Here is a 40728-nt window from a genome sequence, read left to right on the forward strand (position 1 = left end):
TGTAGGCGAGGGTTTTGAAGCGAGTCACCCCCTGTCCGTATATCGGTACGGCAACGACTGTGCCCAGGCTCCGGGCACGGCGGGGGAAACGCGACATAGCGCCGCAACGCTTGTTGCGGCGCCATGCGGTTGACGGCGGATCAGGCAGGTGCCGGGCCGCCCGGACCCCGGCAGGGTGTGTGGCCAAGGCCCGTGTTCGGTCATTCGGCCGCTGCAACCTCGCCACGCTGTGCCGGCCCGGGGGCGACCCCCGGACCCCCGGCAGAGGCGTGTGGCCAAGGCCCGCTTTCAGTCCTTCGGCCGCTGCAACCTCGCCACGAACTTGTAGCGGTCGCCGCGGTAGACCGAGCGCACCCATTCCACCGGCTCGCCCTGCGCGTCCAGCGAGTGGCGCGACAGCATCAGCATCGGCAGGCCCACGTCCGTGCCGAGGAGGCCGGCTTCGCGCGGGGTGGCCAGGGAGGTCTCGATCGTCTCCTCGGCCTCGGCCAGATGGACGTCGTACACCTCCGCCAGTGCCGTGTAGAGCGAGGTGTACTTCACCAGGCTGCGGCGCAGCGCCGGGAAGCGCTTTGCCGACAGATGCGTCGTCTCGATGGCCATCGGCTCGCCGCTGGCCAGACGCAGCCGCTCGATCCGCAGCACGCGTCCGCCGGTCGAGATGTCCAGCAGGCCGGCCAGCGTGTCGTCGGCCGTGACATATCCGATGTCGAGCAGCTGGGACGTGGGTTCCAGCCCCTGGGCGCGCATGTCCTCCGTGTACGAGGTGAGCTGCAGCGCCTGCGAGACCTTGGGCTTGGCCACGAAGGTGCCCTTGCCCTGGATGCGTTCCAGCCGGCCCTCGACGACCAGTTCCTGGAGCGCCTGGCGCACCGTGGTGCGCGAGGTGTCGAACTCGGCCGCCAGCGTGCGCTCGGGCGGCACCGGCGTGCCGGGCGGCAGCGTTTCCGTCATGTCGAGCAAGTGACGCTTGAGCCGGTAGTACTTGGGTACGCGCGCGGTCCGTGTCTGGGCACCGCTCTCGTTCTCGGTGCTGCCCCCGTCCGTGGTCATGGCCCGCCTTCCCGCCTGCTGCGCTCCTGCCGTCACCGGCTCCTCCGTCTGTAGCGGCTCACATGGTGGCATGGACCGGTCGCAGGTCGTCGCCCTCCCTCAGGTGTCGGTCCGATAACGGACACGACAGCCCTTCTTATACACCCTTGACACCCCTAAAGGTCTAGGCCAAGCTCCGGGTACTGGTCTAAACCACTAAAGACCAAGTCCCAGCCCCACGAGCAGTACTCGGCGTATTTCTCCGTAGGTCTTCGCGGTGGGCGGGGAGTTGCAGAATTCCCTGAGGAGGGTGGCGTGAAGCGCAAGCTCATCGCGGCGATCGGTGTCGCGGGCATGATGGTCAGCATTGCCGCGTGTGGCTCCGACAGCGAGAAGCCGGGGGACAAGGCCGGCGCCGAGGTCAAGGAGATCACGGTCTGGCTGACGGTCGACGCCCAGAACAACTGGCCCGAGCTCGTCAAGGCCGCGGATGACGCCGTGGTCAAGAAGCACCCCGGCCTCAAGGTCAAGCACGAGTACTACGGCTGGCCGGACAAGAACGCCAAGCTCGACGCCGTACTCGCCACGGACAAGGCTCCGGACGTGGTCGAGATGGGCAACACCGAGATGCTCGGCTACACGGTCAAGGGCGCCTTCGCCGAGATCGACCCCGCCAAGTTCGACCAGTCCGACGCCTGGCTGGACGGCCTCAAGGAGTCGGTCACGTACAACGGCAAGACCTACGGCGTCCCGTACTACGCCGGTGGCCGCGTGGGCAACTGGCGCAAGGACGTCGCCGCCGAGGCCGGCGTGAAGGCCACGCCGAAGACGTACGCGGAGCTGACCGCCGCCCTCGACAAGATCCAGACGAAGAAGGGCAAGAAGTTCAGCGCCTGGTACCAGCCGTCGCCGGACTGGTACGCCGCCATGTCCTTCGTCTACGACGCGGGCGGCGCCATCGCCAAGAAGGAAGGCGACCAGTGGAAGTCGACGCTCTCGTCCCCTGAGTCCATCAAGGGCCTCAAGGAGTACAAGAACGTCCTGGACAAGTACATGAAGGCCGACAAGACCAAGGACGAGTCGGACCGCTACATCGTGTACGGCCAGGGCAACGCCGGCATGATCTTCGGCGCGGCCTGGGAAGGCGCCACCTCCGAGACCCCGGAGAACGACAAGACCGGCAAGCTCAAGGGCAACCTCGAGAACTTCGTGATGCCCGGCCCGTCCGGCAAGAACATGCCCGTCTTCCTCGGCGGCTCGGACCTGGCCATCCCGGTCAAGTCCAAGGCGCAGGGCGTCGCGGCCGAGTGGATCAACGCCTTCACCGGCGCCCAGGGCCAGAAGGGTCTGCTCGCCAAGGGCAACCTGCCCAACAACAAGACGGACCTCGCGACCCTGAAGAACGACCCGAAGACGGTCGTCCCCGCCACCGCGGCCGAGTCCAGCTGGTTCGTCCCGATGGCGCCGGGCTGGGGTCAGGTCGAGAAGGCCCAGACCCTGAAGACCATGCTCCAGGAGATCGGCACGGGCAAGAAGACGGTCGAGGAGGCCGCCAAGGCCGCGGACGCCGCGATCGACAAGGTCATCAACACCAAGTGACCGTCCCGGCAGGGCCCCGTCGGGCAACGACGGGGCCCTGCTCCCGTACGAGGAGAGGGACCGCTGAGGAGCGCCCGATGAGTGCCGCAGAGACAACCACTGCCAAGGTGCCGCCGACGCGGCGATCGACAGCCCCCAGCGCCGGGGCCGGGACCGGGGGAGCCGGCAGGCCAGGGAAACAGCGAGGTATCGGCGGCGGAGCCGCACTGCCGTGGACGCTGCTCGCGCCCTGTCTGCTCGTGCTCCTGCTGGTCCTCGGCTATCCGCTGGTCCGGCTGGTGACCCTCTCCTTCCAGAACTTCGGACAGCCGCAGCTGTGGGGCTTCCAGGAGCCGGAGTGGGCCGGCCTCGCCAACTTCACGAAGATCCTCGGGGACGGGGAGTTCTGGGCCGTCGTGATCCGCACGGTGGTCTTCGCCGCCGGTGCGGTGATCCTCACCATGGTCCTCGGCATGCTGATAGCCCTGCTGCTGCAGCGGGTGTCCGGCTGGGTGAAGACTCTCATCAACATCGCGCTGGTGGCGAGCTGGGGCATGCCCATCATCGTTGCCACCGCGATCTTCAAGTGGCTCTTCGACACCGACTACGGTGTCCTCAACTGGCTGCTGAGCCGGCTGCCCGGGGTCGACATGATCGGGCACAACTGGTTCGCCGGCGGTCCTCAGGGCCTCGCCGTGATCATGCTGCTGGTCGTCTGGGGCGCCGTGCCCTTCATCGTCATCACCCTCAGCGCCGGACTCACCCAGGTCCCCAAGGAGCTCGAGGAGGCCGCCCGGCTCGACGGCGCCGGTTCCTGGGGCGTGTTCCGCTACGTCACGCTGCCGGTCCTCAAGCCGATCATCGTGATGCTCACGACGCTCTCGCTGATCTGGGACATGGGCGTCTTCCCGCAGGTGTTCGTGATGCGCAACGGCCATCCCGAGGCGGAGTTCCAGCTCCTGACGACGTACTCGTACGACAAGGCCTTCGTGGTCAACGACTACGGCGGCGGCTCGGCGATCGCGCTCGTCACCGTGATCCTGCTGCTCGGCGTGGTCGCCGTCTACATGCGCCAGATGCTCAAGATCGGAGAGGTGGAGTGACGACGAACGCCGCGGCACCCGCTGCCGTACGCAGTCCCAAGGGGCCGAGGAAGAGCAGGGCGGGCTGGAATCTGCTCGGCCTGCTGGTCTTCGCCACCGCCGGTTTCCCGGTCTACTGGATGCTCAACACGGCCTTCAAGCCGGCCAGGGACGCCATCGACCCGAACCCGCACTTCTTCCCCAGGGTGTTCACCCTGGGCAACTTCTCGCGGGCCTTCGACATCGCCGACTTCTGGGGCCCGGTCTGGCGCAGCATGGTCGTCTCGCTCGCCGTGGTCGCGATCGGCATCGTGGTCGGCATGCTGGCCGCGCTCGCCATCTCGCGGTTCGCCTTCCGCGGCCGCAAGATCGTGATCGTCGGGATCCTCGCGGTGCAGATGGTCCCGCTGGTCGCCATGATCATCCCGGTCTTCCTGCTGCTGAACGACCTCGGCCAGTACGACAAGCTCACCGGCCTGATCATCACGTACCTGACCTTCATCCTCCCCTTCACGGTGTGGACGCTGCGCGGATTCATCGTCAACATCCCCAAGGAGCTGGAGGAGGCGGCGATGGTCGACGGCTGTACCCGCACCGGCGCCTTCGTCCGCGTGGTCTTCCCGCTGCTCGCCCCGGGCATGGTGGCCACCTCCGTGTACGGATTCATCCAGGCCTGGAACGAATACCTCTACGCGCTGATGCTGATGAGCCAGCAGAACCAGACCGCCACGGTCTGGCTCGGCAACTTCAGCACCAAGCACGGCACCGAGTACGCACCGATGATGGCCGGAGCCACGATGATGGCCGTCCCCATCGTGATCCTCTTCCTCCTCGTCCAGCGCAAGATGGCAGCGGGCCTGACGGCCGGCGCAGTGAAGGGATGACGCCGCCTCATGACGACTGTTCTGCGTTCTTCCGGCACCCTCACCCGTGACGCTCTGACCGTCCTGCAGCCCGGCTTCACCGGCACCACCGCGCCGGACTGGCTGCTGCGCCGGATCGGTGAAGGTCTCTCCGCCGTGGGCCTGTTCGGCCGCAACATCGTCGGCGCCGAGCAGCTCGCCGCGCTCACCGCGCAGCTGCGGGCCGAGCGGGACGACGTACTGGTCGCGATCGACGAGGAGGGCGGTGACGTCACCCGGCTCGAGGTGCGCACCGGCTCCTCCTTCCCCGGCAACTACGCGCTGGGGTGCGTCGACGATGTGGAGCTCACCCGGGCCGTGGCCCGTGAGCTCGGCCGCCGGCTCGCCGCGTGCGGGGTCGACCTCAACTGGGCGCCTTCGGCTGACATCAATTCGAATCCGGACAACCCGGTCATCGGGGTCCGTTCGTTCGGCGCCGGCACCGAACTCGCCGCCCGGCACACCGTCGCGTACATCGAAGGCCTCCAGGCCGCCGGAGTCGCCGCGTGCACCAAGCACTTCCCCGGACACGGCGACACGAACGTGGATTCGCACCACGCGATGCCCCGCATCGATGTGGATCTGGCCACGTTGCACGCCCGTGAGCTGCTGCCTTTCCGAGCGGCCATCGCAGCGGGTTCCAAAGCAGTGATGAGCGCGCATATTCTGCTACCCGCGCTCGACCCGCACCGCCCCGCGACCCTGAGCCCGCAGATCCTCACCGGTCTGCTGCGCGAAGAGCTGGGCTACGAGGGCCTGATCGTCACCGACGGCATGGAGATGCAGGCCATCTCGTCGACGTACGGCATCGAGCGCGGCTCCGTCCTCGCGATCGCAGCCGGGGCCGACGCCATCTGCGTCGGTGGCGGCCTGGCCGACGAGGAGACCGTACTGCGCCTGCGCGATGCGCTGGTCGGCGCGGTACGGGACGGCGACCTGCCCGAGGAGCGGCTGGCCGACGCGGCGGCGCGAGTGCGTGCACTCGCCGACTGGACGCGTCGGATCAGGGGGGCTTCGGCAGAGCCGGGCGCGGCGTTCGAGGAGGGGACCGCGCCCGGCTCCGACATCGGGCTGGTCGCCGCGCGCCGGGCCGTGCGGGTGACGGCCGGCGAACTGCCCTACGAGCCGGTCACCGGCGCCCCGTATGTCGCCGCGTTCACGCCCGTCGCCAACATCGCCGTCGGCGACGAGACTCCGTGGGGTGTGGCCGCCGAGCTGGCCGCGCTGCTGCCGGGCACGGGGACCGGCACCTACGGCGCCCGGACCGAGACGTCCGACGTGGTGACAGAAGTGCTGAAGGGTGCGGCGGACCGTAGGATCGTCGCTGTGGTGCGCGACGTTCACCGCCACCCCTGGATGTCGCAGGCCCTGGACGCCCTGCTCGTGGCCCGTCCCGACACGGTCGTCGTCGAAATGGGCCTGAACCGGGCCGGACCGAGGGGTGCCCTGCACATCGCCACCCACGGCGCAGCCCGCGTCTGCGGACGCGCCGCCGCCGAGGTCATCACCGGCCGTGAGGCGGGGATCTGACCGACACGGACCGTGCTGTGCCGGGCGATGCCGGGGAGCCCTCGGCGCCCGGCACCTGGACCGCCTGGAGGCACCCAGCATGTCCGCCGCGATGCCGTCCGAGCACAGAGAGCACCCGGGCCGGATCATGTCCGGCGAGATGGCGCAGCAGCCCGCGGTCCTGCGGCGCATCATCGAGGAGGGTGCGCCCAGGATCCGTGAGGTCGCCGACGCGATCGCGGCGAGGCGCCCGCGGTTCGTGCTGCTGACCGCACGCGGCACGTCCGACAACGCAGCGCTGTACGGGAAGTACCTGCTGGAGATCCGGCTCGGGCTGCCGTGCGGGCTGACGTCCATGTCCACGACCACGGCGTACGGCGCGCGGCCCGACCTGACCGACGTCCTGGTCATCGCCGTCAGCCAGTCCGGCGGCTCGCCGGACCTCGTGGCGTCGACCAAGGCGGCCCGGCAGGCCGGGGCGGTCACTCTCGCGGTGACCAACAACCAGGATTCCCCGCTGGCGGCGGTCTCCGAGTTCCACATCGACATCCTGGCCGGGCCGGAGAAGGCACTGCCGGCCACCAAGACGTACACCGCCTCGCTGCTGGCGCTCTATCTGTTCGTGGAGGGCCTGCGCGAGGGCGACGGCTTCGCGGCCAAGATGCTGCCGGAGCTTGCGGCTCGGACCCTGGACCGCCGGGACGAGGTGCGCCGGCTGGCCGCGCGCTACCGCTTCGCCGAGCGGATGGTCATCACCTCGCGTGGCTATGGCTACCCGACGGCAAAGGAAGCCGCGCTGAAGCTCATGGAAACGAGCTACATCCCGGCCCTTGCCTACTCCGGCGCGGACCTGATGCACGGCCCGCTGGCCATGGTGGACAACATCTCCCCGGTGATCGCGGTCGTCCCGGACGGCAAGGGCGGCGAGGCCCTGCAGCCGGTCCTGGACCGCCTTCGCGGCCGCGGCGCGGACCTTGTGGTGGTGGGCCCCGCCCGCCAGGTGGAAGCGGCGTCGGAGGGCTTCGTACTGCCGACCGAGAGCGTCCCCGAAGAGCTCCAGCCGATCCTGGAGATCCTGCCGATGCAACTGCTGGCCCACGAGGTCACCATCGCCCGCGGCCACGATCCGGACGCGCCGAGGGCCCTGGCGAAGGTGACGGAGACGCACTGAGGGGTTGCCTTTCCCGGCGCGTCGGCACGCGCCCGGGCACAGAACACCCGCGGGCCGCGGCGCCGGGACGGGACCCTCGACCCGTCCGGCACCGCAGCCCGGAGTTCCCGGCCGGCGGGTGTGCGGTCCCGCAGGCCTTGTGGAGGTCCCGGCGCAGTCAGGGCAGAGAGCGCCAAGTACCTCGGTCCACCCTCCTGTGCGGGGAGGGCGGAGGCTCTATCAAGGATTGTGGACTAGACCATTCGGGGCTGTCCATCCATCTGCAGAGCATAGTTGCCTGCCCATCCTCCAGTACGGGCGGACGGATGAACAGGTTCATCCCACAGGTACGCTCGCAGATGTGCCCTCCATGAACGACCTCGTCCGCCAGCACACCGCCCTCACCGAGTCCGACCTCGAGTGGCTCCATCTGCTGGTGTCGGAGTGGCAGCTGCTCTCCGACCTCTCCTTCGCCGACCTCGTCCTGTGGGTCCCCACCCGCGACGGCACCCGCTATGTGTCCGTCGCCCAGATGCGGCCCAACACCGGCCCGACCTCCTACCAGGACGACATGGTCGGCCATCTCGTGCCGCGCGGCCGGCGCCCGCTGCTGGACGCCGCGCTCGACGAGGGCCGGATCGTGCGCGAGGGCGACCCGGAGTGGCGTGAGGAGGTCCCCGTACGGGTCGAGTCCATCCCCGTACGCCGTGGAGGCCGCGTCCTCGGCGTCATCGCCCGCAACACGAACCTGCTGACCGTGCGGACCCCCTCACGCCTGGAGCTCACCTACCTCCAGTCCGCCTCGGACCTTGCCCAGATGATCGCGGCCGGCTCCTTCCCGTTCCCGGGGCAGCAGGTCGACATGGACGCCTCTCCGCGCGTCGGTGACGGGCTCATCCGGCTCGACGCCGATGGCGTCGTCCAGTACGCCAGCCCCAACGGGCTCTCCGCCTACCACCGCCTGGGGCTCGCTTCGGACCTGGTCGGACAGCATCTCGGTCAGATCACCGCCGAACTCGCTCCCTCCCGCGGCCCGGTGGACGAGGCCTTGGTCAAACTCGCCAGCGGCTACGCGCCCCGCGAGACAGAGGTGGAGGCCAATGGCGGAGTGATCCAGCTGCGGGCCATCCCGCTCAAGCCGAAGGGCGTCCGGATCGGTTCCCTGATCCTGCTGCGCGACGTCACCGAACTGCGCCGCCGCGAGCGGGAGTTGATCACCAAGGACGCCACCATCCGGGAGATCCACCACCGGGTGAAGAACAACCTCCAGACGGTCGCGGCGCTGCTGCGCCTGCAGGCCCGCCGGATGGATTCCGTGCGCGGCCGCGAAGCGCTCAACGAGGCCGTTCGTCGCGTCGGATCGATCGCGATCGTTCATGAGACGCTGTCCCAGAACCTGGACGAGCGCGTCGAGTTCGACGAGATCGCCGACCGGGTGATCGCGATGGTCGCGGAGATCTCCCCGGGCAAGGTCGACTGCCGCCGCACCGGCCGCTTCGGCATCCTCGACGCCGAGATCGCCACCCCGCTGTCGATGGTGCTGACCGAGGTGCTGCAGAACGCCCTCGAACACGCCTTTGCGCAGGGGGAACACGGCTCGGTCGAGGTCGCCGCGGTCCGCAGCGGCCGGCAGGTCGAGTCCGGCCGGCTGCTGATCACGGTCCAGGACGACGGCCGCGGCCTGCCCGAGAACTTCGACCCCCAGCGGGCGGGCAATCTGGGTCTGCAGATCGTAAGGACCCTGGTGGAGGGGGAGTTGGGCGGATCCTTCGACATGGTCCCGGTCCATGGACCCGGACGTGGCACCCGGGTCGTGCTCGACATCCCCGTACCCGGCAAGAACACGAGATAAGCCGCGGCACAGCGAAGAGCCCCGGACCGTTTCACACGGTCCGGGGCTCGAAGCTCACGTTGCTCGCATGTGCGAGATGCGCATTGTGGGTACTGCGCGCTGCGGCTCGGGGGCGGTGAGTGCGTACTCGCTGTACGCGCCGCCGGCTGAGGCTCGTAGCAGGGGGCGTCAGGCGCTGGCGTTACGTGCCCGGTTGCGAGCGGCGCGGCGCTTCATTGCGCGACGCTCGTCCTCGCTGAGGCCACCCCAGACGCCGGAGTCCTGGCCGGACTCGAGCGCCCACTGCAGGCACTGCTCCATGACGGGGCAGCGACGGCAGACGGCCTTGGCTTCCTCGATCTGCAGCAGCGCAGGACCGGTGTTGCCGATGGGGAAGAAGAGCTCGGGGTCTTCCTCGCGGCAAACGGCGTTGTGACGCCAGTCCATGGCTGCTACCTCTCCTTGATATTACGTGCGGTTGCTTGTGAATGTGAACGCTTTCACGAATCCCCCCGTAAGCGAAGGGCCGACTTCCGGTTACCCGGTGTGGTCCTGGGATTCGTGGAGGGGTTCCGGCGGTCTGTGGGGCCGATGTTGCGGGCCGTCCCGATCGCCATGTAGAGATTCGCAAACCTCGGCGGCGGATACAACCCCTTCCGGAAAGTTTTTTTTGATTCCTCGGTGTCGACTAGGTCACAGCCGTACTTCTATGGGGTGGAGGCCAGCCCATACGTTCGAGATAAAGGCCGTCCGGGCGTTCCGCTCACACAATCACACGCAGTGCACGGCGTACGCCTGTGAACGTCACGCTGGTGCGCACTCCGAGGTGGTCACCGTCCATCTGGAAGGGCAGTGGAGCCTTTGAATGCAAGGTGAAGTCGGTGAGGTCGTGCAGTGTGACCGCGTGCTTTCCGCGTGGACCGCGCTCGGGGCTGGAGGTGAGCAGCTGGGTCGCGTACCGGGCCACGGCGGGCCCCGACATCTTCGACAGTCCGAGGACGTCCAGCCCTGTCTCGAAGGAGGCCCGGGGGGACGCGTACACCGGACGATTGCCCAGGTAGGTCCACGGCGAGGTGTTACAGACTATGGACAGCACCAGGTCGGTCACCGGGTCGGTACCGGGGCTCTCCAGCGTGATCGTTCCGTGTCGGCGGTGCGGCTCGTCGACGAACTGGCGCAGCGCCTGGCGCACGTACAGGGCGTGCGTGGAGCGCTTCCCGCGCTCACGGTGCTGTTCGACCCGGCCGACGACACCGGCGTCGAAGCCGAAACCGGCGCAGAAGGTGAACCAGCGCGCCGGTACCCCCTCGTCCTCCGTGCCCGGGGTGCCGGCGGCGAGGCCCAGCCCGACCGTCTGCTCGGTCCGGTCGCGCAGCGCGTCCAGAATGGCGCCCGTCGCCTCGACGGCGTCGTTGGGCAGTCCGAGTGCGCGGGCGAAGACATTCGTGGAGCCGCCGGGGACCACGGCGAGCCGGGGCAGGCGTTCGGGGTCGGGACCGTCGTGCAGCAGACCGTTCACGACCTCGTTGACGGTGCCGTCGCCGCCCAGGGCCACGACCAGGTCGATCTCGCCGGACTCGGCGGCCCGCCGGCCCAGGTCGCGGGCGTGGCCGCGGTACTCGGTGGTGACGGCCTCGATCTTCATCTCGCTGGCGAGCGCGTGGATCAGCACGTCCCGGGTGCGGGCACTGGTGGTGGTTGCTGCCGGATTGACCACGAGAAGTGCGCGCATGCGATGCAGAGTACCTACTGAGGGGTACCCGGCCCAGCCCCGGGCTCCGGTCCCGGGCCGCTCCCCGGCTACCCTGCTCGGGTGAGTGATGAGCAGATCCCCCGCCCCGTCCGCCTGACCGCCGCTGCCGCGGTGTGCGCCGCGGAAGGCCTGGCGCTTGTGGCCGGCGGCCTCTACATGCTCGTCATGGGTCTGCTGGGCCGTCCCGACAGCCCCACCCAGGCGGAGACCGGCGGTCTGACCCTGATCGCTCTCGGTGCGATTCCGCTCGCCGCGGCCCGCGGCCTGCTGCGCCGCCGCGGCTGGAGCAGGGGCCCGGCGATCATCACGCAGCTGATCGCCCTGATCCCGGCCTGGACCCTGCTGCGCGCCTCGGGTGCGCTGATCCCGCTGGGTGTCGTCGTGGCGGCGGTCGCGCTGACCGGCCTGGTTCTGCTGGTCAACCCGACGACGGCCCGGGCGCTGGGCATCGGCGGCACCGGCACCGACGCGTAGCGCCCGCCCGACCCGCCGGGTCGAACGGGCGCCGAAGGGTGCGGGGACCTACTCCTCCACCAGCAGCTTCTCGCGGAGCTGGGCCAGCGTGCGGGCCAGCAGCCGCGAGACATGCATCTGGGAGATGCCCACTTCCTGCGCGATCTGCGACTGGGTCATGTTGCCGAAGAAACGCAACAGCAGGATCCGCTTCTCCCGCGGCGGCAGGTCCTCGAGCAGCGGCTTGAGCGACTCGCGGTACTCGACGCCCTCCAGGGCCTCGTCCTCGGCACCCAGGGTGTCCGCCACCGCCGGCGACTCGTCATCCGTGTCCGGTACGTCCAGGGACAGCGTGGAGTACGCGTTCGCCGACTCCAGGCCTTCCAGGACCTCTTCCTCCGAGATGCCCAGGCGATGGGCCAGCTCGTGCACCGTGGGCGAGCGGCCGTGCTGCTGGGACAGCTCCGCCGTCGCCGTCGTCAGCGCGAGCCGCAGCTCCTGCAGACGCCGCGGGACCCGGACCGCCCACCCCTTGTCGCGGAAGTGGCGCTTGATCTCGCCCACGACCGTCGGGGTCGCGTACGTCGAGAACTCCACCCCGCGCTCCGGGTCGAAGCGGTCCACCGACTTGATCAGACCGATGGTCGCGACCTGGGTCAGATCGTCGAGCGGCTCGCCGCGGTTGCGGAACCGCCGCGCCAGGTGCTCGACCAGCGGCAGATGCATCCGCACGAGCTGATTGCGCAGCTCCGCACGCTCGGGCGACCCGTCGGGCAGTTTGCGCAGCTCGAAGAACATCGCCCGCGCCCCGCTGCGATCATGGAGCTCGTGCTGTTGCGGTGGCGCCTGCAGTGGCTCCTGCGGTTGCTGCTCGTGCTGCTCGCTCATCCGGTCTACCTGCTCCGCCTGCTCCGCCGCGCTCGTCTGCCCGTCAGGTTCGTCCACCACCGGGTGCGGCCGTGCCTGCTGGTCCGGGATGCCGGTCGACGCGCTCAGCACCCGGGGGCCTCGCTCCTCGTCCTGCGCCATCGGACCGTCCCCGTTTCCCTCGCTCACGCCGGCCCGGGTCCCGCGCCGCGCTGCTTGTACAGGCTGATGGAGACCGTACGGTCGTCGGCGACCGACGAGTCGACCTTGCCGGCCAGTGCGGAAAGCACCGTCCAGGCGAACGTGTCACGCTCCGGTGCCCGGCCGTCGGTCGTCGGTGCCGAGACCGTCACCTCCAGTGAGTCGTCGACGAGCCGGAACACACAGCTCAGGACGGATCCGGGCAGAGCCTGCTGCAGCAGGATCGCGCATGCCTCGTCGACCGCGATCCGCAGATCCTCGATCTCGTCGAGGGTGAAGTCCAATCGTGCTGCGAGGCCTGCGGTGGCCGTACGCAACACGGACAGGTAGGCACCCGCAGCGGGCAGCCGGACTTCCACGAAGTCCTGGGTCCCGGGCTCGCCTGCGATCTGGGACACCCTCACCTCCAAGGTGGCACAAGCTCTTTCGGGGCCACGGGAGAAAGATCCCGGAGCCTTGCGGTACGTAGTCGATACGTAGCCGGTACTGGCCCGGCGACGCTATCGCGATCCATGGTGCCGTGTCGCCGGGACCCCTGCCGATGGCTGTCACTCATGGTAAGCACATGAGTACGGACAGTGGCTAGGGGTCTGCGCCGCCCAAATAAGCGGATCCAGCGGATGGTTGACGTACCCAGACGTCAGACGATCGAACCGTCGACAAAGCACCACCGCCAGGTCTGCCCCGGCTCGAAACTGCGCATGACCGCATGGGCCGTCTCCTGGAAGTGCCCGCTCGCATGCCGCAGCGGCGACGAGTCGCAGCATGCCACATGCCCGCAGACCAGACAGATCCGCAGCTGAACGGGGTGGCTGCCGACCGCCTCGCACTCGGTGCAGGAGCTGGACAGCGGCACGGGCTCGGGGCGCGGCAGTTCTGCTACATGCGTGCACTCGCTCATGATTGCCAGATTACGACGCAGCTGACGGACCGGACACGAGGTCGGTGACATGGACGTTTTGCATCTGGTGGGACTGATCGCGGTGAGCGCCGCGGTCGCGGGTGCCGCACGCAGGACACCCGTACCGGCGCCGCTGCTGCTCGTCACGGCCGGCCTGATCGCCTCGTACGTGCCTGGTGTGCCGGACTACGTCCTCGATCCGCACATCGTGCTGCCGCTGGTGCTGCCGCCACTGCTGCACACGGCGGCGCTCGACAGCTCCTATCTCGATCTGCGCGCCAACGCCCGGCCGATCGCGCTGCTGTCGGTCGGCTACACCCTTTTCGCGACCGTCACGGTCGGTTACTTCGCCTATCTGCTGGTGCCCGATCTGCCGCTGGCCGCCGCGCTGGTGCTCGGTGCCGTCGTCGCACCGCCGGACGCCGTCGCCGCGACAGCCGTCGCGCGCCGGCTCGGTCTGCCCCACCGGATCACCACGATCCTGCAGGGCGAATCCCTCGTGAACGACGCCACCGCGATCACCGCGTACAAAGTGGCCCTGGCCGCCGCGGTCGGCGCGGGCGCGGGCTGGGTCGACGGTGTCCGTGAGTTCGCGCTGGCCGCGCTCGGGGGCATCGCCGTCGGGCTGGCCCTGATGGTGCCGATCCACTGGCTGCGCACGCACCTCACGGAGCCACTGCTGCAGAACACGCTCTCCCTGCTGATCCCGTTCGCCGCCTACGCCCTCGCGGAACAGGTCCAGGCGTCCGGAGTCCTCGCGGTGGTCGTCGTCGCGCTGTATCTCGGCCATCACGATTGGCAGGTCGACTTCGCGACCCGGCTCCAGGAGGGAGCGGTGTGGAAGGTGGTCGCGTTCATCCTGGAGTCGTCGGTCTTCGCCCTGATCGGGCTGCAGCTCTCGTTCGTCGTGTCCGGGCTCGGCGCGTACGGGGTCGTCGAGTCCCTCACGTACGCGGTCGGGGTCTTCGCCGCCGTGGTCGTCATGCGCTTCGTGTGGGTGTTTCCGGCGACGTTCCTGCCGCGCATGCTGTCCGCGCGGATCAGGGAACGCGAACCGGACACCAACTGGACCGCGCCGCTGATCGTCGGCTGGGCCGGCATGCGGGGTGTGGTGTCCCTGGCGATCGCGTTCTCGATCCCGGTGGTGACGGAGGACGGCGAGCCCTTCCCGGCCCGCAACCTTGTCCTCTTCCTCACCTTCACCACGGTGATCGGCACGCTGGTGGGCCAGGGCCTGACCCTGCCGCCGCTGATCCGCGCGCTGAAGCTGCCCGCCCGTGACGTGTACGCCGAGACGCTGGCCGAGGCACAGGCGCAGAGCCAGGCGTCCGCGGCGGCCGAGCGGCAACTCGAGCGACTGCTGGCGGACCCGGGCAACCGGCTGCCGCAGCCGCTCGCCGACCGGCTGCGCTCCGTGCTGGAGCGGCGACGCAACTCGGTGTGGGAGAGGCTCGGTTCGGTGAACGAGGAGACCGGCGAGTCGGCGGACGACACGTACCGGCGCCTGGCCCGGGAGATGATCGCCGCCGAGCGGGACGTGTTCGTGGAGCTGCGCAACCTCAGGGAGATCGACGACGAGATGATGCGTACGCTGCTGCGCCGTCTGGACCTGGAGGAGGCGGCCGCGTACCGGGAAGGGGCCTGACTCACCGCGCCGTGCCGGACACGGGTGGCCGGCGGCAGGCGGGTGGCCCGGCGCGTGTCATCGGGCCTCCGGCCGTCCACCGCCGTCATCGTGGCCGGTGATCACGGCCACGACCGTCGTACCGCGGGCGAACGCGCCCTCCTCGGCGAGCGTCGTCAGGCCCAGCAGCATCTTGGCGACGTAGACGCGTTCCACCGGCAGCCGGTGGCGGGACTCGAAGTCGGCTGCGAACGCTTCGAGTTCAGGGGTCGTACGGGCATAGCCGCCGCAGTGGAAGCGCTCGTCCAGCGACCAGTGGCCGGCCGGGCCGCCGAAAGCCTCGGCCTGCAGCGAGCGGACCGCCTCGGTGAGGAAGCCGCCCTTGAGCACCGGGAAGCCCAGCGCGCGCCCGCCTTCGCCCAGACCGGCGGCCAGACCGGAGAGGGTGCCGCCGGTGCCGCAGGCCACGCCGACGACATCCGCGAGAGAGTGCAGCTCGCGGCCGAGTTCGGCGCAGCCGCGCGCGGCGAGGGCGTTGCTGCCGCCCTCGGGGACGACGTACGCGTCACCGGCCGCAGCCCGTCGCAGGATCCCGGCGCGCACCTGGGGGTCGTCCTTGGCGCGGTATGCCGCGCGGTCGACGAACACCAGGCGCATACCGTCGCGGGTGCACCGCGCCAGGGACGGGTTGAGCGGGCGTGCGGCCAGTTCGTCGCCGCGTACGACACCGATCGTGGGGAAACCCAGCAGCCGGCCCGCCGCGGCCGTCGCGCGCAGATGGTTGGAGTACGCACCGCCGAACGTGAGCACCGGGCGGCCCTCTGCGGCCCGCAGGTTGAGGGCCAGCTTGCGCCACTTGTTGCCGGGGAGGTCGGGGTGGATCAGATCGTCCCGCTTGAGCAGGAGCCGTACGCCGTGCCGGGCGAAGCGCTCGTCCTCGGCCGGCTGCAGCGGCGACGGCAGCCGCGGCCGCAGTGCGGCGGTGAGGTCGAGCGCTTCCCTGGTCACCCGTCCATTGTCGGGTCACCTGTGCCGGGCCACCTCAGGCACTCCCGGACACGCCCGCGACCTGCGGACCGCGTGCGAGGCGGTCCGGACCTGCCCCGATGCGGCGCGTCCAGTCCCACTCATTTGTGTAATGGCGCACGCACGCTCCGCGCTGGAAGGCTTGCTGTCGCAGGTCAGAACCATGATCGTGAGCGAGAGGGACACACATGACGGTTGGTTCGGTCGGTTCCGCAGGCAACGAGGTCCGCGAGCAGACGCCACAGCAGAGTCTCGGCACCGCAGCCGCACGGAACCTCGCGACCACCACCAAGTCGGCCCCGCAGATGCAGGAGATCACCTCACGGTGGCTGCTGCGGATGCTGCCATGGGTCCAGGTGCAGGGCGGTACGTACCGGGTGAACCGCCGCCTCAGCTATTCGGTCGGCGACGGCCGGGTCACGTTTGTGCAGACCGGGGACCGGGTCGCCGTCATCCCCGCCGAGCTCGGCGAGCTGCCGGCACTGCGGGACTACGGCGACGAGGCGGTGCTCACCGAGCTGGCGCAGCGCTGCGAGCAGCGGGAGTTCGCGGCCGGAGAGGTGCTGGCCGCGGGCGGGGAGGCCGCGGACCGGATCTATCTGCTGGCCCATGGCCGCGTGGAGCAGATCGGCGAAGGGCCGTACGGCGACGAGGCGGTGCTCGGCGTCCTCGCCGACGGTGCCTACTTCGGCGAGGAGACGCTCGTGGACCGCGGCGCGGTCTGGCAGTACACCGTCCGCGCCGCGACGGCATGCACCGTGCTGGTGCTGACCAGGGACGACGTGGTCAACCTCGCCGACCGCGCCGTGTCGCTGCGCACCCATCTGGCAGGCATCGCCGCCCTGCCCGAGCAGCGCACGAACAAGTACGGCGAGGCGGAGATCGATCTGTCGGCCGGCCATGTCGGCGAGGCCGTCGTCCCGCACACGTACGTGGACTACGACGCATCGCCGCGCGAGTACGAACTGAGCGTCGCGCAGACCGTGCTGAAGGTGCACAGCCGGGTCGCCGACCTCTACAACCAGCCGATGAACCAGACCGAGCAGCAGTTGCGGCTCACGGTCGAGGCGCTGCGCGAGCGCCAGGAGCACGAGCTGATCAACAACCGGGAGTTCGGTCTGCTGCACAACTGCGACTACGGGCAGCGGCTGCAGCCGCACGACGGAGCGCCGAGCCCGGACGACATGGACGAGCTCCTGTCGCGGAGGCGCGGGTCGAAGCTGTTCCTCGCGCATCCGCGGGCCATCGCGGCCTTCGGCCGCGAGTGCAACAAGCGCGGTCTGGTCCCCGAGAGCGTGGAGGTGGCCGGGCACCATGTGCCGGCCTGGCGCGGGGTGCCGATCTTCCCGTGCAACAAGATCCCGGTCTCCGACGCCCGGACCACCTCCATCATCTGCATGCGTACGGGCGAGGAGGACCAGGGTGTCGTCGGCCTCCGCCAGAGCGGCATTCCGGACGAGATCGAGCCCAGCCTGTCGGTGCGATTCATGGGCATCGACGAGCAGGCGATCATCTCGTACCTGGTCACGGCCTACTACTCGGCGGCCGTGCTGGTCCCCGACGCCCTCGGCGTCCTGGAGAACGTGGAGGTCAGCCGCTGGCGGTGACCGGCGCAGCAGGGGCGCGGCGCCCTGTCGCGCCCCGTGCCCGCCGGCCCGCCGCCCTCGCACACGACCCGGCACGCCACTCCCGCGAAAGGATCGCTCAGTTGACCATGTCGGACACCACCCAGGGCCGTGAGGCCGGCGTCCTGCTGGAGCGCACCCGAACCGCCGTCACTCCTCAACTACGGTCCACCATCGAGACCTTGCCCGGCGCCGTACGCCGGGTGGCGCTGTACCACTTCGGCTGGGAGCAGGCCGACGGCACACCGGGCCTCGGTTCGGCGGGCAAGGCAGTCAGACCCGCGATGGTCCTTGCCGCGTGCCGTGCGCTGGGCGGTGATCCTCAGCAGGCCGTGGCGGCGGCCGCCGCCGTGGAGCTGGCGCACAACTTCACCCTGCTGCACGACGACGTCATCGACGAGGACCCCACCCGAAGACACCGCCCCACCGCCTGGACGGTCTTCGGCATCCCGGACGCCATCGTCGCCGGGGACGCCATGTTCGCCCTCGCGCTGCGGCTGCTCGCCGAGGACTCCCACCCTGCCTCGCTCGCGGCGTCGCAGCGGCTCGCGGCCTGCGTCATCGAGCTGTGCGCGGGGCAGCAGGCCGACTGCTCCTTCGAGGAGCGGGGGCCGCACGAGGTCTCGCTGGAGGAGTGCCTCGCCATGGCGACGGCGAAGACGGGGGCGCTCCTCGGCTGCGCCTGTGCACTCGGCGCGCTGTACGCGGGAGCGGGGGCGGAGGCGGTCGCGGCCATGGACGCGTTCGGGCGGGAGGCCGGTCTCGCCTTCCAGCTCATCGACGACCTGATCGGGATCTGGGGGGACCCGGAGCGTACGGGCAAACCGGCCGGGGCGGATCTCGCGGCCCGCAAGAAGTCACTGCCCGTGGTCGCGGCCCTGGCGTCCGGTACGCCGGCCGGAGCCGAGCTTGCGCAACTGTACCGGCGGCCGATGACCCCGTCCGCCGTGCGCCGTGCCGCAGACGCGGTCGACGCGGCGGGCGGCCGTGACTGGGCACAGCTGCATGCCGCCGAGCGCATGTCCAGGGCCGTCGACGAACTCGCCCACGCGGTGCCGGACCTCACCGCGGCGGGCGATCTGCTGGCCCTGGCGGAGTTCGTCACCCGGCGCACCCGCTGAGACGGGCAGGCCGCCGGGGTCCGCCTGTCCCCGTTCCCGATGGCCAGGACGGCCGGCGGCTCAGGCTGTCCGAGACGCCCGTACCGTCTTATCCTTGACTTATGGGTAGCGAAGGACACCATGCCGACCGCCGCCCGCAGGAGGAGCCTGTGTGCCAGGCCTGTGGGCAGCCTGTCGGCACGGTCATCAAGCGACACAAGATGTTCGGGGCGTTCGTCCCCGCCTGGGAGCCGGGCCCGTGCCGTAATCCCGAGTGCGTGCTCTGCACCGACAAGCAGAGGGACGAGCCAGGAGAAGAGGTCGCCGCCTCCTGAAAGTGGGAGGCCGGATGCACCGCGGAGGCAGCCGTACCGCTACAGTCCGCGCCATGTCATCGGAGTCGACTGAAGTGTGGGCGGGCTGGTACCGCGACCGGCAGGGCGCGGAAGCGTTCACCATAGCCGCGAGAGGCGGCCAACTGCACACATGTATCAAGGGTGTTGAGTACGAGGGGGCGACGTTCGCCGCGATGCACGCGGTCGGTACCGACCGCGTGCTGTCCTCCTGCGTGCTCGAATGGGACATGCCGTTGCCGGTGCACGCCGACGGCGCAGTGCAACAGGCAACGCTCAGCTGTCTGTTGACGCTGGGAGAGCCGACCGGGCCCGGCGCCCCGCTGGACCGTGCGGATCTCAATCTGACGTTGCACTACGGTGGTACGGCCTACGAGTCCGGGGGAGCGGAAGGCGACTTCGAGGACGTACTGAACCGCATCCGGCAGCAGCTGCCGCCCGGAGCCGGGCTCGGCCACCGGGAGCCGGCCGGCGCCTGAGCCCCGCCGGCCTGGTCAGCGCAGCCCGTCCCAGCTCCAGCGCGGGGTGGGGCCGGGTTCGCCGAGATCCGTGCCGGGCGGATCGGCCGACACATCGCGGGCGATCTTCGTTCCCCAGTCGAAGTACTCCACGACCCGGCGGCGCAGCAGCTCGTCGTCGGGCAGCTCCTTCGCCACCGCGTCACTCATCAGCTCCATCCAGCGCAGCCGCTGCTCCTCGGTGATGTGCAGTCCGAGATGGGCGTCCAGCAGAGCCTGGTGACCGCCCAGCTCGTCGGTGAAGCGGGTGGGTCCCTCGAAGACCTCGGCCAGCCAGACGGCGACACGCTCGACATGGGTGGGGGTGAAGTCGGCGAAGACGGGGGCGAGCAGCGGGTCGGCGAGCACGGCTTCATAGAACGTGTTGCTCAGGCGGCGCAGCGCGTCCGCGCCGCCCACGGCCTCGTACAGCGTGGTGGGCTTGTCGCTCATGCTTGCCAGCATTTCCCGGATCGCTGGGACGGCCAAGCCTTTCCGCTCTGGGCGCATGGAGCGGAAGGGCGAAATCCGGGCGAGCCCGGGGAAGGGCGCCCCGCTGTGCGCTGCGGGGCGCCCTCGCCTATCGGCTTCCGGGGCGGGCCCCCGTCAGGAGACGCGGGCGACGGCAGCCGCGAGACCGTTGGCCCACAACTGGTTCACGCGAGCGCGCTCCTGCGTGTTCGGTACGGCGTTCTGGCAGGACGGTCCCGGGCCGCCGCCCGACATCAGTTCGCTGCACGGCCCGGAGTAGTGGTCCGGCAGGCCGAGCACATGGCCGGTCTCGTGGGCAGTGACGCGGGTGGAGTTGTACTGCTGGTTCTGCCGGTAGTCGAGGAATATGTAGCCGCGGCCGTGCCCGTCGGTGCTCGCGTACGAACCGCGCGGGTCGTTGCCCTCGTAGTACCGGAAGTCGGGGCTGCTGCCTTCCTGCAGCCGCACATTGCCGACCGAGCTGTTCCAGATCTGGGTGCTGCGTGCTATCTGGTTCCGGAAGCTCGGGGCGTTGCTCGCGCTGTAGACGACGGTGACGGCTTGGGCGCCCGGATTCGCGGCGCGCTTCTTGGACACCGACGCGACGACCGCGTCGAAGAACGCCTGGGTGGCCTTGGCGTCCTCGGCAGAGCCTTCGTAGGCTGCGTACGAAGAAGAGGCGGCGGCCGCAGGGGAGTTGGCCGTCGTGGCAGCGGTGGCGGGCAAGGTGCCCAGGGTGGCGGCGAGGCCGAGACCGAGGGCGGCGGCGAGTAACGATCTGAAGTGACGCATGGGGGGCTCCTGCTCGTCCGATGAAACGATTCGGTAGGGCAGAGTGTCCGGGAGTCGAACCCCCGTACGGATGATGCCAATCGGCGATAACCCAGCCGCATCGCCCGCCTTCTGCGGGTCACCCGGCATTCCTCCGGCAGGCTGCCACGATTCGTCCCTCCTGCCACAACTCCATTGTCTGGTGCGGCAGTTGGGGCCGCTCTACGCTCAGGACATGGAGCTCGAGGTGAGGCACCTGCGTGCGCTGTGCGCCATAGCCGACAGCGGCAGCCTGCACAAAGCGGCCCGGCAACTGGGTGTCAGCCAGCCGTCCCTGACGACCCAGCTGCGCAGGATCGAGAACTTCCTTGGCGCGGAGCTGTTCTCGCGCGAGCGCACCGGGTGCCGGCCGACCCCGCTGGGGCGCGCCGTGCTGAGCCGCGCCCGCCCGTTGGTGGCCGAGATGGCCGCGCTGATCGTCGAGGCAAAGGCGGAGGCCTGGGACGGCGGCACCCGGCTGCGGATCGGCTCCACCGCCAGCCGCGCACTTGCCGGCTGGCTGCGCCGCCTGCGAAAGCGGCTGCTGGGCACCGACATCTCGCTGCACATGGACGTGTCCGCCAACGCCCTGCTGCGGATGGTCGCCGCGGGACAGCTCGATGTCGCTTTCGTGCACGAGGTGGAGGGCTCGCCGCTGCGGGTGCCGGACGGCCTCGGGGTACGCGTACTGATGGAGCGCGAACCGCAGTTCGTCTCCATGGCCCGCGACCATCCGGCCGCGGCGGCCCCTGTTGTGGAGCTTGCCGACCTCGCCGACGACCGCTGGATGGTCGATCCGACGGTGGACGGCGAATGGGACGGGCTGCGCCGGGTGCTGAGCGCGGCCGGGCTCAACCCTGCGGTTCTGCACGGGGATTACCACACCGCTGCCTCACTGATCGCGGTCGGCGAGGCCGTCGCCCCCTGTCAGCCGACCTCGCTTCCGCGCGAGGACATGGCGATCCGGCCCCTGCGCGGCGACCCCCTCGCCGTCCGGCTGCTGCTGTACTTCCGGCCCGGTTCCGGCGCCGAGGTGTACGAGGCGGTGTACGCGGACCTGGTCGCGGCCTACCGCGAGGCGGCCCAGCGCGCGGGACCCTACCGCCAGTGGCTGACCCGCCAGGACAGCCCCCTGCTGCACCCGCCCGCGTCCTGCTGCGTGTGACCTCCACGCCCACCGGGAGGCCGGGGCCTGCATGATGGCTGCTTCACGATCAGGTGAGCGGCCGCGTGCCGCTCGGAGGGGACGGGACCCATGGGTGACATCTGGCGCGTGCTCGGCGCGGCGGGAGACGCGGTCGGCGACATCGTGATCGACGAGGCCGACTTCCCCTGGCTGCACGGCCGCTTCGTCCCAGGTCCCGGGTTCGCAACGGTCGAGCCGCTGTTCCATCGGGAGCTCGAACTGCTCGAACGCTACGACGAGGACGAGACGGCGGGAGAGGAGTGGGAGGCCGTCTACGCGGACATCGGGCGGGCCGTGTCCCTGGTGTCCCCCACGGGGCCGGTGGCCGAATTCCTGCTGCACATCGAGGGCGACCGGGCTTGGTTCCGGTGGAGCGACGAGCCGTTCGGCGAATGATCGCGGGGAGGCCCGGGGCGGCCTCCCGGGCCGGGCCCGAGCGGCGTCAGGCGACGACGCGTCCCCGCAGGATGATCCGGCTGGGATGGCGCAGCGCGCGCGGATCCAGCGTCGGATCGGTGTCGAACGCGATGAGATCGGCGGGCGCGCCCTCGACGAGCCCCGGCAGGCCGAGCCAGGACCTGGCCGTCCAGGAGGCGGCTCCCACGGCCGCCTCCGCGGGGACACCGGCGCGTACGAGCCAGGCGGTCTCGTCGGCGATGGTCCCGCAGGGGAAGCTGTCGGTTCCGGCGAGGACGGTCACCCCGGCTTCATGAGCGGCGCGTACGTTGCCCGGCATGCCGTCCCAACCGCGCAGCCAGGACTCTCGGGAGGGAGTCCGCTCGTCGGCGCGCATTTCCTCGGCGCCCGCACCGAACACGGCCAGGGTGGGCACCAGCGCGGTGCCCTGACGGGCCATCCGGTCGAGCAGGGCCGGATCGAGGTGCATGCCGTGTTCCAGGCTGTCGGCGCCCGCGAGGACGGCGTTGCGGCACCCTTCCGACGTCTGGCAGTGCACGGACACCTTGCCGCCGGCAGCATGCACGGCCGCGACGGCGGCGGTGAGGATGTCGAGCGGAACGGCCGGCTCGTTCCAGCGCCAATCCCCGATGATCTTTGTCCACCCGGAGGAGGCCTGTGCCTCTTCGACCGCCGCACCGCTGAGCTCGTCCTCGCGGATGTCGCGTCCGACTCCCGGAAAGAAACGGCCCGGTGTGGCCAGCCAGCGCCCGGCGGACCGCACGCGGGGAAGATCGGGGGCGTCGTCCACCCATGCGGGCATCGGCGCGGCAGTGCCCGGCGTGCGCACGAGAAGTACCCCGGCGTCGCGGTGATCGGTCAGATGCCGGCGCAGGGTCTCATCCTCGAACGGCCTGTCGTGCGACTCACTGCCCGGATGTGTGTGCACGTCGACCAGCCCCGGCAACAGCCAGCCGCCGTCGACGACCAGTTCGGCACCGGGAACGGGCTCGGTGCGCAGCACGTCGCCGTCGATCCAGAAGGAGCGCTGCTCCCTCTCGGGCAGCACCACACCGCGTACCTGGACGACCATGATGCCCCCTTCTCAAGTGCCATCCCATCACGAGCACTTGAGGATGTCTGCCTTGCCTGGAATCAACCGCACCCGGTCTGATGCGTTTCCGCTGCGGTCCCTCGACTCCCGTGATCCAAGTCATGGTTGATGTCAAGGCCGGGATGGCCGCAGGCATGATGACCGTGAGCAGCCGAGCCCAGCGGAAGGGAATGCGCCCGACAGCCGGCGAGCGCCGTTGGCGGTGCCGGTCCCGCTGAGCTGTCTGCTTCAGCGCCGCGACCTTCGAAGCAGGTCCAGCGCCGGACTCGGCCGTGCGTGGGCGGTCGGCACGCCGCGGATCCACGCGCACCTGTGACCGGGCGAAGAAGACCGCACCCGGTCCGTCATGGACGCCGTGGGAGGCGGCCTGCGGGCCGGGTGCGGACGGGTGGCGATGGTGACCCGCGACAGCGCACGGCAGGCCACCCAGGCCAGGGTCAGGCCTTCTTGGTCTCCCAGAAGATCTTGTCGATCTGGGCGATGTAGTCCAGAGCCTTCTGCCCCGTGGCCGGGTCCGTCGACGCCTTGGCGGCCGACAGGGCCTTCAGCGCGTCGTTGACCAGCTGGTGCAGCTCGGGGTACTTCTCGAAGTGCGGGGGCTTGAAGTAGTCGCTCCACAGCACCGAGATGTGGTGCTTGGCGAGCTCCGCACGCTGCTCCTTGATGACCGTGGCGCGGGCCCGGAAGTGCGGGTCCTCGTTGGCCTGGTACTTCTCCTGGACGGCCTTGACCGACTCGGCCTCGATACGGGCCTGGGCCGGGTCGTAGACACCGCAGGGGAGGTCGCAGTGCGCGCTGACCTTCACCTTGGGGGCAAACAGGCGGGAGAGCATTGAGCTGTCCTTCCTCGTGATCGTCTTCTCAGGTGGGACATTACTCCGTGAGAGACGTGTTTTCGCGGGTGCCCCCTGCGGCTTAGGTCAAAAGTCCGGGGCGAGCATGGGACCGGTGGCGGAACATACCGAGGGACTCGGAGGCGGTGTCCGATGACGGAGCAGGGGCGGGAGCCCAGGGCGCTGTTCGGCGTCGCCGAGGTGACCGGGCGTTCCATGTATCCCAGGCTGCGGCACGGGGACCATCTGCTGGTGCACTACGGCGCCGAGTTGCGGGCCGGGGACGTGGCCGTGCTGCGCCACCCGCTCCAGCAGGATCTCCTGATCGTCAAGCGCCTGGTCGAGCGGCGCGACGGCGGCTGGTGGGTGCTCGGGGACAACCAGGGCGACGAGGTCGTCGACAGCCGCGCCTTCGGCACCGTCCCCGATGAGCTGATGCTGGCGCGCGTGCGGGCGCGGTACCGGCCGATGCTGCCGGGGCGGCGGCGTACGCCCGTCTATGTGGCGTCGTGGGCGCTCTCGGCCGTACGGCTCGTGCTCGCCGACCGTTCGGTCTCCAGACGCTTGCGGGCGCGGTAGGCGGCCACATTGGCGCGGGTGGCGCAGCGGTCGGAGCAGTAGCGGCGCGAGCGGTTGGTGGACGTGTCGAGATAGGCGTTGCGGCAGGGTGCCGCCTGGCACAGGCCGAGCCGGTCGACGCCGTACTCCGTGAGATGGAAGGCGAGGCCCATCGCGGCGGTCGCGGCAAAGCCCGCCGTCGCGTTGGAGGGGTGCTCGGCGAGGTGCATGTGCCACTTGGGGCGGCCGTCCTCGTCCCGGTGGTCGTGGCCCGAGATCTGCGGGCTGACCGGGAACTCCAGCAGCAGCGAGTTCAGCAGGTCGACCGCCTGGGTCTCCTCGCCCGAGTCGGCGGCGGCGAAGACCGCGCGCAGCCGGCTCCGTACGGACCGGAAGCGGGTGACGTCGGAGTCCGTGGCACGGCGAGCGGCCTGGGTGGACGCGCCGAAGAGCTCGCGGACGGCCTCCACCGAGGTGAGGGAGTCCTTGCCGCGGGCCGGCTCCTCGGTGTTGACCAGGCGCACGGCATAGTCCGAGTAATAGGCCAGTTCCACTTGTAGTCCTTACCGTGACGTTCTACTGTCGACGTAACAGATGGGTCTGCTTCGAGGGTATTACGGTCGGGAGGGTTTCCGGTGCGGGAGACAGGGACGGACACGGGCGCGGGCGCCGACTGGCGGGCCTGGCAGGAGAGCTGGGACCGGCAGCAGGAGTGGTACATGCCCGACCGCGAGGAGCGGTTCCGGGTGATGCTCGACATGGTCGAGGCCACGATCGGCCCCGAGCCGAGGGTGCTGGACCTTGCGTGCGGTACGGGGAGTATCACGGACAGGCTGCTGCGGCGGTTCCCGAACGCCACCAGCACGGGGGTCGATCTTGATCCCGCGCTGTTGACCATCGCCCGGGGGCACTTCGCCGGCGACGAGCGCGTCACCTTCGTCACCGCCGACCTCAAGGACCCCGCGTGGCCGGCCGCGCTGCCGCGTGCCTCGTACGACGCCGTGCTCACCGCCACCGCACTGCACTGGCTGCACAGCGGGCCGCTGACCACGCTGTACGGCCAGGTCGCCGCGCTCGTCCGGGACGGCGGAGTGTTCATGAACGCCGACCATATGAAGGACGCGGCCACGCCCCGCATCAACGCGGCCGAACGGGCCCAGCGCCACGCCGCCATGGACCGCGCCCGCGCCGCGGGTGCGCTCGACTGGGCGGACTGGTGGGCGCTGGCCGCCGAGGACCCGGTGCTGGCCGAGCCGACCGCCGAACGGTTCCGGATCTACGGCGAACACGCCGACGGGGACACCCCTTCCGCCGAGTGGCATGCACGGACCCTGAGGGAGGCGGGCTTCGGGGAGGCGCGGACGGTGTGGGCCTCGCCGTCCGACGCGCTGGTGCTCGCCCTGAAGTAGCGGCAGCCGACAGCGGAAGGGGCGGTACGGATACCGGATCCGTACCGCCCCTTCACGCACGTGCCGCTACAGCACCTTGGACAGGAACGCCTTCGTCCGCTCGTGCTGCGGGTTCCCCAGGACGTCGCGCGGGTGGCCGGACTCGACCACCACACCGCCGTCCATGAAGACCAGCGAGTCGCCGACCTCACGGGCGAAGCCCATCTCGTGCGTGACGACGATCATCGTCATGCCGTCCTCGGCGAGGCCGCGCATGACGTCGAGGACGTCACCCACCAGCTCCGGGTCGAGGGCCGAGGTCGGCTCGTCGAAGAGCATCAGCTTCGGCTCCATCGCCAGCGCACGGGCGATGGCGACACGCTGCTGCTGGCCGCCGGAGAGCTGGGACGGGTAGTTCTTGGCCTTGTCGGCCAGGCCCACCCGGTCCAGCAGCCGCTCGGCGCGCTCACGTGCCACGGCCTTCGTCTCGCCCTTGACCTGGATCGGCGCCTCCATGACGTTGGCCAGGGCCGTCATGTGCGGGAACAGGTTGAAGCGCTGGAAGACCATGCCGATGTCCCGGCGCTGAGCCGCGACCTCGCTGTCCTTCAGCTCGTAGAGCTTGTCGCCCTTCTGCCGGTAGCCGACCAGGTGGCCGTCGACCGAAAGACGGCCGGCGTTGATCTGCTCCAGGTGGTTGATGCACCGCAGGAACGTCGACTTGCCCGACCCGGACGGGCCGACCAGGCAGAACACCTCACGCGGGGCGACCTCGAGGTCGATGCCCCTGAGGATGTGCGCGGCGCCGTAGGACTTGTGGACGCCCTCGGCCTTCACCATGGCGGTCATGCCGACACACCTCCACGGGGGCTCGCGAGCCCCATCATCTTCGTCTTGGCCTTCTGCCACGGCGTGGGCGGCAGCTGTCGCAGCGAACCGCGTGCGTAGTACCGCTCGACGTAGTACTGGCCGATGCTGAACACACTGGTCAGTGCCAGGTACCAGACCGACGCCACGAGCAGCATCTCCATGACCGCGAACGACGTGGAGCCGATGTTCGTCGCGGAACGGAGCAGATCCGTGTACTGCACCGCGGAGACCAGCGAGGAGGTCTTGAGCAGGTTGATGAACTCATTGCCGGTCGGCGGCACGATCACCCGCATCGCCTGCGGCAGCACGATGCGCCGCATGGTCTTGCTGTTGGGCATGCCCAGCGCGTGCGATGCCTCGGTCTGGCCCTCGTCGACCGACTGGATGCCGGCCCGGACGATCTCGGCCATGTAGGCGCCCTCGTTGAGGCCGAGGCCCAGCAGGGCGACCACGAACGGGGTCATCACGTCCACCATCTCGTCCTTGTAGAAACCAAGGTTGAGGATGGGGAAGATCAGCGCGAGGTTGAACCACAGCAGCAGCTGCACATAGACCGGGGTCCCGCGGAAGAGCCAGATGTACAGCCAGGCCACCGCGCCGGTCACCGGGTTCTTCGAGAGCCGCATGACGGCGAACACGATGCCCAGCACCAAGCCGATGATCATCGACAGCACGCTGATGATCACGGTGTTCACGGCGCCGGCGATGATCCGGTCGTCGAAGATGAAGTCCCCGACGGTGCCCCAGTTGACGTCGCCTTGCGAGAACGAGTAGATCAGCGTTGCCAGCAACGCGACTACCACGACACCGCTGACCCAGCGGCCGTAGTGCCGTACCGGGATGGCCTTGATCCGCTCGGGGTGAGCGATCGCCGCTTTGCTGATCCCCGAGTTCGCCGGCGGCTCGTCGGCGGGTGGCTTGTCGAACTTGTCAGTCACAGTGACTGCCCTTCAGTGAACGCTTGAGGCGAGGACGCCGTCTTACTTGCCGCCGTTGATGGTCGCCTCGGTCACGGCGCTGTCCGTGACGTCCCACTTCTTCAGGACCTTCTCGTACTCGCCGTTCTTGATGATGGCGTTCAGGGCCTTCTGGAGCGCGTCGCGGAGCTCCGCGTTGTCCTTGTCGATGGCGATGCCGAACGGACCGGCGTCGGTCTGGTCGCCCACGACCTCGAAGTCGTTGCCGCCGCCCGCGGTCTTCGCGATGTGCGCGGCCACCGGGTAGTCGTTGAGGTCGGCAACGGCGCCGCCGGACTTCACGCGGGTCTGGGCCTCGGCGTCGGTGTCGAACGCCTCGATGGTGAGGGTGCCCTTGCCGTCCTTCTTGCACTTCTCGGCCTGCGCCTTGAAGGTGTCGTGGTACGTCGTGCCACGCTGGACGGCGACCTTCTTGCCGCACAGGTCGTCGAGCGACGTGATCTTCTGCGGGTTGCCCTTCTTGACCAGGAGGGAGACGCCGGAGTTGAAGTAGTCGACGAAGTCGACGCCCTCGCCGGTCTTCTTGCCCTTGTCGTCCAGGCCCTCCTGGCGGGCCTTGGTGTCGCTCATGGCGGACATGACGACGTCCTGGCGGCCGGTGTTGAGCGAGGAGATCAGGCCGTCGAAGGTACCGCTGGTGAACACGAAGTTGACACCGAGCTCCTTGCCGAGGGCCGCGGCGATGTCGGGGTCGATGCCGACGATCTTGCCGCCCTCCTCGTACTCCATCGGAGCGTAGGCGGCGTCGGTGCCGACCTTGATCTCACCGGCGTCCTGGTACTTCTTCGGGAGCGCGTCGAAGAGCGGGGCGTCGGAACCGCCGGCCTGGGTCTTCGTCGACCCCGTGCCCGAGCTGGTCTGGTCACCGCACGCGGTGAGCGTCAGGGCACCGACGACCGCGATCGCGCCGACCGCGGCGATCCGGGACCTGGCAGCGGTCGTACGACGGGTGAGGCTTGCGGTCATGATCGAGGTCCTCCGGCGGGTGAGAGGGGGGGTGTACCAGGGGCCGTGTACTCATCTTCGAGTGTCGCGACCTTGTGTGTTTCCGGCATCTTGCCATTCGGATTAGCCCATTCAGGGGGCCGCGCATGTCAAAATCGGGTAACGGGTCACCCCCGAACCCCAGCGGGCCGGCACATCAAGGCCGGACCTTTCACTGGAACGGCTCCTTCCGACCGAAAGATTTGCTGTGCCTGTCGGCCTCTGTACGGCCTTGGCAGCACCTGGCGTGCTCGCCCGGGTTTGCGGCTATGAGTCGCGTCACCGGCCCGTTAACGACTCGTCGAGGCCGGTGTCGGTCGGGTAAGAAGGATCCTTACACCCCTCATCCGGGGCTCAGGGCGCGTTGTGCGGCGCGCCCGCGCGTACGTACCTCACCTCGTCAGGCGGGCCAACCGCTGGGACGGGGAACGGACGCGGTGCCCGCCCACCCCTCCTCAACCAGGAGTGGCCACCCTCAACAGATGAAGACTTAAGGGGTCAAACCAATGGCAGCGGAGATCGTCAATCCTCGCAGCGACAGTACGGGTACGGAGAGTGCCGACGAGCCCTTCGATCCGGCCTTCGCGCTGCACCGCGGCGGCAAGATGGCCATCCAGGCCACAGTGCCCGTGCGCGACAAGGACGACCTGTCACTCGCGTACACGCCTGGCGTCGCCAAGGTGTGCACAGCCATCGCCGAGCAGCCTGAGCTCGTCCACGACTACACCTGGAAGTCGCAGGTCGTCGCCGTCGTGACGGACGGGACCGCGGTGCTCGGTCTCGGCGACATCGGCCCGGAGGCGTCGCTTCCGGTCATGGAGGGGAAGGCGATCCTCTTCAAGCAGTTCGGCGGCGTGGACGCGGTTCCGATCGCCCTCGCCACCACCGACACGGACGAGATCGTCGAGACCGTCGTGCGTCTCGCGCCGTCCTTCGGCGGAGTGAACCTCGAGGACATCTCGGCACCGCGGTGCTTCGAGATCGAGCGCAAGCTCAAGGAGCGCCTCGACATCCCCGTCTTCCACGACGACCAGCACGGTACGGCCGTGGTGACCCTCGCCGCCCTGCGGAACGCCGCGAAGCTGACCGGGCGTGGTCTCGGTGACCTGCGCGGTGTCATCTCCGGCGCCGGTGCGGCCGGTGTGGCCATCGCGAAGTTCCTGCTCGAGGCCGGTCTCGGCGATGTCGCGGTGGCCGACCGCAAGGGCATCGTCAGCCGCGACCGCGACGACCTGACTCAGGTCAAGCGCGAGCTTGCGGAGATCACCAACAAGGCCGGGCTCACCGGCTCGCTGGAGACCGCGCTGGCGGGCGCGGACGTCTTCATCGGCGTTTCCGGCGGCACCGTGCCCGAGGAGGCCGTCGCGTCGATGGCGCCCGGTGCGTTCGTCTTCGCCATGGCCAACCCGAACCCCGAGGTCCACCCCGACATCGCGCACAAGTACGCGGCGGTCGTGGCCACGGGCCGGTCGGACTACCCGAACCAGATCAACAACGTGCTGGCCTTCCCCGGCATCTTCGCGGGCGCGTTCCAGGTGCGGGCGTCCGCGATCACCGAGGGCATGAAGATCGCCGCGGCGAACGCGCTGGCGGATGTGGTCGGCGACGCGCTGGCGGCCGACTACGTGATCCCCTCGCCGTTCGACGAGCGTGTCGCCCCGGCGGTCACGGCTGCGGTCGCGGCGGCCGCGCGCGCGGAGGGCGTGGCGCGACGCTGAGGTTCGTGCACGCGGCGAACGGGCCGCGTCGTACCACCCGGCCGGGGGTACGACGCGGCCCGTTCCGCGTCTGCGTGGACTCGTGGGGCCGGGCTGCGCCGGACGGGTGAAGTACGGCGCCGAGCTCATGGACGAGGCCCTGAACGGCACCTTTCGCCCCGTCGACGTCGTCGACCCTGGGGGCGGGCGGGGGCGTCCGTGAAGCGCATCGCACCGAAGCCGGGTGCGCAGCCGCCCCGCCCGGCAGCTGCCCGGCGGTCGCGCAGCCCGCCGGGCCCGGCGGGCCCGCGTTGACCGGCCTTCGGCCGTCCGCACCGGCTCAGCCCCTTCCGCTTCCCTTCTGGCCACCGTCCGGGCTGTTCGGCTCTCCGTCGGGCATCGTGCTGGTCGGGTCGGCTTACCGCTGTGCACCGTCCGGGCTGTTCGGCTCTTCGCCAGGCGCCCTGCTGGTCGGGTCGGCTACCGCCGCGCGCCGTCCGGGCCCTTCCGCTTCCCGCCGCGCATCTGCCGGTCCGATCGGCTGCCGCTGCGCGCCGTCCGGGCCGTTCGGCCGACCGGCGATCACCGTGGCGGCCGCCGTTGCCGGGTGGGCACCCGGGGCGTCCGGGCGCGGCAGCCTGGCTCGTTTCATGCCACTGTTCCGGTCCGCGCCTTCCCAGGTTCACCTCGCACTGCTGTGATGCGACGCGCCAACCCCCGTTCCACAGGAGGCGCGTGTGAATCTGGTCGTCAACGGCGACGCCGAGACCGGGCCCGGCGGCAGTGCCGAACCCGTCGGTTCCGTCACCGGATGGGTCATCAAGCAAGGGGCGCCCGCGCTCGTCGGCTACGCACTCGGCAGCGGGTATCCGACCGCCGCCGACCCGGGTCCCGCCCAGCGCGGGAGCAGGTTCTTCAGCGGCGGCAACTCGCCCCGCACCGCACTCGTACAGGACATCTCCCTGCCCGCCGCCGGGGCGACCGGCCGGGCCGCCGTCGATGCCGGCCTGGTGCGGTACACCGTCGGCGCCTGGCTCGGCGGTTACGCCACGCAGGAGGACGGCGTCCGGCTGTCCGTGGAGTTCCGCGACGCCAAGGGCACGCCCGTCGCCCTCTCCGTGCTCGGCCCGGTGACGGCCGCCGAGCGCGGCTCCCGCACCGGCCTGGTCGAGCGGACGGCTTCCGCGGCCGTCCCGCCCGGGGCCCGTACCGCGCGCCTCCTGCTCGTCTTCACCCGCAGCGGTGGCGGGACCTCCAACGACGGGTACGCCGACGCCATATCGCTCAGCCTGACGGCCACGGGGGTACGCAAGTGACCAGGCTCAACCGACGTGATCTGCTCAAGGCCGCCGGTGCCGTGGGCGCGCTCAACCTCGCCTGGCCGCTGAGCGCCGGACTCTCGCCGGCGCAGGCGCGTGAGGCCGCGGAAGCCCTCGGTGCCGACTACGACCCCGCACCGTTCACGCTCGGTGTCGCCTCCGGGGATCCGCAGCCGACGAGTGTCCTGCTGTGGACCCGCCTCGCACCCGAACCGCTCGCCGCCGAGCAGGACCTGCCCGAAGTCGTCGAGGTCGACTGGGTCGTCGCCACCGACCCCCGGCTGCGGCGCGTCGTCGCCCGTGGCACCGCCACCGCCTCGGCCACGCTCGGGCACAGCGTGCACGTACCGGTCTGCGGGCTGCGCGCGAACACCCGCTACTGGTACGGCTTCACAGCCCTCGGCCGGACGAGCCGTACCGGCCGCACGAAGACCGCGCCGGTCGGCGCCGTCTCGTCCGTACGGTTCGCCGCCGCCAACTGCCAGGCCTTCCACGACGGCTTCTACGCCGCCCACCGCGGTATCGCCCGCGAGGACGTCGACTTCGTCGTCCACCTGGGCGACTACATCTACGAGCACGGCCAGGTCGGTGGCGTCCCGGCCGACCATGTCCGTGACCACGAGGGCCCGTCGGTCTTCACCGTCGCCGACTACCGCCGCCGCCACGCGCTCTACAAGGGCGACGCATCCCTGCGCGAGGCCCACGCCGCCCACCCCTGGTTCCTCACCTGGGACGACCACGAGGTCGCCAACGACTACTCCGGCACCGGCGGTGGCGCGCCGTTCATGCAGCGCCGGGCCGCCGCGTACCAGGCCTGGTACGAGAACATGCCGCACCGCGACGCCGGTGCGTCCGCCCTGCCCGACCCCGAGATCCACCGGGTCCGCCGCTGGGGCGACCTGCTGGAGCTGACCGTCCTCGACCTGCGCTCGTACCGCTCCGCGCAGAACCTCGCCGACGGCACCATCCTCGGGGCCGAGCAGAAGTCCTGGCTCAAGCAGGGCATCGACCGCGCCCCCGACTCCTGGCACGTCTGGGCCAACTCGATCATGCTCAGCCAGCTGCGCGGGCGGCCGGGCGGCTCGTACATGTTCACCGACCAGTGGGACGGATTCCTCGCCGAGCGCAAGGAGGTGCTGGGGCATGTCCACAGCAGCGGGCTGGAGGACCTCGTCGTCATCACCGGCGACTGGCACTCCGCCTTCGTGGACGACATCAGGACCGACTTCGACGACACCTCGTCGCCGGTGGTCGGTACGGAGTTCACGGCGCACTCCGTCACCTCGGGCGCGTACTCCGCGGACTGGAACCGGACCAACGGCCCCCTCATGGGCGCCGCCAACCCGCATCTGAAGTACTTCGAGGGCAATCGCTACGGCTACGACGTCTACGAGGCCACCCCGGAGCGCTTCAGCGCCCACATGCGGGTGATCGCCGACCGCCGCGACCCGGTGTCGCCCGTGACGACGCTGACCACGTTCCATGTGGACCGCGGCGGGGTCGGCTCGTACGAGGACCCGGCGACGAAGAACTCTCCGGCGCAGTACCGAAGGGACTAGAACGGCCTAGGGACGCGTGTCACACCGGTGCGCGGTTCCGCCGCGCACCGGTGCCGCCCTATCGTCAAGGTCATGTTCGCCGCCTACGCCGCCCGCATCGACCGTGACCAGCCGCTCAACGGCCTCGAACTGGGCGAACGCCCCGCTCCCGAGGACCGTCCGGGCTGGACGACCGTGACCGTCAAGGCTGCCTCCCTCAACCACCACGACCTGTGGTCGCTGCGTGGTGTGGGCCTCTCCGAGGACAAGCTGCCGATGATCCTCGGCTGCGACGCCGCCGGCATCGACGCGGACGGCAACGAAGTCGTCCTGCACTCGGTCATCGGCCAGAGCGGTCACGGCGTCGGCCCGGACGAGCCCCGCTCCATCCTGACCGAGCGCTACCAGGGGACCTTCGCCGAGCAGGTCTCCGTGCCCACCTGGAACGTCCTGCCGAAGCCCAAGGAGCTCACCTTCGAGCAGGCCGCGTGCCTGCCCACCGCGTGGCTGACCGCCTACCGCATGCTCTTCACCAACGCGGGCGTCCGTCCTGGCGATTCGGTCCTCGTCCAGGGCGCGGGCGGTGGTGTCGCCACCGCCGCGATCGTGCTCGGCAAGGCGGCCGGGCTGCGGGTGTACGCGACCAGCCGCGACGAGGCCAAGCGCAAGCGTGCCGTCGAGCTGGGTGCGGAGGAGGCGTACGAGCCGGGCGCCCGTCTGCCCCGGCGTGTGGACGCGGTCATCGAGACCGTCGGCGCCGCCACCTGGTCGCACTCGGTCAAGTCGCTGCGGCCCGGCGGCACGCTGGTGATCTCGGGGGCCACGAGCGGCGACCGGCCCGCGCACGCCGAGCTCACCCGGATCTTCTTCCTGGAGCTGAAGGTCGTCGGCTCGACCATGGGTTCCAAGGACGAGCTGGAGGACCTGCTCTCGTTCTGTGCGGCCACGGGCGTGCGGCCGGTGATCGACGAGGTGCTGCCGCTGGACCGGGCACGGGAGGGCTTCGAGAAGATCGCTTCCGGCGACCTCTTCGGAAAGATTGTCCTGACGAACCCTTGATGGGTCGTCAGATCTGCTGATGGGATCTCCGGCACTGTCGCCGACCGTGCCGGAGGTTGCCCGTGTACCGCCTGCTCGCCGTCCTCGCCTGCTGCCTCGCCCTGCTGACCCCGGCCACCGCCCACGCCGACCACCACCGGAGCGGCATACCCCCGCTCACCGACGACCGCGGCCGGGTCCTCACGCTGCGCGGCTGGAACGTCGAGGACAAGACCCACCGGGGTGATCAGGCCCTGACGGCCATCACCGAGAAGCACTTCCGCGACCTGCGTGCCCAGGGCTTCAACTTCGCGCGGCTGCTGGTCTTCTGGGACGACCTGGAGCCGGAGCGCGGGCGCTACAGCGAGGCGTATCTGCGCAGGATCGAACGCATCCTCCACTGGGCAGAGAAGTACGGCGTCCAGGTGCTCATCGATGCCCACCAGGACGTCTTCGGGCCCGCCTTCGGACATCGCGGCATCCCCGAATGGGCCACCCGCACCGACGGCCTGCCCTTCACCCCGCACCCGGACGACTGGTTCGCCGAGTACTTCGAGCCCGCCGTGCAGCGCGCCTTCACCCACCTCTACGAGGACCCTGACCTGCGCAGCGCGCAGGCACGCATGTGGCGGGTGCTGGCCGGCCGGCTGGGGGACCATCCGGCCGTCCTCGGCTACGACCTGATCAACGAGCCGATGGGCGAGATGCGCGAGGGCGAGGATCTGCCGACGGCGGCCCGGCGCATCGAGCGCGAGCAGCTCACCGCGATGTACAACCGCCTGGCGGACGCGGTCCGTTCGGTCGACGACGACACATGGCTCTTCGTCGAGCCGACGCCGATCGTGGGGGAGGGCGTACCGACCGGACTCGGCAGGATCGACGACCCGAAGGTCGTCTACGCCCCGCACTTCTACAACACGGCGATGGAGGCGGGAGCCGACTACGACCCCTCGGCGGGCTGGATCGAGTCCTACGAGGCGGCCGTGACCGCGTACCCCGAGGAGTACCGCGTGCCGGTCGTGGTCGGCGAGTGGGGTCCGCTCAACCACGCACTCCCCAACATGCCCCGCTTCTATCGCGACGCACTGGTGTCGCTGAACCGCTACAGCTCGGGCTGGGCCGGGTACGTGTGGTGCTACGGAGGCGGGTACTGCGCCGTGGACGACGCGGGCCGCTTCCGTACGAACAAGGAGCAGACCGCCGCCCCGTACGCCCCGGCCGTGGCGGGCCGGGTCGCGGCCGATGCGTACGACTCCGGGAGCCGGGCCTACCGGCTGGAGTACCGGGCATCCCGGCGCTCCGCGGTCACGGAGATCTCGCTGCCGCCGAGCGCGGCCGGCTGGCGGATCGAGGTGGCGGGTCCCGCCTGGACGAGCACGCGTACGGTCCCGCCGCAGCGCGCGGCCACGGTGCGGGTCCACGCCCGGCCCGGCGCGCAGGTCACCGTCCTCGTCACTCCTGGTACACCACGATGAAGTCACCGCACGGGCCGTGGCGCCCGTCCAGGGCATCACGCAGCCGGCGCAGATGGCCGGACGTGAGCTGGAGCGGCGGCTCGTCGGGCTGATGAGTGGTGCCCCGGGGGTAGTCCTCGTCCGGGGTGCGGGTCATCTCGATGTGGCAGCCCAGGATGTGCGTCACCGGGGTCGTCCCGCAGAACGCCATCAGGCGGTCGACGGTGGCCCGGAAGGAGGCCAGGTCCCTGACGTACAGTCGCCCCGGGTAGAGGGAGTCGCCGGTCAGCAGCAGGCCGGTGTGCCGGTCATGGAAGACGACCGCGGCCTCCTGGTGCCCGGGGCCGGGCAGCAGGTCGAGCACCCGCCCGCCGAGATCCAGCTCCGCGGCCCGCAGCGGCCACTGCTCGAACCCGAAGTACGCCGTCACGGCGTCGAGCGACGGCCCGACGACCTCGGTGTGCGGGCGGTCCGCGAACTGTCCGTCGCCCGCGATGTGGTCCCCGTGGCCATGGGTGTGGGCCACGACCAGCCCGTACCCCTTGCGCGGGTGGCGGGCGAGCCACTGCTCGACCAGCGTGTCGACGGTGGCGCGCAGCGGCAGGTGCGCGGGGTCGGGGCTGGCGCCGGTGTCCAGCAGCAGCGCCCGTTCGTTCCCGAACAGCAGGAACAGGAACGGGGCTTCGTGGTGCACGGACATGTTCTGCCGCAGGATGACGGTGTGCTCGGAGTACGCGTGGACCTGGATCTCCGGGGCGGGGTCATGCTTGGGCGAGGGCCAGCCGGCGTGCCAGTCGACCTCGAGAGAGCCGGTGACGGGGGCGCCCGTACGGAAATCGATCACATCGCACACGGTACGCCCGGTGGGGATGGGCCTGCCGTGTCCCTGACGGTTGCACACCGCTGGTGCGGGGCACGACCCTTGACACTCACGTGATCGCACGTGCAGGGGAGGGGGAACAGTGTCAACGGGGGAACCGCACAGCCGGATTCCGGCCTATCCGGGCGTCGAGCGTTTCGTCGACGCCTTCGACAAACTGGTCGTCCAGCCGCGCCGCAGCCGCAGCCGCGTGCCGGTGGTGCTGCTGAGCGAGCCGGGCAGCGGTCAGGCGGGGCGCCGGATCGTCGCCGGGTTACGGTCCCGGCTGCGGGGGCGCGAGAGGGGGCTCGCGCCGCACGCCTGGCTGCCCGACGCGCCCGCCGACCCGGCCGAGGCGCCGCTGAACCTCTTCGAGCAGATCACCTACCAGCTCGACGCGACCATGCCGCCCGGCACCGGACGGCTGCGGCTGCCCTCCTACCGGCTGCTGCGCGCCGTCGTCACCGCGCCCGCCGCCGGCGGCCTCATGGAGCGCCGCCCGGGGGAGCTGCGGGACCACTGCTACGCGGAGCACCGCGAGGTGTCGGCGCTGGCCCGCGGTCTGTGGTGGCTGGGCGGCCGGGATCAGGCAAACGGTGGCACCCTGCTCGAACTGCTGTGGAACTTCATCGCGGGCCCGCTCTTCCAGCGGCTGCCGCGGGCCCTGTACGGGCGGCGGGCGGGCCGCCGGATGCTGGGGCGCGGCCGCGGGGGCGGCCGCCGCTGGTACGCGGAGTGGGTGCGCCAGCAGCAGGGCACCCCGCCCACCGACTTCTTCCGCTCGGCCCTCGACCTGGTGGACAGTGGCTCGGACGGGGATCCCGAGCAGCTCGACCGGATCCTGGTGCACGCGCTGCTCGCGGACCTCGAGGCCGCCGCCCGCAAGCGGCTGTTCAACCCCTGGCGGCGCCGCCGGGTCAGCCGCTTCGTGCTGCTGGTGGAGGAGGCGGGCCCCGCCGAGTCGCGCGTGCAGCGGTTCCTGCGTGAACTGCGCTCCGCGATGGAGGACTTGCGGTGCACCTCGGTGGTGGCGGTGGCCGCGGGGGTGCGCACCCTCGCCAGCAGGATCCCCGACATCGAGGTCCCCGGCCTGTCCGCCGCCGGCGCGGACCTGGCCAACATCGCCCAGCGCGGCACTCCGCCCGGGCGGCCGTCCGGGATGGTGGTGCCGGTCGCCGAGGGCCCCGAGGACGACCAGGCCGCGACGTACTGGCTGGGCCGCTGGCCGACGCTCGCCCCGCCCGCCATGCGGTGGGGGCCGGGGGCCGAGGTGGTCGGGGTGCTCGGCGCGGGGGCGCTCGCCCTGGTGCTGACCGGGGGGCTGGTCGCCGGGGTGCCGTTCTCGGCGGACGGCCCCGATCCGTGTCTCGGTTCCACCTTCCTCGGCACGGACGGGCAGTGCGTCGGCGTCGCGGAGGGGGCCGCGTCGTTCGGCGCGGCCGACAGCGACCGGGCCGTACGTGACGTACTGCAGCGCATCGAGCGGCAGAACGAGCAGGTGGAGAAGGAGCTTTCGGGCCGGCGCGACGACGATCCCCGTCCGCGTGCCCGCACGGTCGTCTACTTCGGGGCGCTCAGCGGCGGCAAGGACGCCGAGGACCCGGTGCGTGGCGGCACGCTCGCCGAGCTGCGCGGTATCGCCCTCGCCCAGGCGTATGTGAACGGGCAGGCCCTGGGCTCGGGGGAGCGGGTGCCGCTGCGGGTGCTCGCGGCGAACGCGGGGGACCGGTTCAAGGACGCCCCGGCCGTGGCACGCCGGATCGTGGAACTCGCCGACAAGGACAGCTCGATCGTCGGGGTCGTCGGCTTCGGGCAGAGCCGCCGCAACACGTACGAGGCGATAGGCATCTTCGACGACGCGGGGCTGCCGATGGTCGGCACCTCGGGCACCGCCGACGAGCTGCTGCGCCAGGGCGGGCACTACTACCAGACCGCACCGACAGACACCCGGGCCGGCCAGGTGATGGCGTCGTTCGCCGAGCATGCGCCGATGGTGGACGGGAAGTCCGCGGTGCGGGTGCGGCTGATCGCCGATCCTTCCGACGCCTACAGCGCGAGCCTCGCGACAGCCTTCCGTACGGCGTACGGGGACGAGCGCACCGGAATGCTTCTGTACACGCCGACGGATGCGCCCGAGCCTTCTCCCATGCCGGGCGGTCCGGCCGGTTCCACCGTCGCGACCGTCGACGATCTGGCGCGCGAGGTGTGCCGGGCCGTGGCCGAGGAGCCGCGCACGGCGGTGGTGTGGGCGGGGCGGGGCAGCCAGTTCCAGTTGTTCCTCGGCGAGTTGACGCGGGATGCGCGGGACTGTCCGGAGGTGAGCGTGCTCGGTGGCGACGACGTCACCAACGCGCTGACGGAGGAGCGCAGGCCGTGGGAGGTGTTCGCCGGGCTGACGCTGTACTACGTCTCGCACGGCCGGGCCCCGGTGCTGGCGGGGGCGAGCGGTGAGGCGGCGGCCTTCCTCTCGGAGTACGACCGTACCTACGCCAAGGACCATGGCACCCGGACGGGCGCAATGCGCCAGGACGCCCATGTGGCGCTCGCCTGGGACGCGATGCGGTACCTCGCGGAGGGTGTCGACCAGGCGTGGAGGGGCACCGGCGGACACGACGAACGCCTCGACCGTGGGCTGCTGCAGGCGGTGCTCTACCAGGGCCTCGGCGGCGGGGGCTTCGACGGGGCCACGGGCCGGATCGACGCCCACGGGGCCTCGGGCGGGGGCCGGCTGACGGAGAAGAAGCTGATAGCGGTCGAGCGCGGGGGCGCGAAGGGGTCGCAGACGGTGCTGCTGTGCGGGACGGTGGCGCGCGGCGACGTGCGGGGTACGTGGGGGCCGGAGAAGCACCCCTGCCCCTGACGTCAATGAAGGTTGACAACGGTCATGATGTCAACGTAGGTTGACATCATGACCGAAGCAACGGATCTCGCCGAGCTGGCGGGGGACCGCGATCCGCGGATCGGGCTGCGCGCCGTCGCCGCACTGCGGCGGCTGCTGGAGCAGCTCGAAGCCGTTCAGGTGCGCAGCGCCCGCAATCAGGGATGGTCGTGGCAGGAGATCGCCGCCGAGCTCGGGGTGAGCAGACAGGCCGTGCACAAGAAGTACGGGAGGCAGTGATGTTCGAGCGGTTCACCGAGGACGCGCGTGCGGTGGTGACCGGGGCCGTCGCCCGGTCCGAACGGGCCGAAGCGTCCACCGTCACCGAGGAGCACCTGCTGCTCGCCCTGCTGGACCTTCAGGGCGGGCGGGCGTCGTTCGCGTTCCGCGTGCTCGGAGTGAGCGACCGGCGTGAGGCCCTCGAGTCGTCGCTCGACCGGGCGCGCCGCCGCGGCGGCCTGACCAAGGCGGACGAAGGCGCCCTGGCCGGACTCGGCATCGATGTCGCCGAGATCGTCGCGCGGGTCGAGGAGGTGCATGGAGAGGGCGCGCTGGCGGGCGACCGCAAGAACCGCCGGTGGTGGTCTGGTCACCGCTCCCTCACCCGCGGTGCGAAGGACACCCTGGTGAAGGCGCTGCGGATCGCGGTGGGCCGGCGCGACCGCGTCATCGGCGCCGAGCACATCCTGCTGGCGCTCACGGCCCGGCCGGGCGTGGTGGCCGAGGCGCTGGCCGACCACGGGGCGACGTACACGGCGGTGGAACGGGCGCTGTTCGGCACCGGGGGCGGGGGAGCGGCAGTCGAGCGCCACGGTCCTGGTCTACAGCGACGACTCCAACACGCGCGAGCAGGTCAGGCTGGCGGCGGGACGCA

At 70.4% G+C, this 40728-nt stretch carries 39 protein-coding genes and 1 pseudogene; 24 read left to right on the forward strand and 16 right to left on the reverse strand.

Features of this window, described 5'->3' with window-relative positions:
* Positions 1 to 288: 288 nt before the first annotated feature.
* The gene (locus ABZ208_RS16380) at positions 289 to 1053 is read right to left on the reverse strand and encodes a GntR family transcriptional regulator (RefSeq protein ID WP_328396632.1); all 765 of its coding nucleotides are present in this window, start codon (positions 1051 to 1053) and stop codon (positions 289 to 291) included.
* 294 nt (positions 1054 to 1347) lie between these two features.
* Between ABZ208_RS16380 and ABZ208_RS16385 the strand changes: the two genes are divergently transcribed.
* The 6 genes from ABZ208_RS16385 to ABZ208_RS16410 all read left to right on the forward strand — a co-directional run bounded on the left by ABZ208_RS16385 (position 1348) and on the right by ABZ208_RS16410 (position 9105).
* Positions 1348 to 2631 (forward strand): extracellular solute-binding protein, encoded by a 1284-nt coding sequence (locus tag ABZ208_RS16385; protein ID WP_356910150.1) that lies wholly within the window; start codon positions 1348 to 1350, stop codon positions 2629 to 2631.
* Between the two features lie 77 nt (positions 2632 to 2708).
* The gene (locus ABZ208_RS16390) at positions 2709 to 3713 is read left to right on the forward strand and encodes a sugar ABC transporter permease (protein WP_356910151.1); all 1005 of its coding nucleotides are present in this window, start codon (positions 2709 to 2711) and stop codon (positions 3711 to 3713) included.
* Entirely contained in the window at positions 3710 to 4576 is an 867-nt protein-coding gene (locus ABZ208_RS16395) for a carbohydrate ABC transporter permease (protein ID WP_356910152.1), read from the forward strand. Before ABZ208_RS16390 ends, ABZ208_RS16395 begins: the two co-directional genes overlap by 4 nt.
* A 9-nt stretch (positions 4577 to 4585) precedes the next feature.
* Positions 4586 to 6124 (forward strand): glycoside hydrolase family 3 protein, encoded by a 1539-nt coding sequence (locus ABZ208_RS16400; RefSeq protein WP_356910153.1) that lies wholly within the window; start codon positions 4586 to 4588, stop codon positions 6122 to 6124.
* 79 nt (positions 6125 to 6203) lie between these two features.
* Positions 6204 to 7274, forward strand: a complete 1071-nt coding sequence (locus tag ABZ208_RS16405) for an SIS domain-containing protein (RefSeq protein ID WP_356910154.1) — start codon at positions 6204 to 6206, stop codon at positions 7272 to 7274.
* A 349-nt stretch (positions 7275 to 7623) separates the two neighbouring features.
* Complete coding sequence (locus tag ABZ208_RS16410) at positions 7624 to 9105, forward strand: histidine kinase N-terminal domain-containing protein (RefSeq protein WP_356910155.1); 1482 nt, start codon at positions 7624 to 7626, stop codon at positions 9103 to 9105.
* A 168-nt stretch (positions 9106 to 9273) separates the two neighbouring features.
* Here the strand turns inward: ABZ208_RS16410 and ABZ208_RS16415 are convergent, their stop codons facing one another.
* Together ABZ208_RS16415 and ABZ208_RS16420 are read right to left on the reverse strand one after the other, a co-directional pair.
* Positions 9274 to 9531, reverse strand: a complete 258-nt coding sequence (locus ABZ208_RS16415) for a WhiB family transcriptional regulator (protein ID WP_003953983.1) — start codon at positions 9529 to 9531, stop codon at positions 9274 to 9276.
* 316 nt (positions 9532 to 9847) lie between these two features.
* Positions 9848 to 10816, reverse strand: coding sequence for a diacylglycerol kinase family protein (locus ABZ208_RS16420; RefSeq protein WP_356910156.1), 969 nt, complete (start codon positions 10814 to 10816; stop codon positions 9848 to 9850).
* An 81-nt stretch (positions 10817 to 10897) separates the two neighbouring features.
* Here ABZ208_RS16420 and ABZ208_RS16425 point away from each other — a divergent pair, with 81 nt between their 5' ends.
* Positions 10898 to 11311 carry a hypothetical protein gene (locus ABZ208_RS16425; RefSeq protein ID WP_356910157.1) on the forward strand — a complete coding sequence of 138 codons (414 nt, stop codon included), beginning with the start codon at positions 10898 to 10900 and terminating at the stop codon, positions 11309 to 11311.
* A gap of 48 nt (positions 11312 to 11359) precedes the next feature.
* Here the strand turns inward: ABZ208_RS16425 and ABZ208_RS16430 are convergent, their stop codons facing one another.
* The 3 genes from ABZ208_RS16430 to ABZ208_RS16440 all read right to left on the reverse strand — a co-directional run bounded on the left by ABZ208_RS16430 (position 11360) and on the right by ABZ208_RS16440 (position 13259).
* A complete protein-coding gene (locus ABZ208_RS16430) occupies positions 11360 to 12319 on the reverse strand; it encodes an RNA polymerase sigma factor SigF (protein WP_356910188.1) in 960 nt (319 codons plus the stop codon).
* 23 nt (positions 12320 to 12342) lie between these two features.
* The gene (locus ABZ208_RS16435) at positions 12343 to 12756 is read right to left on the reverse strand and encodes an anti-sigma regulatory factor (protein ID WP_328396614.1); all 414 of its coding nucleotides are present in this window, start codon (positions 12754 to 12756) and stop codon (positions 12343 to 12345) included.
* Between the two features lie 242 nt (positions 12757 to 12998).
* Positions 12999 to 13259: a UBP-type zinc finger domain-containing protein gene (locus tag ABZ208_RS16440; protein ID WP_356910158.1), complete on the reverse strand. Its 261-nt coding sequence runs from the start codon at positions 13257 to 13259 to the stop codon at positions 12999 to 13001.
* A 49-nt stretch (positions 13260 to 13308) separates the two neighbouring features.
* On the opposite strand from ABZ208_RS16440, the gene ABZ208_RS16445 reads away from it, so the two are divergent.
* Complete coding sequence (locus ABZ208_RS16445) at positions 13309 to 14904, forward strand: Na+/H+ antiporter (protein WP_356910159.1); 1596 nt, start codon at positions 13309 to 13311, stop codon at positions 14902 to 14904.
* A gap of 57 nt (positions 14905 to 14961) precedes the next feature.
* Here the strand turns inward: ABZ208_RS16445 and ABZ208_RS16450 are convergent, their stop codons facing one another.
* On the reverse strand, positions 14962 to 15891 hold the full coding sequence (locus ABZ208_RS16450; protein ID WP_356910160.1) for a pyridoxal-phosphate dependent enzyme: 930 nt from the start codon (positions 15889 to 15891) through the stop codon (positions 14962 to 14964).
* A 206-nt stretch (positions 15892 to 16097) separates the two neighbouring features.
* Between ABZ208_RS16450 and ABZ208_RS16455 the strand changes: the two genes are divergently transcribed.
* From ABZ208_RS16455 to ABZ208_RS16470, 4 genes are all read left to right on the forward strand, one after another.
* A complete protein-coding gene (locus tag ABZ208_RS16455; protein WP_356910161.1) occupies positions 16098 to 17516 on the forward strand; it encodes a family 2B encapsulin nanocompartment shell protein in 1419 nt (472 codons plus the stop codon).
* Positions 17517 to 17617: 101 nt separating this feature from the next.
* Positions 17618 to 18655, forward strand: coding sequence for a family 2 encapsulin nanocompartment cargo protein polyprenyl transferase (locus ABZ208_RS16460; RefSeq protein WP_356910162.1), 1038 nt, complete (start codon positions 17618 to 17620; stop codon positions 18653 to 18655).
* Between the two features lie 101 nt (positions 18656 to 18756).
* Positions 18757 to 18969, forward strand: coding sequence for a hypothetical protein (locus ABZ208_RS16465; RefSeq protein WP_356910163.1), 213 nt, complete (start codon positions 18757 to 18759; stop codon positions 18967 to 18969).
* 53 nt (positions 18970 to 19022) lie between these two features.
* Positions 19023 to 19466, forward strand: coding sequence for a DUF6304 family protein (locus ABZ208_RS16470; protein ID WP_356910164.1), 444 nt, complete (start codon positions 19023 to 19025; stop codon positions 19464 to 19466).
* A gap of 15 nt (positions 19467 to 19481) precedes the next feature.
* On the opposite strand, the gene ABZ208_RS16475 is transcribed toward ABZ208_RS16470, so the two are convergent.
* The gene (locus tag ABZ208_RS16475) at positions 19482 to 19937 is read right to left on the reverse strand and encodes a group II truncated hemoglobin (RefSeq protein ID WP_356910165.1); all 456 of its coding nucleotides are present in this window, start codon (positions 19935 to 19937) and stop codon (positions 19482 to 19484) included.
* Positions 19938 to 20090: 153 nt separating this feature from the next.
* Positions 20091 to 20747 carry a snapalysin gene (gene snpA, locus ABZ208_RS16480; RefSeq protein ID WP_356910166.1) on the reverse strand — a complete coding sequence of 219 codons (657 nt, stop codon included), beginning with the start codon at positions 20745 to 20747 and terminating at the stop codon, positions 20091 to 20093.
* Positions 20748 to 20961: 214 nt separating this feature from the next.
* On the opposite strand from snpA, the gene ABZ208_RS16485 reads away from it, so the two are divergent.
* Together ABZ208_RS16485 and ABZ208_RS16490 are read left to right on the forward strand one after the other, a co-directional pair.
* On the forward strand, positions 20962 to 21930 hold the full coding sequence (locus ABZ208_RS16485; protein ID WP_356910167.1) for a LysR family transcriptional regulator: 969 nt from the start codon (positions 20962 to 20964) through the stop codon (positions 21928 to 21930).
* Positions 21931 to 22020: 90 nt separating this feature from the next.
* Positions 22021 to 22347 carry a hypothetical protein gene (locus tag ABZ208_RS16490; RefSeq protein WP_356910168.1) on the forward strand — a complete coding sequence of 109 codons (327 nt, stop codon included), beginning with the start codon at positions 22021 to 22023 and terminating at the stop codon, positions 22345 to 22347.
* A gap of 46 nt (positions 22348 to 22393) precedes the next feature.
* Here the strand turns inward: ABZ208_RS16490 and ABZ208_RS16495 are convergent, their stop codons facing one another.
* Both ABZ208_RS16495 and sodN read right to left on the reverse strand, forming a co-directional pair.
* On the reverse strand, positions 22394 to 23440 hold the full coding sequence (locus tag ABZ208_RS16495) for an amidohydrolase family protein (RefSeq protein WP_356910169.1): 1047 nt from the start codon (positions 23438 to 23440) through the stop codon (positions 22394 to 22396).
* A gap of 458 nt (positions 23441 to 23898) precedes the next feature.
* A complete protein-coding gene (gene sodN, locus ABZ208_RS16500; protein WP_014176526.1) occupies positions 23899 to 24294 on the reverse strand; it encodes a superoxide dismutase, Ni in 396 nt (131 codons plus the stop codon).
* A 153-nt stretch (positions 24295 to 24447) separates the two neighbouring features.
* On the opposite strand from sodN, the gene sodX reads away from it, so the two are divergent.
* Positions 24448 to 24873 carry a nickel-type superoxide dismutase maturation protease gene (gene sodX, locus ABZ208_RS16505; protein WP_356910170.1) on the forward strand — a complete coding sequence of 142 codons (426 nt, stop codon included), beginning with the start codon at positions 24448 to 24450 and terminating at the stop codon, positions 24871 to 24873.
* Here the strand turns inward: sodX and ABZ208_RS16510 are convergent.
* The gene (locus tag ABZ208_RS16510; RefSeq protein ID WP_356910171.1) at positions 24792 to 25406 is read right to left on the reverse strand and encodes a CGNR zinc finger domain-containing protein; all 615 of its coding nucleotides are present in this window, start codon (positions 25404 to 25406) and stop codon (positions 24792 to 24794) included. The two genes, sodX and ABZ208_RS16510, sit on opposite strands and share 82 nt — an antisense overlap.
* Positions 25407 to 25487: 81 nt before the next feature.
* On the opposite strand from ABZ208_RS16510, the gene ABZ208_RS16515 reads away from it, so the two are divergent.
* Entirely contained in the window at positions 25488 to 26261 is a 774-nt protein-coding gene (locus tag ABZ208_RS16515) for a class I SAM-dependent methyltransferase (protein WP_356910172.1), read from the forward strand.
* A gap of 66 nt (positions 26262 to 26327) precedes the next feature.
* Here the strand turns inward: ABZ208_RS16515 and ABZ208_RS16520 are convergent, their stop codons facing one another.
* The 3 genes from ABZ208_RS16520 to ABZ208_RS16530 are packed head-to-tail and all read right to left on the reverse strand — an operon-like array spanning position 26328 to position 29053.
* Positions 26328 to 27080: an amino acid ABC transporter ATP-binding protein gene (locus ABZ208_RS16520; RefSeq protein WP_356910189.1), complete on the reverse strand. Its 753-nt coding sequence runs from the start codon at positions 27078 to 27080 to the stop codon at positions 26328 to 26330.
* Positions 27081 to 27085: 5 nt separating this feature from the next.
* A complete protein-coding gene (locus tag ABZ208_RS16525; protein WP_356910173.1) occupies positions 27086 to 28048 on the reverse strand; it encodes an amino acid ABC transporter permease in 963 nt (320 codons plus the stop codon).
* A 42-nt stretch (positions 28049 to 28090) separates the two neighbouring features.
* Entirely contained in the window at positions 28091 to 29053 is a 963-nt protein-coding gene (locus tag ABZ208_RS16530) for an ABC transporter substrate-binding protein (protein WP_356910174.1), read from the reverse strand.
* 524 nt (positions 29054 to 29577) lie between these two features.
* Here ABZ208_RS16530 and ABZ208_RS16535 point away from each other — a divergent pair.
* From ABZ208_RS16535 to ABZ208_RS16555, 5 genes are all read left to right on the forward strand, one after another.
* A complete protein-coding gene (locus ABZ208_RS16535) occupies positions 29578 to 30789 on the forward strand; it encodes an NADP-dependent malic enzyme (protein WP_328396576.1) in 1212 nt (403 codons plus the stop codon).
* Between the two features lie 716 nt (positions 30790 to 31505).
* A complete protein-coding gene (locus tag ABZ208_RS16540) occupies positions 31506 to 32084 on the forward strand; it encodes a phosphoesterase (RefSeq protein WP_356910175.1) in 579 nt (192 codons plus the stop codon).
* Positions 32081 to 33646, forward strand: coding sequence for an alkaline phosphatase D family protein (locus tag ABZ208_RS16545; RefSeq protein ID WP_356910176.1), 1566 nt, complete (start codon positions 32081 to 32083; stop codon positions 33644 to 33646). Before ABZ208_RS16540 ends, ABZ208_RS16545 begins: the two co-directional genes overlap by 4 nt.
* Before the next feature lie 72 nt (positions 33647 to 33718).
* Positions 33719 to 34684, forward strand: a complete 966-nt coding sequence (locus ABZ208_RS16550) for a zinc-binding dehydrogenase (protein ID WP_356910177.1) — start codon at positions 33719 to 33721, stop codon at positions 34682 to 34684.
* Positions 34685 to 34785: 101 nt separating this feature from the next.
* Positions 34786 to 36138 carry a cellulase family glycosylhydrolase gene (locus ABZ208_RS16555; RefSeq protein ID WP_356910190.1) on the forward strand — a complete coding sequence of 451 codons (1353 nt, stop codon included), beginning with the start codon at positions 34786 to 34788 and terminating at the stop codon, positions 36136 to 36138.
* On the opposite strand, the gene ABZ208_RS16560 is transcribed toward ABZ208_RS16555, so the two are convergent.
* Positions 36116 to 36961, reverse strand: coding sequence for an MBL fold metallo-hydrolase (locus ABZ208_RS16560; RefSeq protein ID WP_356910178.1), 846 nt, complete (start codon positions 36959 to 36961; stop codon positions 36116 to 36118). The genes ABZ208_RS16555 and ABZ208_RS16560 overlap by 23 nt on opposite strands.
* A 118-nt stretch (positions 36962 to 37079) precedes the next feature.
* Here ABZ208_RS16560 and ABZ208_RS16565 point away from each other — a divergent pair, with 118 nt between their 5' ends.
* From ABZ208_RS16565 to ABZ208_RS16575, 3 genes and pseudogenes are all read left to right on the forward strand, one after another.
* Complete coding sequence (locus ABZ208_RS16565) at positions 37080 to 39836, forward strand: ABC transporter substrate-binding protein (RefSeq protein ID WP_356910179.1); 2757 nt, start codon at positions 37080 to 37082, stop codon at positions 39834 to 39836.
* 48 nt (positions 39837 to 39884) lie between these two features.
* Entirely contained in the window at positions 39885 to 40094 is a 210-nt protein-coding gene (locus ABZ208_RS16570; RefSeq protein WP_356910180.1) for an HTH domain-containing protein, read from the forward strand.
* Positions 40094 to 40633 (forward strand): annotated as a pseudogene (locus tag ABZ208_RS16575) (Clp protease N-terminal domain-containing protein); the annotation flags it as partial. The gene ABZ208_RS16570 and the pseudogene ABZ208_RS16575, both read left to right, overlap by 1 nt.
* Between the last annotated feature and the right edge of the window lie 95 nt (positions 40634 to 40728).

This window comes from Streptomyces sp. NPDC006208 (assembly GCF_040613775.1).
Classification (GTDB): domain Bacteria; phylum Actinomycetota; class Actinomycetes; order Streptomycetales; family Streptomycetaceae; genus Streptomyces.

Excerpts from the sequence above, each read along its gene's own strand:
- ABZ208_RS16405 (WP_356910154.1), top strand. The coding sequence starts at position 6,204 with ATGTCCGCCGCGATGCCGTCCGAGCACAGAGAGCACCCGGGCCGGATC.
- ABZ208_RS16445 (WP_356910159.1), top strand. The coding sequence starts at position 13,309 with ATGGACGTTTTGCATCTGGTGGGACTGATCGCGGTGAGCGCCGCGGTC.
- ABZ208_RS16550 (WP_356910177.1), top strand. The coding sequence starts at position 33,719 with ATGTTCGCCGCCTACGCCGCCCGCATCGACCGTGACCAGCCGCTCAAC.
- ABZ208_RS16535 (WP_328396576.1), top strand. The coding sequence starts at position 29,578 with ATGGCAGCGGAGATCGTCAATCCTCGCAGCGACAGTACGGGTACGGAG.
- sodX (WP_356910170.1), top strand. The coding sequence starts at position 24,448 with ATGACGGAGCAGGGGCGGGAGCCCAGGGCGCTGTTCGGCGTCGCCGAG.
- ABZ208_RS16485 (WP_356910167.1), top strand. The coding sequence starts at position 20,962 with ATGGAGCTCGAGGTGAGGCACCTGCGTGCGCTGTGCGCCATAGCCGAC.
- ABZ208_RS16455 (WP_356910161.1), top strand. The coding sequence starts at position 16,098 with ATGACGGTTGGTTCGGTCGGTTCCGCAGGCAACGAGGTCCGCGAGCAG.
- ABZ208_RS16570 (WP_356910180.1), top strand. The coding sequence starts at position 39,885 with ATGACCGAAGCAACGGATCTCGCCGAGCTGGCGGGGGACCGCGATCCG.
- ABZ208_RS16490 (WP_356910168.1), top strand. The coding sequence starts at position 22,021 with ATGGGTGACATCTGGCGCGTGCTCGGCGCGGCGGGAGACGCGGTCGGC.
- ABZ208_RS16390 (WP_356910151.1), top strand. The coding sequence starts at position 2,709 with ATGAGTGCCGCAGAGACAACCACTGCCAAGGTGCCGCCGACGCGGCGA.
- ABZ208_RS16400 (WP_356910153.1), top strand. The coding sequence starts at position 4,586 with ATGACGACTGTTCTGCGTTCTTCCGGCACCCTCACCCGTGACGCTCTG.
- ABZ208_RS16495 (WP_356910169.1), bottom strand. The coding sequence starts at position 23,440 with ATGGTCGTCCAGGTACGCGGTGTGGTGCTGCCCGAGAGGGAGCAGCGC.
- ABZ208_RS16530 (WP_356910174.1), bottom strand. The coding sequence starts at position 29,053 with ATGACCGCAAGCCTCACCCGTCGTACGACCGCTGCCAGGTCCCGGATC.
- ABZ208_RS16430 (WP_356910188.1), bottom strand. The coding sequence starts at position 12,319 with ATGGCGCAGGACGAGGAGCGAGGCCCCCGGGTGCTGAGCGCGTCGACC.
- ABZ208_RS16440 (WP_356910158.1), bottom strand. The coding sequence starts at position 13,259 with ATGAGCGAGTGCACGCATGTAGCAGAACTGCCGCGCCCCGAGCCCGTG.
- snpA (WP_356910166.1), bottom strand. The coding sequence starts at position 20,747 with ATGCGTCACTTCAGATCGTTACTCGCCGCCGCCCTCGGTCTCGGCCTC.
- ABZ208_RS16475 (WP_356910165.1), bottom strand. The coding sequence starts at position 19,937 with ATGAGCGACAAGCCCACCACGCTGTACGAGGCCGTGGGCGGCGCGGAC.
- ABZ208_RS16470 (WP_356910164.1), top strand. The coding sequence starts at position 19,023 with ATGTCATCGGAGTCGACTGAAGTGTGGGCGGGCTGGTACCGCGACCGG.
- ABZ208_RS16415 (WP_003953983.1), bottom strand. The coding sequence starts at position 9,531 with ATGGACTGGCGTCACAACGCCGTTTGCCGCGAGGAAGACCCCGAGCTC.
- ABZ208_RS16410 (WP_356910155.1), top strand. The coding sequence starts at position 7,624 with ATGAACGACCTCGTCCGCCAGCACACCGCCCTCACCGAGTCCGACCTC.
- ABZ208_RS16465 (WP_356910163.1), top strand. The coding sequence starts at position 18,757 with ATGGGTAGCGAAGGACACCATGCCGACCGCCGCCCGCAGGAGGAGCCT.
- sodN (WP_014176526.1), bottom strand. The coding sequence starts at position 24,294 with ATGCTCTCCCGCCTGTTTGCCCCCAAGGTGAAGGTCAGCGCGCACTGC.
- ABZ208_RS16420 (WP_356910156.1), bottom strand. The coding sequence starts at position 10,816 with ATGCGCGCACTTCTCGTGGTCAATCCGGCAGCAACCACCACCAGTGCC.
- ABZ208_RS16520 (WP_356910189.1), bottom strand. The coding sequence starts at position 27,080 with ATGGTGAAGGCCGAGGGCGTCCACAAGTCCTACGGCGCCGCGCACATC.
- ABZ208_RS16380 (WP_328396632.1), bottom strand. The coding sequence starts at position 1,053 with ATGACCACGGACGGGGGCAGCACCGAGAACGAGAGCGGTGCCCAGACA.